The organism is Segatella maculosa OT 289, from assembly GCF_000243015.1.
Lineage (GTDB): Bacteria > Bacteroidota > Bacteroidia > Bacteroidales > Bacteroidaceae > Prevotella > Prevotella maculosa.
On sequence record NZ_JH594502.1, the window covers coordinates 396,116 to 453,786 of the forward strand.

At 49.0% G+C, this 57,671-nt stretch carries 43 protein-coding genes and 1 tRNA gene (1 of these 44 cut by a window edge); 28 read left to right on the plus strand and 16 right to left on the minus strand.

Annotated elements, in window-relative coordinates:
- Positions 1-180 precede the first annotated feature (180 nt).
- Genes metH through HMPREF9944_RS05820 form a run of 3 tightly spaced genes read right to left on the minus strand, consistent with a single transcriptional unit; the run spans position 181 to position 3,965 of the window.
- Complete coding sequence (metH, locus tag HMPREF9944_RS05810) at positions 181-2,946, minus strand: methionine synthase (RefSeq protein ID WP_008565115.1); 2,766 nt, start codon at positions 2,944-2,946, stop codon at positions 181-183.
- 37 nt (positions 2,947-2,983) lie between these two features.
- On the minus strand, positions 2,984-3,463 hold the full coding sequence (smpB, locus tag HMPREF9944_RS05815) for an SsrA-binding protein SmpB (protein ID WP_008565116.1): 480 nt from the start codon (positions 3,461-3,463) through the stop codon (positions 2,984-2,986).
- Entirely contained in the window at positions 3,456-3,965 is a 510-nt protein-coding gene (locus HMPREF9944_RS05820; RefSeq protein WP_008565117.1) for a DMP19 family protein, read from the minus strand. Before HMPREF9944_RS05820 ends, smpB begins: the two co-directional genes overlap by 8 nt.
- A gap of 78 nt (positions 3,966-4,043) precedes the next feature.
- On the opposite strand from HMPREF9944_RS05820, the gene HMPREF9944_RS05825 reads away from it, so the two are divergent.
- The 7 genes from HMPREF9944_RS05825 (at position 4,044) to HMPREF9944_RS05855 (ending at position 12,741) form a co-directional block, all read left to right on the plus strand.
- Positions 4,044-4,988, plus strand: coding sequence for a glycosyltransferase (locus HMPREF9944_RS05825; protein ID WP_244861120.1), 945 nt, complete (start codon positions 4,044-4,046; stop codon positions 4,986-4,988).
- Between the two features lie 588 nt (positions 4,989-5,576).
- A complete protein-coding gene (locus tag HMPREF9944_RS05830; RefSeq protein WP_155814624.1) occupies positions 5,577-6,554 on the plus strand; it encodes a glycosyltransferase family 2 protein in 978 nt (325 codons plus the stop codon).
- Positions 6,551-7,645 (plus strand): glycosyltransferase family protein, encoded by a 1,095-nt coding sequence (locus tag HMPREF9944_RS05835; RefSeq protein WP_008565123.1) that lies wholly within the window; start codon positions 6,551-6,553, stop codon positions 7,643-7,645. The genes HMPREF9944_RS05830 and HMPREF9944_RS05835 overlap by 4 nt, the downstream gene beginning before the upstream one ends.
- Positions 7,623-9,290 carry a bifunctional metallophosphatase/5'-nucleotidase gene (locus HMPREF9944_RS05840; RefSeq protein WP_008565124.1) on the plus strand — a complete coding sequence of 556 codons (1,668 nt, stop codon included), beginning with the start codon at positions 7,623-7,625 and terminating at the stop codon, positions 9,288-9,290. Before HMPREF9944_RS05835 ends, HMPREF9944_RS05840 begins: the two co-directional genes overlap by 23 nt.
- 543 nt (positions 9,291-9,833) lie before the next feature.
- Positions 9,834-10,226 carry a DUF1573 domain-containing protein gene (locus tag HMPREF9944_RS05845; RefSeq protein WP_008565125.1) on the plus strand — a complete coding sequence of 131 codons (393 nt, stop codon included), beginning with the start codon at positions 9,834-9,836 and terminating at the stop codon, positions 10,224-10,226.
- Positions 10,226-11,002 carry an EFR1 family ferrodoxin gene (locus tag HMPREF9944_RS05850; RefSeq protein ID WP_008565126.1) on the plus strand — a complete coding sequence of 259 codons (777 nt, stop codon included), beginning with the start codon at positions 10,226-10,228 and terminating at the stop codon, positions 11,000-11,002. The genes HMPREF9944_RS05845 and HMPREF9944_RS05850 overlap by 1 nt, the downstream gene beginning before the upstream one ends.
- A 32-nt stretch (positions 11,003-11,034) precedes the next feature.
- On the plus strand, positions 11,035-12,741 hold the full coding sequence (locus HMPREF9944_RS05855; protein WP_008565127.1) for a M6 family metalloprotease domain-containing protein: 1,707 nt from the start codon (positions 11,035-11,037) through the stop codon (positions 12,739-12,741).
- A 643-nt stretch (positions 12,742-13,384) separates the two neighbouring features.
- Here HMPREF9944_RS05855 and HMPREF9944_RS05860 read toward each other — a convergent pair.
- The 5 genes from HMPREF9944_RS05860 to HMPREF9944_RS05880 all read right to left on the minus strand — a co-directional run bounded on the left by HMPREF9944_RS05860 (position 13,385) and on the right by HMPREF9944_RS05880 (position 19,549).
- The gene (locus tag HMPREF9944_RS05860) at positions 13,385-14,029 is read right to left on the minus strand and encodes a response regulator transcription factor (protein ID WP_044113404.1); all 645 of its coding nucleotides are present in this window, start codon (positions 14,027-14,029) and stop codon (positions 13,385-13,387) included.
- 10 nt (positions 14,030-14,039) lie between these two features.
- The gene (gene cls / locus HMPREF9944_RS05865; RefSeq protein ID WP_008565130.1) at positions 14,040-15,305 is read right to left on the minus strand and encodes a cardiolipin synthase; all 1,266 of its coding nucleotides are present in this window, start codon (positions 15,303-15,305) and stop codon (positions 14,040-14,042) included.
- A gap of 24 nt (positions 15,306-15,329) precedes the next feature.
- Positions 15,330-16,307 (minus strand): KpsF/GutQ family sugar-phosphate isomerase, encoded by a 978-nt coding sequence (locus tag HMPREF9944_RS05870; protein ID WP_008565132.1) that lies wholly within the window; start codon positions 16,305-16,307, stop codon positions 15,330-15,332.
- Positions 16,308-16,309: 2 nt separating this feature from the next.
- Positions 16,310-17,062 (minus strand): 3-deoxy-8-phosphooctulonate synthase, encoded by a 753-nt coding sequence (kdsA, locus tag HMPREF9944_RS05875; RefSeq protein WP_008565134.1) that lies wholly within the window; start codon positions 17,060-17,062, stop codon positions 16,310-16,312.
- Positions 17,063-17,170: 108 nt separating this feature from the next.
- Complete coding sequence (locus HMPREF9944_RS05880) at positions 17,171-19,549, minus strand: mechanosensitive ion channel family protein (protein ID WP_008565136.1); 2,379 nt, start codon at positions 19,547-19,549, stop codon at positions 17,171-17,173.
- Between the two features lie 146 nt (positions 19,550-19,695).
- On the opposite strand from HMPREF9944_RS05880, the gene HMPREF9944_RS05885 reads away from it, so the two are divergent.
- A complete protein-coding gene (locus tag HMPREF9944_RS05885; protein ID WP_008565138.1) occupies positions 19,696-20,544 on the plus strand; it encodes an ATPase in 849 nt (282 codons plus the stop codon).
- Between the two features lie 213 nt (positions 20,545-20,757).
- Here the strand turns inward: HMPREF9944_RS05885 and HMPREF9944_RS12965 are convergent, their stop codons facing one another.
- Positions 20,758-21,111 (minus strand): hypothetical protein, encoded by a 354-nt coding sequence (locus tag HMPREF9944_RS12965; RefSeq protein WP_008565139.1) that lies wholly within the window; start codon positions 21,109-21,111, stop codon positions 20,758-20,760.
- A 187-nt stretch (positions 21,112-21,298) separates the two neighbouring features.
- Here HMPREF9944_RS12965 and HMPREF9944_RS05890 point away from each other — a divergent pair, with 187 nt between their 5' ends.
- From HMPREF9944_RS05890 to HMPREF9944_RS05970, 16 genes are all read left to right on the plus strand, one after another.
- Entirely contained in the window at positions 21,299-21,844 is a 546-nt protein-coding gene (locus tag HMPREF9944_RS05890) for an RNA polymerase sigma-70 factor (RefSeq protein ID WP_008565140.1), read from the plus strand.
- Positions 21,845-21,893: 49 nt separating this feature from the next.
- A complete protein-coding gene (locus tag HMPREF9944_RS05895) occupies positions 21,894-22,871 on the plus strand; it encodes a FecR family protein (RefSeq protein WP_008565141.1) in 978 nt (325 codons plus the stop codon).
- A gap of 187 nt (positions 22,872-23,058) precedes the next feature.
- Positions 23,059-26,409 (plus strand): SusC/RagA family TonB-linked outer membrane protein, encoded by a 3,351-nt coding sequence (locus HMPREF9944_RS05900; RefSeq protein ID WP_008565142.1) that lies wholly within the window; start codon positions 23,059-23,061, stop codon positions 26,407-26,409.
- An 18-nt stretch (positions 26,410-26,427) separates the two neighbouring features.
- Positions 26,428-28,086 (plus strand): SusD/RagB family nutrient-binding outer membrane lipoprotein, encoded by a 1,659-nt coding sequence (locus HMPREF9944_RS05905; protein WP_244861121.1) that lies wholly within the window; start codon positions 26,428-26,430, stop codon positions 28,084-28,086.
- A 19-nt stretch (positions 28,087-28,105) separates the two neighbouring features.
- Positions 28,106-29,125, plus strand: coding sequence for a glycoside hydrolase family 18 (locus tag HMPREF9944_RS05910; protein ID WP_008565144.1), 1,020 nt, complete (start codon positions 28,106-28,108; stop codon positions 29,123-29,125).
- Positions 29,126-29,163: 38 nt separating this feature from the next.
- Complete coding sequence (locus tag HMPREF9944_RS05915) at positions 29,164-30,354, plus strand: DUF1735 and LamG domain-containing protein (RefSeq protein WP_008565146.1); 1,191 nt, start codon at positions 29,164-29,166, stop codon at positions 30,352-30,354.
- A gap of 896 nt (positions 30,355-31,250) precedes the next feature.
- Positions 31,251-33,851, plus strand: a complete 2,601-nt coding sequence (gene gyrA / locus HMPREF9944_RS05925) for a DNA gyrase subunit A (RefSeq protein WP_008565151.1) — start codon at positions 31,251-31,253, stop codon at positions 33,849-33,851.
- Between the two features lie 25 nt (positions 33,852-33,876).
- On the plus strand, positions 33,877-35,100 hold the full coding sequence (locus HMPREF9944_RS05930; protein WP_036887784.1) for a tetratricopeptide repeat protein: 1,224 nt from the start codon (positions 33,877-33,879) through the stop codon (positions 35,098-35,100).
- A gap of 65 nt (positions 35,101-35,165) precedes the next feature.
- The gene (locus HMPREF9944_RS05935) at positions 35,166-36,230 is read left to right on the plus strand and encodes a tetratricopeptide repeat protein (protein ID WP_044113407.1); all 1,065 of its coding nucleotides are present in this window, start codon (positions 35,166-35,168) and stop codon (positions 36,228-36,230) included.
- 4 nt (positions 36,231-36,234) lie between these two features.
- Complete coding sequence (locus HMPREF9944_RS05940) at positions 36,235-37,422, plus strand: tetratricopeptide repeat protein (protein ID WP_008565155.1); 1,188 nt, start codon at positions 36,235-36,237, stop codon at positions 37,420-37,422.
- Positions 37,419-38,738, plus strand: coding sequence for a DEAD/DEAH box helicase (locus HMPREF9944_RS05945; RefSeq protein WP_008565156.1), 1,320 nt, complete (start codon positions 37,419-37,421; stop codon positions 38,736-38,738). The genes HMPREF9944_RS05940 and HMPREF9944_RS05945 overlap by 4 nt, the downstream gene beginning before the upstream one ends.
- Positions 38,739-39,184: 446 nt before the next feature.
- Complete coding sequence (gene serC, locus HMPREF9944_RS05950; protein ID WP_008565157.1) at positions 39,185-40,258, plus strand: 3-phosphoserine/phosphohydroxythreonine transaminase; 1,074 nt, start codon at positions 39,185-39,187, stop codon at positions 40,256-40,258.
- 14 nt (positions 40,259-40,272) lie between these two features.
- Positions 40,273-41,190, plus strand: a complete 918-nt coding sequence (locus HMPREF9944_RS05955) for an NAD(P)-dependent oxidoreductase (protein WP_008565158.1) — start codon at positions 40,273-40,275, stop codon at positions 41,188-41,190.
- Positions 41,191-41,281: 91 nt separating this feature from the next.
- Positions 41,282-42,529 (plus strand): DUF1015 domain-containing protein, encoded by a 1,248-nt coding sequence (locus HMPREF9944_RS05960; protein WP_008565159.1) that lies wholly within the window; start codon positions 41,282-41,284, stop codon positions 42,527-42,529.
- On the plus strand, positions 42,529-43,122 hold the full coding sequence (locus HMPREF9944_RS05965; protein WP_008565160.1) for an IMPACT family protein: 594 nt from the start codon (positions 42,529-42,531) through the stop codon (positions 43,120-43,122). The genes HMPREF9944_RS05960 and HMPREF9944_RS05965 overlap by 1 nt, the downstream gene beginning before the upstream one ends.
- 90 nt (positions 43,123-43,212) lie before the next feature.
- Positions 43,213-43,300 (plus strand) — tRNA-Ser (locus HMPREF9944_RS05970).
- Positions 43,301-43,723: 423 nt separating this feature from the next.
- Here the strand turns inward: HMPREF9944_RS05970 and HMPREF9944_RS05975 are convergent.
- Complete coding sequence (locus HMPREF9944_RS05975; protein ID WP_008565161.1) at positions 43,724-45,184, minus strand: PepSY-associated TM helix domain-containing protein; 1,461 nt, start codon at positions 45,182-45,184, stop codon at positions 43,724-43,726.
- Between the two features lie 207 nt (positions 45,185-45,391).
- Entirely contained in the window at positions 45,392-46,726 is a 1,335-nt protein-coding gene (locus HMPREF9944_RS05980) for an NADP-specific glutamate dehydrogenase (RefSeq protein WP_008565162.1), read from the minus strand.
- A gap of 355 nt (positions 46,727-47,081) precedes the next feature.
- Here HMPREF9944_RS05980 and HMPREF9944_RS05985 point away from each other — a divergent pair, with 355 nt between their 5' ends.
- The gene (locus tag HMPREF9944_RS05985) at positions 47,082-48,563 is read left to right on the plus strand and encodes a trypsin-like peptidase domain-containing protein (protein ID WP_008565164.1); all 1,482 of its coding nucleotides are present in this window, start codon (positions 47,082-47,084) and stop codon (positions 48,561-48,563) included.
- Positions 48,564-48,929: 366 nt separating this feature from the next.
- Here the strand turns inward: HMPREF9944_RS05985 and HMPREF9944_RS05990 are convergent, their stop codons facing one another.
- Positions 48,930-50,150, minus strand: a complete 1,221-nt coding sequence (locus HMPREF9944_RS05990) for an MltF family protein (protein ID WP_008565166.1) — start codon at positions 50,148-50,150, stop codon at positions 48,930-48,932.
- A gap of 129 nt (positions 50,151-50,279) precedes the next feature.
- On the opposite strand from HMPREF9944_RS05990, the gene hisG reads away from it, so the two are divergent.
- Genes hisG through hisC form a run of 3 tightly spaced genes read left to right on the plus strand, consistent with a single transcriptional unit; the run spans position 50,280 to position 53,467 of the window.
- A complete protein-coding gene (gene hisG / locus HMPREF9944_RS05995) occupies positions 50,280-51,131 on the plus strand; it encodes an ATP phosphoribosyltransferase (RefSeq protein ID WP_044113408.1) in 852 nt (283 codons plus the stop codon).
- A 2-nt stretch (positions 51,132-51,133) separates the two neighbouring features.
- Entirely contained in the window at positions 51,134-52,420 is a 1,287-nt protein-coding gene (gene hisD, locus HMPREF9944_RS06000; protein ID WP_008565168.1) for a histidinol dehydrogenase, read from the plus strand.
- Between the two features lie 12 nt (positions 52,421-52,432).
- Positions 52,433-53,467: a histidinol-phosphate transaminase gene (gene hisC, locus HMPREF9944_RS06005; RefSeq protein WP_008565169.1), complete on the plus strand. Its 1,035-nt coding sequence runs from the start codon at positions 52,433-52,435 to the stop codon at positions 53,465-53,467.
- Positions 53,468-53,838: 371 nt separating this feature from the next.
- Here hisC and HMPREF9944_RS06010 read toward each other — a convergent pair whose 3' ends face one another.
- The 4 genes from HMPREF9944_RS06010 to HMPREF9944_RS06025 form a co-directional block, all read right to left on the minus strand.
- The gene (locus HMPREF9944_RS06010; protein WP_008565170.1) at positions 53,839-54,885 is read right to left on the minus strand and encodes a zinc ribbon domain-containing protein; all 1,047 of its coding nucleotides are present in this window, start codon (positions 54,883-54,885) and stop codon (positions 53,839-53,841) included.
- Between the two features lie 25 nt (positions 54,886-54,910).
- On the minus strand, positions 54,911-55,609 hold the full coding sequence (locus HMPREF9944_RS06015) for a glycoside hydrolase family 25 protein (protein WP_008565171.1): 699 nt from the start codon (positions 55,607-55,609) through the stop codon (positions 54,911-54,913).
- Between the two features lie 146 nt (positions 55,610-55,755).
- Positions 55,756-56,436, minus strand: a complete 681-nt coding sequence (locus HMPREF9944_RS06020; protein ID WP_008565172.1) for a hypothetical protein — start codon at positions 56,434-56,436, stop codon at positions 55,756-55,758.
- A gap of 16 nt (positions 56,437-56,452) precedes the next feature.
- Positions 56,453-57,671, minus strand: the 3' portion of a protein-coding gene (locus tag HMPREF9944_RS06025) for a Na+/H+ antiporter NhaC family protein (protein WP_406674627.1). 11 nt of this gene lie beyond the right edge of the window; only the last 1,219 of its 1,230 coding nucleotides appear in the window; its start codon lies beyond the right edge, outside the window — the gene reads right to left on this strand; it ends in the stop codon at positions 56,453-56,455.

The following is a 57,671-nucleotide window of genomic DNA, read 5'->3' on the forward strand; positions in this document are numbered from 1 at the left end:
GTGTGTGTGTGTGTGTTAGCAAATTATTTGGATTAACCAAATAATAAGCGTTAAAAGATGCAGAGAAATCAAAGTTTCTTTGCATCACCGTACACATCTTATTATCGTTGATTGAAAATATCATCTCGGCGGCAAAGGTAAGGCTTTATTTTGAAACAACCAAAGAATTGAACCATGAATTTATGAAAACAGGTCGAGCTTGTTCTTGCGAGCCTCTTCCAAGGACAGGAGTTTCTGTTGCTCTTGGTTATAGCCTTCGCGCAGGTCGGCATACTTCGCATTCAGGTCGTTGGTCAACGTTTGTCGCTCAGCGTCGTTCAGCAGTTTGGCCGCAATCAGTGCGTTCTGTGAGGCATCTTTCATCCAAACCACAGGGCCGCCGTAGACGGGGGCTATTTTCAAGGCCACATGGAGCTGGCTTGTCGTAGCACCACCAATCATAATCGGAATGTCAAGCCCTGCTTTCTTCATCTCCTTGGCCACGTTGACCATCTCTTCCAGCGACGGGGTTATCAGTCCGCTAAGGCCTATCATGTCGGCCTTTTCAGCGATGGCTTTTCTCACGATCTGCTCCGCGGGCACCATTACGCCGAGGTCTATCACGTCATAGTTGTTGCAGGCCATCACCACGCCCACGATGTTCTTCCCGATGTCGTGCACATCGCCCTTCACCGTGGCTAAGACAATCTTGCCGGCCTTGTAGGAATCTCCGGTCTTCTCGGCCTCGATGTGGGGTTGGAGAATGGCCACGGCTTGCTTCATGGTGCGTGCCGTCTTCACCACCTGCGGCAAGAACATCTTTCCTTCGCCAAAGAGCTCGCCCACCTCGTTCATTCCGTCCATCAGCGGTCCCTCGATGATGTTCACGGCATGGGGATATTGCCGCAAGGCTTCGGCAAGGTCTTCTTCCATGTAGTTGCCGATACCTTTCCTCAATGCGTAAGCCAGCCGCTTGTCTACAGGTTGTTCCCGCCAAGCTTCGTGTTGTTCAGCATTACTGCTCCCAACGGAGGTCCCGTTTGCCTTGGCTTCCTCCGCTTCGGCCTTGATGCGGCCAGCCAATTCGATGAGTTCTTCGGCCGCACCCGGCTTTCTGTTTAAGACAACGTCTTCGATGATGCGCAGCCGGTCGGCAGGAATATCGGCATAGGTCACCTTTGTTGCCGGGTTCACGATACCGAAGTCCATTCCCTCGTGTATGGCATGGTAGAGGAACACGGCGTGCATGGCCTCGCGGATATAGTCGTTTCCGCGGAAAGAGAACGAGAGGTTGCTGACACCGCCGCTGATGTGCGCTCCCGGCAGATGCTGCTTTATCCACGCCGTGGCCTTGATGAAGTCGACGGCGTAGTTGTCGTGCTCCTCAATACCGGTCGCAATGGAAAGTATGTTCGGGTCGAAGATGATGTCGAGTGGGTTGAAGCCCACCTTATCGACAAGGATACGGTAGGCCCTTTCTGCAATTTCTATCTTGCGTTCGTAGGTCGTAGCCTGTCCTGTTTCGTCGAAACACATCACCACGATGGCTGCCCCATATCGCTTGGCATCGCGGGCATGACAGACGAACTCGGCCTCTCCGTTCTTCAACGAGATGGAGTTGATGATGCACTTTCCCTGCATACACTTCAGTCCGGCCGTGATAACGTCCCACTTACTGGAGTCGATCATGACCGGGACTTTGGCGACATCGGGCTCGGAGGCAATCAGATTGAGAAAGTTCACCATCTCCGTTCGGGCATCGAGCAGGCCGTCGTCCATGTTGACATCAATCACTAAGGCCCCGTCGGTCACCTGTTTTCGGGCAATGGTCAGGGCCTCTTCGTAGTTCTTTTCTTTGATCAGGCGCAGGAACTTCTTGCTTCCTGCCACGTTGCAACGTTCACCGACGTTCACGAAACGCACTTCCTTGCTGACCTCTAACAGCTCAAGTCCGCTCAACCACATGCTTTCGGGCTTCTCAATCGGTTGACGGGACGGCTTTCCTTCGGCCATTTCGGTGTATCGCCGTATAAATTCATCGGTCGTTCCACAGCAACCTCCCACGATGTTCACCAAGCCTTCGTCCATGAATTCGGCGATTTGCGGCGACATGCTCTCGGCAGTTTCGTCATATTGCCCCATGGAATTAGGAAGCCCCGCATTGGGGTAAGCGGATATATAATAAGGTGATTTCTTGCCGAGTTCTTTCAGATAAGGTTTCATCTGATGTGCTCCGAAAGAACAGTTCAGGCCCACGGAGAAGACGGGATAGCTGCTGATGCTGCCCAAGAAAGCCTCTAATGTCTGCCCACTCAATGTCCTACCGGCCAAATCGCTGACGGTGACGCTCAACATGATGGGCAAGTCGAGCCCACGTTGCTCCATCAGCGAAACAGCGACGTCTATCGCGACCTTGGCATTCAAGGTGTCAAAAATCGTTTCAATGAGCAAGGCGTCGACTCCGCCGTCTAATAGTCCCCTTATCTGCTCTTCATAGGCCGCAAAAAGCGCGTCGTATGTCAGGTCGCGTGCTGCAGGATCGCTCACATCGGGGCTCATCGAGCAAGTCTTGTTCGTTGGTCCTACGGCCCCGGCCACAAAGCGTGGCTTCTCTTCCGTGGTCAATTCGTCGGCAGCCTGACGGGCTAAGCGGGCCCCTTCATAGGAAAGTTCATAGCAAATGTCCTGCAATCCATAGTCAGCCTGCGAGATGCTTTGTGCCGAAAAGGTGTTGGTTTCGATGATATCTGCCCCGGCTGCCAAGTAGCGTCGGTGAATATCAAGGACCACATCGGGCCGTGTCAGGCAAAGCAAGTCATTGTTTCCTTTCATTTGCCGGCCGTCTTCCTGCTTGAAGCGCAGCCCCCGGAAGTCGCTTTCTGATAGATGATAAGACTGAACCATTGTGCCCATGGCACCGTCTAATATCAATATTCTCTCCTTAACGAGCTCTCGTAGTCCTTTCATATTCAAGCAATGGGATATAAAAAGCGCTTCTAACGGCTTAGAAGTGCTTCATTGCGCGGTCCATTTCACGCTTGTCTTGTTTCTCACGCAGGGTCTGACGCTTGTCAAACTCCTTCTTTCCTTTCGCCAAAGCGATATCAACCTTAGCCCGTCCATGAGGGTCTATGAAAATCAATGTCGGCACAATCGTGAAGCCCACTTGCTTGGCATCCTCCTCTAATTTGCGGAGTTCGCGCTTGGTCAGCAGCAGTTTGCGGTCGCGTTTAGCCTCGTGATTGCTGTATGAACCATAGAAATAGGGGCTGATATTCATGCCCTTCACCCACAGTTCGCCTTTGTAGAACACGCAGAATGCGTCCACCAGCGAGGCTTTCCCGTTGCGAATGCTCTTGATTTCGGTTCCCGTCAGCACGATACCGGCCGTATAAGTGTCGATAAAGAGATATTCAAACGACGCTTTCTTGTTCCTTATCCTGACAGGACTCTTCTTTCTGCGTTCTTGTTCCTCTTTATTCATGCGTTATCGTTGCAAAATTCTCAATGTGTTCATCAATGTAATGGGCAATCTTACCGGTGAACTGCTCTTCATTCTCTATGAACTTATCATCGAATTCGTCGAATTCGGGATACTTCTCAAACATGGCCATGAACTCATCATCGGTGCAATCGCGTTCGATTTCCTCGTGGTATTTTGCGTAAAGGCGATGACTCTTGTTAATGATTTGGTAAAGTTCCTGAATGCCCCACTGGCGGAATGCCTTGCCAGTTGGGTTCTTATAGATGAAAGCTCCCAGTCCGTTGTGGATCAGTTGCACGAATCCGCCGTCCATCACCTCTTCGTGGAGATAGTGATAGGCCAAAAGCGTGATTTGATCGGCATTCAATTCGGCCATATTATGGCTGTTCAGACTGCCGCCGATGGCCGTTGTTATCGCATCGACGAACACACCTACGAATGCATCCATGCCCTTTTCGGCCGCTTGTTGCAGTAGCCGGTCGTTGATTTTTACTTCTTTCATCATCTGTTTATGGTTGCAAAAATAGCAAATTTAACCGAAAACACAAAGTTCTTCCTTTTTTTTATTACTTTTGCAGCCATGAAACTATCGGTCATCATTCCCGTATTCAATACCGAAGACACACTGGCAAGATGTCTCGACTCGGTCATTGGGCAGCAGATTGCAGGCATGGAGATTGTCTTGGTTGACGATGGTTCGACGGACAACAGCCCGAACATTTGCAGTATCTACGCCAAAGAGCATGCGAACATCAGCCTTTTGCATCAGCCCAACAAGGGATTGAGCGAGGCCCGCAATGCCGGACTGCGGATTGCCCGTGGGGATTATGTGACGTTTGTCGATAGTGATGACGATTTGCCCCCCGGCACTTACCGCGCCTTGATGGCAAAGCTGACGGCCCGACCCGACATCGATTTCTTGGAATATCCGGTCGAAAGGCGAGGCGGAACAACGCCTTTCCGACTGCAATTGACTGACCGTGTGTATACCGATTGGCAGACTTATTGGTTGAAAACGCAGGCCTATACGCACGCCTATGCATGGAACAAGATTTTCAGAAAGGCACTGTTCGAACAAGAAATGTTCAAGCCGGGCATCGTGTTTGAGGACTTGGAACTGATGTCGCGGCTGTTGTTCCGTTGCCATTGCATCGTGACTACCGCGCAAGGTTGCTATCATTATCGGTTCAATCCGCATGGACTGACGGCTTCGGCGGGTGCCCTGCAAATGGAAACCATGCTCCGTTCGCATCGTGAAATCATGAAACGGTGTTGCGATTCCGACTATTTCGGACACGTGCTCAACATTCAATTGGATGTCTACAGGCTGGGAGGGCCCCTCTTGCTGGCTGAAGGAATGCCTTATAAAGGTGGCCTGAAGCCGACATTGTATCGTCTTTTCGGACTTAAAAGCCTGTGCATTGTCCACAAATGGTTTTGGAAAATCAGGAGGATATGGGCCTCGAAGGGATGCAAGGTCTGCGCCTCCGGCCAACGCAGAACAAGAGAAAGCGTGAGCGAGTAGCCGAGTTGCTGGCCCGTTTGAGTGAACGTACGGACCGTGCGTCCCTACACAGCTTCTCGATATTCTGCAAGTGCGAGACCCTTTTCCGTGAAAAAGGTGGAAAGGGGCATTGTGATAGTTTAACAAAGTTTTCTGAAAAGCGGACAAAACAAAAAGACATCGATTACTGATAAACGCCATTTCGCTTTCTTGTTTCAATCATTTTACACCTTAAAGTAGGTCATATCGGCTGGCAATATGCCTCATTTCGCCACGCAATATGATAGATTTTGGCGTGCGAAATAGTATGCGTTTGCAGCCATTTTCAACCATTTTGCATGCCGTTGTATGCTTATCTACAAGAAAAGGGAACGCATTTTCATGCATTCCCCAACACAAAGATAATGATTTTTGCAGCCGAAAGCAAATCCGTTATGAATTTAATTGACAAGAATAGCCCCAAATATAGCGGCCATGAATGATGAATATCAGCTTGCCATTCGCTTTATCTTTTGCGACTTTTGCTGCGGATTGGTTTCTGAACGACAAAATAAACGGCGTTATTCTTGGTTGGTGAGGGATTTATGCGTAAATTTGTTGGGATTAAAAATGATGATGCTTCGCCCACAAAATACACCAGACAGGCCTTTGGTCAGTTTCATTATCACGACGTTCAACACCGAACCGACGATGCTTCGCTGCTGTATCGACAGCATACGTAGCCTGTCGTTCGGCGGTGAAAGGCGTGAGATTATTGTCATAGACGACGGAAGCGACCGGCCGGCCATCAACGAATTGCTCGATATCAGCGACGATATCATCTATCTGCGGCAGCGCAATCAGGGCATAAGTGTGGCGCGTAACCGTGGAACGGACATGGCAAGCGGCCGCTATATCCAATTTGTCGACAGCGACGACAGCCTGCTTCGCCCGGCATACGAGCATTGTTTGGACGTGGCACGCCGGCTTCAGCCAGACATGGTCGGCTTTGCTTTCACGCATCGGCAGTGCGCCTCCGTGCAGGAAGACGTGAACGGGCCGTTCGATGGCGCGGATTACATGCTTCGGCACAGCATCAAGGGAGCCGCTTGGGGCTATCTGTTCAAGAAAGAGTTGTTGAACGGGCTGCGTTTCCGGCCCGACTTCGACCGCTATGCCGAGGACGAAGAATTCACGGCTCTGCTGGTTCTCCGTGCCAAACGACTCTTTACGACCTCGGCAAAGGCTTATTTCTATCGGCAGCACCCGCACTCTGTCATTCATCATTTCGGCAAACGGAACCTCGTTAAAAGGCAGGTGAATACCGAACGGGCCGTCCGTCATTTGCAGGAAAGGCTCGCTTCTTTGCCAAACCCTGAGCGGCTGGCCCTGCAACGCCGCATTGCGCAACTTTCAATGGACTATCTTTACAACACGGCACGCCTGACGCACAGCCTTATGCGGCTGAACAAGGCTTGCGAAAGGCTTAGGGCGCACGGACTGTTCCCACTCCCCGAGCAGGAATACACGCGAAAATACGCGCTGTTCCGCCGATTGTGCAACACGAAGTGGGGACGTGGAATCATTATTGCAGCGACTTTCAGATGAGAATACTCTTGTTGGGCGAATACAGTAACGTGCATGCAACCTTGGCAAAAGGGCTGCGTAGACTGGGACATCGGGTGACGGTGGTCTCTAACGGAGACTTCTGGAAAGACTATCCGCGGGACATCGACGTCAGCAGGCACGGAACGTTCGGGGGATTGCGGCTGTATCTGCGCCTGCTTTCGCTGCTGCCGAGGCTCAGGGGCTATGACATCGTGCAACTCATCAACCCGATGTTCTTCGAAATCAAGGCCGAACGGCTCTACTTCTTCTATCATTATCTGAGGCGAAACAACCGCCGCGTCGTCCTTGGTGGCTTCGGCATGGACTATTATTGGGTGCACGAGTGCATCACGCGCTTTCCGTTGCGCTACAGCGACTTCAATTTCGGCACCGAAATCCGCCAAGACCGCGAGGCACAAAAGTACATTCGGGACTGGATTGCTACGCCGAAGGGCGACTTATGCCAATATATTGCAAACGATTGCGACAAAATCATCACCGGACTCTACGAATATTGGGCCTGCTACAAGCCCGTTTTCCCCGACAAAACGGCCTATTGTCCTTTCCCGATCGTGCCGCGTGACAATCCGCCGCGCCCGTTCGACGGCACATTGCGCCTCTTCCTCGGCATCAATCGCGAGCGAAGTGCCTACAAAGGTACGGACATCATGCTGAAAGCGGCGCAAAGAATAGCGGCCGAATACCCCGGAAAGGTAGATCTCAAGCTGGCAGAAAGCCTCCCCTTCGCAGCCTACACGCAATGCATGGACCATGCCGACGCTATCCTCGACCAGCTCTACAGCTACACGCCCGCCATGAACGCCTTGGAAGCAATGGCTCGCGGACTGATTTGCATCGGTGGGGGAGAGGAGGAACATTACGCGTTGTTGCAGGAAGAAACGCTACGACCAATCGTCAACGTCAGACCGAGCGAAGCCGACGTCTGCCGGGCTTTGCGGCGATTGCTGGCCCGTCCCGAACGCATCGACGTGCTGAAGCGGGAAAGCATGCTTTACGTCCGGCGGCATCACGACTACCTGAAAGTCGCACGACGCTATATCGAAATCTATGAAGCCCTTCTTCGACATTAAAATCCTCCACACGACCGACGTGCACGGCTGCTTTTTCCCCTTCGACTTCATCGAACGGAAGCCCTGCAGCGGCTCCATGGCGCGCGTCTCCTCCTACGTCAAAAGGCTACGCAAGAAGTATGGCAGGCGACTGCTGCTCGTCGACGGCGGAGATGTGCTGCAAGGACAGCCCGCCTGCTACTACTCCAACTACATAGACCCGTCGCTGCCCAACGTAGCCGCCGAGGTATTGAACTACATGCGCTACGACGTTCAGACGATAGGCAACCACGACATCGAGACAGGCCGTGCCGTTTACGACAAATACGTGGGCGAGGTCCACTGCGAAGTCCTTGCGGCCAACGTTGTCGACACGGCCACATTGCAGTCCCGTTTCAAGCCTTATGCCATTCGCGAAGTCCACGGAACGCGCATAGCCTTCATCGGAATGCTCACCCCGACAATCCCTTATTGGCTCCACGAAACGCTGTGGCAGGGCATGACATTCCTCGACATCGTCGCGACGACACGCAAATGGGTCGCCCACGTCCGCCAAACGGAGCAGGCAGACGTTGTCGTCGGCCTCTTCCATTCGGGCTTCGAAGGCGGCATCGCAGGCAACACGGGCAACGAGAACGCCGCGCTCGAGACGGCAAGAAGCGTCGCCGGCATCGATCTCATACTCTGCGGGCACGACCATCGCCTGCGAAAAGCAACCGTATCCGCAGGCGGAAAGCACATCGACGTCATCAACCCCTCGAGCAACGCCCATTACCTGAGCGAAAGCACGCTCCACATGGCACGCGACGCGCACGGCCGCTCACGCCTGACCAGCATCGACACGCAGCTCATCTGCATGGACAACGAACCCGTCGACGCAGACTTCATGCGCCGTTTCGCCCCCACCATAACGCAAGTGCGCCGCTACGCCGACCGCGAAATAGGAAGCCTCGCCCGCACACTCCGCACCCGCGACTGCTTCTTCGGCCCCGCACCCTTCAACAGCCTCATACACGACATACAACTCGACTACACCAAGGCCGACATCTCGCTCAACGCGCCCCTGAAGTTCGACGTCTGCATTCCCAAAGGCCCCGTCCGCGTCAGCGACCTCTTCAACCTCTACACCTACGAGAACCAACTTTACGTCCTCCGCATGACGGGCCAAGAAATCCGCTCACTGCTCGAACTGAGCTACGACCAATGGATTGCCACCATGCGCTCGCCCCGAGACCACATCATGCTCATGCAGCAAGCGCCCGACGGACAGTGGCACTGGCGCAACCTCGCCTTCAACTTCGACACCGCCGCCGGCATCGACTACGAAGTCAACGTCGCCCGCCCCCACGGCAGCCGGATAAACATTCTCCGCCTCTCTTCCGGCCGCCCATTCGCCGACGAAGCCCACTACCGCGTGGCCATGAACAGCTACCGCGGCAACGGCGGCGGCGAACTGCTCACGCGCGGTGCCGGCATTCCCTTAGCCGAAATCCCGAGCCGCATCGAAAGCATCAGTCCCGAAGACCAGCGAACCATCATCATGGCCTACATCGAACGTCTTCACACAATCCCTGCCACGACCCACCACAACTGGCGCTTCGTCCCCGAGTCCCTGGCCCTCCCGGCCTTAGCACGCGACCGCCGCCTGCTCTTCCCGCCATTCTGACCCCTGTTTCCCCTTTCCTTTCTTATTAGAACGGGAGAAAAAGAACCGCTCTCCCGTATGTTCCAAAATTTACGTCCCTATCTTCTGTGATTTACAACCGGACGGAAACGTATTTCCATCCGTATGTCCCGTGATTTACATCCGTATCTAATCGGATTATCTCCACGGTGATAAGACCTTATCTCCATGGTGATAAAACCTTATCACCATGGTGATAAACATTTATCTCCATGGTGATAATCCGATTAGATACAGATGTAAATGGTAAAAGATACGGATGTAAATACGTTTCCGTCCGGTTGCAAATCATAAAAGATATACACCTAAATCATAAAAGATGCGGTTGTAAATCACAGAAGAAGCCTGTCTGAGAAAATTTATATACCTATTTAAATAGGTTCATATCCTCATGTAAAAGCGCTTTCATACCTATTTTAAAACGTTTGCAACGGCTTGTTCTGAAAAAAAATCCGGCGAAAAAGGGCGAGTATTCAAAATACTTTATTACTTTTGCCTTTGATTTATCAAAAGAAAGGAACGAAAATGAAGAAGTTATTAACGATTGCATTCATGCTTACGACCATTCTCACGGCGGCCTACGGCCAGAAACAGGCAGAGATAAAGTTCGATAAAGTGACGCAAGACCTTGGGACGTTCTCCGAGAGCAATCCCGTTCAGGAGGCTACGTTCGTGTTCACCAACGTGGGCGATGCGCCGTTGGTCATCAATCAGGCTATCGCCAGCTGCGGCTGCACTGTTCCCACCTACACCAAGACGCCCGTTCAGCCGGGACAGAAGGGGCAGGTGAAGGTGACGTACAACGGCGAGGGCAAGTTTCCCGGCCATTTCAAGAAGAGCGTCACCGTGCGCACGAATGCCAAGACCGAGATGACGAGACTCTATGTGGAGGGCGTGATGACGGAGAAGAAGAAATAATGATCTTCTATTTCTCGGGAACAGGAAACTCGAAGTGGGCGGCCTTGCGGCTGGCCCGGGCAACGGGAGAGACGGCGCGTTTCATCCCGACCGCAATGAAAGACCAATGCGCTTATACCTTGAAGACGGCTGAGCGCATTGGCTTTGTTTTTCCGGTGCATGGCTGGCGTCCGCCGCTCATTGTTCGCAGGTTTGTCCGCGGGTTGAAGCTTGACGCTGCCGACTTGCGGTCGCATTATTGCTATGCACTTTGTACGGCGGGCGACGATATCGGACTGACGATGGACTGCCTGAACGAAGACCTTGCGTGCGTGGGGCTGCAGACCGATGCGGCTTTCTCGCTGAAAATGCCCAACAGCTACGTGGGCCTTCCTTTCATGGATACGGACGGTAAGGCCGCCGAAGCAGAGAAGTTGCGGCAGGCTGCGCTACAGCTGCAGGACTATGCGGAGCGGATTGTGCGTCGGGAGAAAGGTGCTTCGCCCGTCCATCTGAGCCATTGGCCGCGTACGAACAGCCGCTTCTTGGGGGCCGTGTTTGCCAAGTGGCTCGTCACGGACAAGCCTTTCAGGGTGGACGAAGCCCGTTGCGTGAAATGTGGGATATGCGCGAACGTGTGCCCCGTGGGCAACGTTGAAGGCGGCTACAGGCTCCGTCCCCGCTGGAAGCACGACGGCTCGTGTGTCAGTTGCTTCGCCTGCTATCACCATTGCCCGCACCATGCCATTGAATATGGCTGGGCAACGCGCCGTAAAGGGCAATATTTCTTGAGATAAAACTTCACACAATAACACTAAAACAATACGATATGAAGAAAATACTACTTCTTGTTGGTTTGCTGGCAGTCGCGTTTGCGGCATCGGCAGACGATAATAGCGAGCTGCTTGTCAGAAGAAACGACGGAAAGATGGTGCCCGTTCCCGCATGGGGAAGCCCGGAAGCCCAACTGATTACGCCGCGCAAGCATCCCGATAACTTTCAAGAGCCGACGCATACAAGGGCCGTCAATCCTTCTGTGCACTATACGCCGCATACGGGTTCGCCTCGTATTCTTGTCATTCTTGCCAACTTCAAGGACCGAAAGTTCCGCGTGGAGAACCCGAAAGCCGCGTTCAACGACTTCTTTAATGCCCCGGGTGCCATTGTCAACCGCGGCAACGGCAACGACAAGAACCACGGAAGCGTGGCCCAATATTTCAAGGCTTGCAGCCGGGGTGTCTTTACGCCGGTCTTCGATGTCTATGGTCCTGTTGACCTTCCGCAGAATATGGAATACTACGGCGGAAATAATGCGAACTCCAATAATGACGAGCGGCCGGCAGAATTGGCACGCGACGCCGTTAACTTGGTGAAGACTTCGATTACAAATCCCGCGCTTTACGACTCGAACAACGACGGATACGTCGACTGTGTCTATGTTGTCTATGCTGGTTTGGGGCAGAACAACGGTGGCGGTGCCAAGACGGTGTGGGCTTGTGCAAGCAGGTTCACGGACCCATCTCTGAAATTAGGGGACAAAATATTGGGAAGGTTCAGCATCGGGGCAGAACTCTTTCCTGCTTATGCTGATGCAACCAAGACAAAAATGCAAATCAACAGCATCGGTGTCACCTGTCATGAGTTCTCCCACACCATGGGATTGCCCGACATTTATCCGACAACCAGCTCTGCATATGTGCATAATCAGGAGATGGAACTTTGGGATTTGATGGACGGTGGCGAGTATGCCGGAGACGGCGGCTTCGTTCCTATGCCTTATACGGCATGGGAAAGGCAGCAGATGAACTGGCCCCTTAACATTCAACCGCTGACGGCAAACGCCAATATAACAATGGACAAGACGGCCAATGAGGGCGGTGTGGTTTACAAAATGACCAATCCTAATGATGCCAACGAATACTTCTTGCTGGAGAACATCAAGAAGAACGGTTGGTATGGCGGTGCACCCAACGGCGGACTGTTGGTGTATAAGGTTGTTGACTACGACCCCGTTGACTTCTTCTCTCACCCGAATAACACGGCAGGCGAGCCGGGCATGGCCGTTGTTCCGGCCGACGGGCTCTGCTTCTCTTCCTATCTGAAAAAGCGTTATAACAAGTCTGAACCAAAATATAAGGAACTTAACGCGCAGGAGGAACTGAAATATCAGACGCAACTCAAGGGCGATGTGTTCCCGGGGACTGGAAGCGTGAACAAACTGAATGATATGATGGGCCTGCCCAACTTCTGTTGGTACACGGAAGGGGCCATCGACGAACGCTCTTCCTACAACACGAACTTTTTCAAAGTGAATCAGGCGCTCGAAAACATCAATGTTGCGGCCGACGGCAAGATAACCTTAAAGTATATTGCCGACTATAAGAAGCATACCACGGGCATTGATGCCATTCAAATGGATAATGTTCAGACCGATAACAGGATATTCTCGCTCGACGGAAGATATATGGGAACAGACAAAGCGCGTCTTTCAAAGGGCGTGTATATCGTCAATCACAAGAAAATCGTCGTACAGTAAAGGCATAAAAAGATAAGATTTTCGTAGCTTTATCAATGAACATAATTAACGTTTTTCAATGTTTTTATTGAAAAAAGGCGCAAAATGTTTGGTAATTCAAAAAAATATCTTATCTTTGCATACGTTATCCTGAAAACAATCTTTTTACCTTAAAGGACTAATACCTATTGAAGATTTGGAGCGGTTACCTGTGAAGGTCATCGCTTTTTTTTCGTTTAGTAAGTAGGGGACATACGGTTTGCGCGTCCGTTTAAGTGGAAATGAAAGCAAATTTGCGTGGCCGTAGGAGCGGATATATGTGCCGTGCGTCCCTACATCCATTTAAGCGAAACGCAACATAAGTCCTATTGAAAATCAATCACTTGCACCTTGCATTTCAATTCCAGCCATTTTACCGTGCAATCTCAGCCATATTAAGCGGTAAAATGGGTCATATTGCGCGGTGAAATGGCTGAGATTAGAACGTGCTATGGCTGATGTGAAAAACCGTTTGGGCGAATGTAGGGATGCACGGTCTGTACGTCCGCTCAAACGAACATGCTTTTATGCTTCTATTCCTATGGAACAGGCGCACGAGCCGTTCGTCTCTACAAATCCATCACAACCCTATTGTGTGGCAATAGGACCGAGACAGACTTTCACCTTAAATCTTATTGATGTCCACATAGCCGTGCATGACGGCATAGATGGTGAGTGCACTGACGCTTCTCATGCCGAGTTTGTCGACAATATTCTTGCGGTGGCTGATGACCGTGGTGAGACCGATGTTGAGTTGGTCGGCTATTTCCTTGTTGATGTAGCCTTGTGCAATCAGTGAAAGCACTTCGATCTCGCGGTCACTGAGCAGTTTGGCTTTCAAAGCCTTTGGCATGACGGGCAGATTTCGCCCACCTGCGTGTCCGTGCTGCTCCAATTGCAGGATAGACTTCACCAATTGCTCTTCCGAAGTGTTGATGCAAATGCTCTTAAAGCCCGTGAGTTGTGCGTTGGGGTTGGTAGATGTCGTGAGAACGAAGGTCTTGTTTTTGTGCGCAAGAAAGAAGTTTCGTTGCTCAAGCACGACCTTCAGTGCGACAAAATAGTGCATGAAGCTGTCGGGACCGGCTGCTTCCATCTCGCAGAACGTGCAGAATGTGTTGATATTCGCAATAGGCATCACGTTCAAAAGGATTGTTTTCAGTCCCATCATGGCTAACATATTGTTGTCAATGATGGCAATCTTGGGCCTGTCGCCTGTATGTTTGCCCATTGTATGAGCCTGCATCGGATTTGTTTTGTTCTCTTCCATATTGCTTTCTTTATAAGAATGGGGCCAATAGGTGGCTGAGTCGGCCGCGGAGTCGCTGCCATGGCGTGCGCCATTGCCTCCATTGCTTTTCGGTTAGGTAGAAACAATCTTTCTTTTCGCCGTCGAAGAGGTCGTCTAACTGCTGTGTGGTGCACCGATCAAGGATAACAGCGTTCTCTTCATAGTCCCAACTGAGGCTTCGGGCATTGAGATTGGCACTCCCGACAGTGCATATGCGCCCGTCTACCATGATGATTTTCGTGTGATGGAAGCCAGCTGTGTACATCCATACATGGCAACCGGCTTTCATAAGTCGGTGAGCATTGTAGAAACCGCAGTCAGGTGTCAGTGGAATATCGCTCCTTGTGCTCAGCATGATTTCCACTTTTACGCCTCTTTTTGCGGCTCCTCTCAAGGCTTTCATCAGCTTATGGTTCAGCGTAAAATACGGATTGATAATTTTGATGCTGTCTTTTGCGCGGTTGATGGCCGAGAGATAGAACCTTCGGATGATTTCATTGCTCGTCCTTGGCTCTCGGTTGACGATGCCTACACACTTGTTGTGGGCCGTCGGACACGTGTCTTGCTTCAGTCCTTTGATATAGTCGGCATCGTGTATGCCGCGGAAATATTGTGCGCCATGCACGTTTTGGCTGGACACTTTGTTCCATATACGGAGGAAGATTGCCTGCAATTGGTTCACTACATCGCCCTCGATGCGACAATGCATATCGTGCCATTCGCCCACAACCTTCGTGCCTTTGATGTAGTAGTCGGCTACGTTCATACCACCGGTGTAGGCAGTTCGGCCGTCAATGACAACGATTTTGCGGTGGTCTCTTGCAAAAACATGGTTGACCCATGGGAAGGTTATCGGGTCGAACTTATATATTTCGATGCCCGATTCGCGGATTTTTTGCAAGTGATGGGCCTTTAATGGTCGGTTATTGGAGGCGTTTCCGAAGGCATCGAACAAGGCCCTCACCTCCACACCTTCCTTGACTTTCTGTTCCAACAGGTGGAACAAGAGGCCTGCAATGGAGTCGTTACGGAAGTTGAAATACTCTAAATGAATGCTTTTCCGGGCTTGTCGGATAGCCTTGAACATGTCGTCGAACTTCTCTTGTCCGCTCATGAGCAGTGTCACGGCATTGTTATTGGTGAACGTGACGCCATGACTTCTCAAGTCTTTTGCTATTAATGAGTCGGAAGTTTGGGCAGCACAAAGCGTCGTGCAGCCAATCCATAGCCCGATAAAAAGTATAAGTTGTTTCAATCTCTCAAATCTCTTGTTTTCTGTTCACACCATGCAAGCGTAGTGATCTACTACACCTAAGAGGCGTTTCTCCTCGTCTACGACCAATACCGTGTGTATCTTGTGTTGGTTCATGATGCGTTGTATCTCGCTGATCTTGGTACTTGGCAACACAAGTTTCGGCGTTCTTGTCATAATATCGCTTACTGTATGGTCGAAGAATTTGGCTTGCCAGCGTTCCATGGCACGGCGAATGTCACCGTCGGTAATGAGTCCTATCACCTGATGGTCGTCGGTCAGGGATACACCGAGGCCGAGTTGACCTTTGCTGACGCGGATAATCGCTTCGCCCAAGTGCATCTCTTGCGGGATAATAGGCAGGTCGTTGGTGCGCATCACGTCGGCCGCGGTAGTCAAAAGCCGCTTTCCAAGCTCGCCACCCGGGTGGAACTGCGCGAAGTCTTGCGGACGGAAGTCGCGCATCTGCATCAAAGCAATCGCCAAAGCATCGCCCATAGCTAGCGCAGCGGTTGTGCTACTTGTCGGAGCAAGGTTCAATGGGCATGCTTCTTTCCTGACATAGACCCGTATATGGGCGTTGCTGTATTTGGCTAACAAGGAATTGGGGTTCCCGGTCATAGAGATGATGGGTATATTCATGTGGAGCACCATGGGAATGAAGCGCAACAACTCATCGGTCTGCCCCGAATTGCTCAGCGCCAGCACCACATCATCGGCTGTCATCACGCCCAAATCGCCATGATAGACGTCCAATGGATTGATGAAAAAGGCCGGTGTGCCCGTCGAAGCAAGTGTGGCTGCAATCTTAGCCCCGATGTTTCCGCTCTTACCTACGCCTGTCACGATGATTTTCCCATGACAGTTATACATGATTTCGACGGCTTTCGTGAAGTTATCATCAAGCTGTGGCAGGAGTTCCAAGATGGCTTGGGCTTCCTCTTTCAATGCCTGTCCGCCCCAATCGCAAACCTTTTCGAGCCTTCTTTCTATCGTTTTATCCATTTCTACAGTAGTTTCTCAATGAGTTGTTCCAGTTTTCCGAGTTCAAGCATGTTCGGTCCGTCGCTCAATCCCTTGTCGGGATCGGGGTGCACTTCAAAGAAATAGCCCGTTGCTCCAAAGGCCTTGGCAGCCAAAGCCATGGCTGGAACGAACTTGCGGTCGCCGGATGTCGAACCGTTTCCTGCTCCCGGACGCTGCACACTGTGCGTGCAATCCATGATAACCGTGGGGACTATCGCTTTCATATCAGGGATATTGCGGAAGTCGACCACCAAATTATTGTAGCCAAAGCAGTTACCCCGTTCCGTGAGCCACACTTCCTTGGCACCGCTTTCCATGGCTTTCTCGACCGGATACTTCATATCTGTCCCGCTAAGAAACTGTGCTTTCTTGATGTTGACCACCTTTCCCGTCTTTGCAGCAGCTATTAATAAGTCGGTCTGCCGACAAAGAAAGGCCGGTATCTGAAGCACATCGCACACCTTACCTGCTGCTTCTGCCTGATAACTTTCATGGATATCCGTGAGGATTTTCAGTCCGTATTTCTGCTTTATGTCGGCAAGCATCTGCAAACCTTTGTCCAATCCGGGGCCACGGAAGGCGTGGACGGACGTACGGTTGGCCTTGTCGAACGAAGATTTGAAGATGATATCAATGCCGAATCTTCGATTTAGCCTTGCCAATTCTTGGGCAACAGCATCCAATAAGGCTGCCGATTCAATGACACATGGGCCTGCAATAAATAAAGGTTGCATAATATTATCGTTTCTTGACACTTACTTGGAGATGCAAAGTTACGCAAAAAGGGAGAAAAGTGCAAACATTTCTCTCTTTTTATGCGGCTGCCAAGCTTTCGTTTCCACTTATTCTGAGGCTTCGGCAGTAGCCTTCTCGGCTTGTTCGGGCGTGGCATGAATGATGCGTACGTCGCGTTGTGGGAACGGAATCTCTATGCTGTGTTTGTTCAATGTGTCGTAAACACATTCGAGAATACGACCATCATCGATGCCTTGTGTCATGACAGAGACCCATACTAATATCTTTAATGTGATGGAACTGTCGCCAAATTCCTTCAAAATAATCTTCACGTCGCGACCCGGCTCCGTGATTTTAAGGTCGACAATGGCGTCGTGCAGCAGTTGTTTCACTTTCTTGATGTCGCTTCCATAGGCCACTCCGACTTCCAAAGCGTCGAGTTCGTAACCGTGGTTCTTGGTCATGTTCTTATAGTTTTTCGTGAACAACTGACTGTTTTGGAAGGCAATCACCGACCCGTCCACCGCTTCAACGATGGTTGATGTGTAGTTGATGGAGCTAACCCGGCCGCGCATGCCGTCGCAAATGATGTAATCACCGATCTTAACTCGGCCAGCCATGAGTGATATTCCATAGTAAATGTTCTCCAAAATGTCCTTCATAGCGAAGCCTATACCCGTTGAAAGACCACCCGAAATGACCACAAGCCAAGTGTTATCTATGTGGAAAACGGCCAGTGACACCATCAACCAAATGCCCCAAACAGCCACTTGAATGACGTTCTTTGCCATCGTATAGCGACTTGCGGCAGTGCTAAGGTCGGATTGTTCGAAGTGTATTTTGAGCAGTGCTTTCAGCGTTCGGTTGACATATGCAAAGATAAAGTAGAACGCAATGACCTCCGCTACAGAGAGAATGCTGGCAGCGAACCATTTAGTATTGATGTATTGCTCGCGGTAGATGTCCCATATCTTATCGCTTAAATTGAACACATCGGCCGCCCAATAGAGGGCCAAGAGGAATGAGATCACGGCAAGCACGGGCAATACCACCTGATAAACGAGGTGGAAGAACCATGTCTTCGTGATTTCCTTGTCGGCATAGCCCCGCTTTATAGCCCATTTCTTAATCCAACCACGCAAACATGTGATCGTCAGTATGCAGGTTAGCTGCATGATCCACCAAATCAGCAACTGCACACTGAGCAATGTATAGCCCAACCACGCGCAAATCAGCGAGCCGACAAAGACAGTCAGCGACACATAAGTATAGGTTACGTCGCTCTTGGGAATGCTCTTGTTGTCGTGACGTATGGCGAACCATTGCCAAACTGTGCAAACCAAGAGGATTGGAGACAGCACAATGTTGACCAGATTGTCGGGAACGAGAATGATGCGGAATGAAATCACGATGAACCCCATGGCCATCAGTGGCAGATAGATGCGGAATGCACTCTTGATTTGATTGCCGGTGAGGCGCAACAGTAATGAAATGAGGATTACTCCCAGCAACCATGTGTAGCTGACAAGCAGTCCGCTGGCCATGATAATGAAGTTTTGGTCGGAAAAGACAATGCGTATCAGGCCCAGAATAAGTGCCAACGTGACCACCGACGAGGTCATGATGATGCAAGTGCGCCGGGTCATGAAGGCAGGTGTACGGAACCTTTTCGGAATAAGGAACCGAACGGCTATGATATTCAGCAGCCCTGCGAGGAGTGCATAGAAGCCGATGAGGGCAAAAAGACCGATAATATACTGTGAATCCCATTGCGAGCGCACCTTGGTCTTCACGAAATACTTGGTCGAAATGGTCTCTTCGGTATCCTGAATGTTGGCACGTAGCCGGGCAAGGATATGGAAATAGTTCTCTCCGGTGTTGCTGAAGATGTGGCTTTGTATGTCCTTGTAGCGTTTGTTTGCATAGTCGTTGAGCGATTTCAGCTGGGCTTCGATGGCTTGATAGTAACCGATGTAGTCTTTGAACTGGTTGATGTTGTCGTTGAGAGTGTGGCGAATGTTCACGGCAAGTGTCAGACATACGCTCTTGTCTGTTTGTGCTTTCCGGTTCAATGCCATGACGTTCATCGTGCTCAATGAGTTGATCAAGTAGTCATAACGGGCTATTTCGGCATTGTTTTTCTCAATGAGAAGGCGGAAAGGTTGCACGTTTTGCTTGAAGTCGGCATATTGTTCAGTGGCCTCATGGCAGGCATATGCCAAGTCAAAAACATATTCTGGCTTCTGCGAATAGAGCATCAATGCGTTCTGATTGCTCTTGCCCATGATGTTGAAAAGCTTGTCGCGCACGGCCGATTGCTGCTCTCTCATGTAGCCTGATTGGCGTTCCAGCTCGGCATGATAGTTGGTTAACTCGGTGCGAAGGATAGATAATGTACTCTCAATGTTTTGTTCTTTCAGCACAGCATGTGTGGGCGAAAGGGCGAATATGGCGAGTAAGAAGAATAAGATTGACCTCTTGTTCATGTCGTTTTTATCGGTTTATTGCGCTTACAAAAGTAATAAAAAGTATAGATACGACTGGTTTCGGCTGCCGTAATTTTGAAATATTTATCATTTTCGGCCATTGTTTTCGCTTTTTATTCCTACTTTTGTCTGGCAAAACAAGCAATATGAGATTGATAGCAGACAGTGGAAGCACGAAGACCGACTGGCTTTTGACCGAAGGCAGCGTCATTTCCGCTTGGAAGACGCAGGGCATCAACCCCTGTCACCAGCAACCGGCAACGATACGGCATATCCTTCAAACCGAGTTGTTGCCTTTTTTGAAGGGTAAAATGACTCCCGAACTGCGGCTTTCCTTTTACGGAAGCGGCTGTACGGCAGGCCTTGTCCCCGGTATGACAGCCTTGTTGGCAGATGTTTTCCATCTGCCTGACGGTCAAATAGAGGTGGCCGGCGACCTCTTGGCGGCTGCCCGTGCGGTCTGTGGTCACGAAGAAGGCATCGCTTGCATACTCGGAACGGGGGCCAATAGCTGTGTTTATGACGGGCAAAACATCGTGAATAACACTCCACCCTTGGGCTATATCCTCGGCGATGAGGGTAGCGGTGCGGTGCTTGGAAAGCGTTTTTTGAATGGCATTTTCAAGGGAAGTCTTCCCCCATTTGTCCGTGATTTGTATCTGAAAGAGACCGAACAATCCTATGAAGACATCATTCATAGGGTCTATAGTGAGCCACTTGCCAATCGCTATTTGGCTTCCGTGGCCCTGTTCATCGGCCGACATCAAGATGAAAAATGCCTGCAACAGTTGGTCAAAGACAACTTTTCTGATTTCATTCGGCGCAATATTCAACCCTACGAACAACGGCTTCCTATCGGCTTTGTCGGCAGCATTGCCCATGCGTTTGCCCCGCTTCTGATTGAAGTATGCCACGAATCGGGTTACGAAGTGAGCCGTATCGAGAAGCGTCCCATAGAGGGTTTGTTGCAACGTTACTATGTTGACGGGCGTTGAACGTTGCGGTCAGGCAATAAGAAGACTTGATGAGAAAGGTGGAAAAGCCTTTGTCTGGAAACGACACTGCGTCAAAAAGAATAGAAGGTCTGCCTCTTTGCTCCCGAAGAGAGGGTGAACGAGTCTGCAAATAGATAGGAATTTCCTCTTTTAAAGGGGTAGTGGAGGTTCAAAATACAGCATCTTTGGCGTTGTTTTGCTTCGGAATAAATCTTACAAAAAGGACTTTGTATTTTGCGTGTAGCAAAATGGGGGAGGGAATTCTGCGAATTCGTGCGTTTTGTGGAGTGTTTTGTAAGTTGTTGGCCATGAGAAGGTTGCGTTGTTTGATGGACTTTTGTTTGCATTTAGGTTGCTAATAATGAGTGGCTTGTGCATCAAAAGTGGGTGAGTTACGCTTTTTAAGTGGCTTGTTTCTACTGTTTTGTCATACAATTTGGGCCGTTCTACGTTGCAAAATGGGGCATTCTGCGTGCCAGAATGGGTCGTTTTACAATGCAACCCGACTTGAATGGCGGGAAAACCGCCTTGATTTTGTTCGTAAATTTCATTTTCGTTGTTTTTCATTTTCTATTTGGCGGTCTTCAAAGATATGCTTTTTTGTGATATAAGATTTATAATTTTTTCTTGCTTCCTTTGCTGCTTTAGACTTAAAATATATCAGCAATTAATTATGGACACCAGCCTGTAGATTTGAAAAAAAATTGTATTTTTGCGGCAATGAATAGAATAATGCGAGAAAAACTATGGTGATATGACACTTGATGAATTCCGAACAGTTTTCAGAATACAATATCCTTCCGTGGCACTTTATGCTGCCAAGCTCTTGCACGACGATGATGTTGAAGACGTAGTGCAAGATGTTTTCGTTGAATTGTGGCGCAGACGTGAGCAGATAACCGAGGAAACGCATGTCCGTGCCTTTCTTTTCCGGGCTGTTTATACGCATGCGCTGAACGTATTGAAGCATCGTAGCGTCATCAATAGGTACTCCAAGGAATACCTTTGCATAGAGAAAAAGCGGTTGGCGTATTATAATCCGGCTTCTGACACGACTGCAAAGCATGTCGAAAACAAAGAACTTGGACGCTTGATAGAAGAAGCCATCGAGGAATTGCCTGACAAAAGGAGGCAAATATTCGTGATGGGCTATGTTCATGGTATCAGTAATAAAGAGATTGCAGAGATGATGCAGATTTCAATCCGCACGGTAGAGGTGCATATTTACAAAGCCCTTAAATACTTGCGTGTGCGACTTGGCTATCTGACGTCATTATTATTGTTCTTTTGTTTGCAGTAAGTCTTTTTGCGGTTTGAGTTGTATTATATATAAAAAGGTGTAAAACGTGATGAAAGAAATAAACGATAGAATCATAAAGAATTATATACTGGGTCGTTGTTCACAGGAAGAAATCGAGCAGTTGTATGAGTGGATCAATTCGAATGAGGAACATGCACTTTGGTTGTTTAGGCAAGTTGATGCTTATAAGACCGGAAGAGCGTCGCGCTTCACCAACGAACAGGCCCGGCAAAAGGCAGAAATGAATGTCCTTCGCAGGATTGGTGAAAGGCGGAAGCGGCTTTTCTTTTATCAAAAGCGTTTCCTTTATTATGCAGCTGCAGCTTTGTTGGCTTTCCTTTCTGTGACGGCCGTTTATTTCTCTCGCACAAATGTCGGGCAGATTGAAGTAAGAACGGTAGCGAAAGAGGTGAGACAAGTTGTTCTGCCCGATGGAAGTAAAGTGTGGCTGAATGAAAAAACGCGCTTGACTTACTCCAAGGTATTCGGTAATCATCAGCGTGAAGTGACCTTGGAGGGCGAAGGTTATTTCGTTGTGGCTAAAGATATGGCCCGCCCGTTCATTGTCAGAAGCGCTCATCTTACCACAAGAGTGCTCGGAACCGTCTTTAATTTCAATACGAATAGTGGGAAACGACATACCGAAGAGGTCACCCTCATCGAGGGAAAAGTGCGTGTGGAAGGCCTTCATAATGAAGGTAGCATAACACTTCGGCCGAAACAAAAGGTCGTGTTCAGCAAGAATACGAACAGTATGGAGGTCGAAGAGGCTTCTATCCCTTTGGAAACGGTGTGGCATAGTCATTTGATTCCTTTCCGTAATGCCCATATCCATGAAATTGCCGCAATCATAGAGCGACTTTATCAGACGGAAGTACGAATTCATCCTACGTTGAAAGACAACTCCACTTACTCGGGCGCTATCAGACATACGGCTACAATGGACTCGATGTTGAGGGATCTTTCTTATTCGATACCGTTCCGTTATAAGATAACTAAAGGGAAAGTAGAACTCTATGCACGGTGACGGCTCGCTTGCTCTGCTAAGAATCGATCGTTTAAGGTTGTACTTTCAGTCCTTTTCCAAGAGATAACAAAAAAAAAGATGCGGAGGGATACGTAGTCTTATGGCCTTGGTTGTTGTCTATATGAATAATAACTAAGAACATTCCGCCCTTGCGGTGGAGTCTATGTCTAATTTTACAAAATCTAACATGAAAAAAAAGAATGAAAGAATTCCTGTTCATTGTCGGGTGATTCTGCTTGCATGTTTCCTTTGTTTTTCCTTCCAAGGGGGATATGCGCAGTTGAATTTGACTTCAGGCCGTGCGAAGTTGGAAGTCGTTTTGGAGAAGATAACCTCTCAATCGGGCTATCGTTTCTTTTATAACGACGCACTGAAAGGGATCACGGTCAATGCAACCAGCGTGAAAGATGTGTCTATCAATACGCTGCTCGACAAGCTTTTCAGAGACACGGGCTTGAGTTATCGTATCTCGGGTAACGTGATTTACCTTACTTATAATAAGACGAAGCAAGAGAAAGTGAAAGAGGAGCGTCCGCAGAAGGGGCCGCGCACGGTGTCGGGAAAGGTGACCGATGAACAGGGCGAGCCTCTTATTGGCGTCAGTGTTCGTGAAAAAGTGACGGGAAAAGCAGCCATCACGGATATCAACGGTTGCTATTCAATTGTAGTGGACAATGAGAAATCGGTCTTGGAATTCACGTATATAGGCTACTCCAATCATACGGTTACGGCAAGTAATCATAGTACCATTGACGTGAAAATGAGGGAAAAGGGCAAGAACCTGAATGAAGTAGTTGTCACGGCTTTGGGTATCAAGCGTGCAGATAAGGCCTTGAGCTATAACGTACAGAAGCTGAACGCGAGCCAATTGCTGGCAGTGAAAGAGGCAAGTGTGCCCAATGCGTTGTCCGGAAAGATTGCAGGTGTTACCGTTAGTCAGGGGGCTTCGGGCATTGGAGGCTCAACCAAGGTGGTGATGCGTGGTGACAAGTCTGTTAATCCTGATGGAAACAACAATGCTTTGTATGTGCTTGATGGTATTCCCCTGCCGGATTTGTTCCCAAAACGTGCATCAAGCTCGAATGGACGATATGGTGGTGTGGACGAAGGCGATGGAATCTCGAGCATTAACATGGAAGACATTGCTGAAGTCACGGTGTTAACCGGTCCTTCTGCGGCTGCATTGTATGGTGGTCAGGCTGCCAATGGCGTTGTTATGCTTACTTCTAAGCAAGGCGGACTGAAAGATGGGAAGCCTCGCATCTCTTTTTCCCATTATTCTGATTTATATCGTCCCTTTGTCTTACCTGAATTACAAAACACATACGGCAGCCGAACGGGAGAGTTTGCCAGTTGGGGACCTAAATTGAAAGAACCTGCTGGATATAATGTGTCAGATTTCTTCAATACAGGGGTAAGTTACTCTAACAGTTTGGGGCTACAATTCGGTAATCAACAGAACAAGAGTTATATTTCTTTAGCAACTTATAATGCCCGGGGTATCATTCATAATAATAAAATGGACCGTTATAATGTTTCATATAACGGACAATACAACATAACGAACAAGCTTACTTTAGGTGCGATGTTCATGTATGTAGATAAGAAAGCTCAGAATATGTTGTCGCAAGGTGAATATTATAACCCTATCGTTCCCCTTTATCTATTCCCACGCGGTGATAATTTCAATAAATATAAGTCATACGAACGCTATGACCCTAACAGAGGTTTCGCAACTCAGTTTTGGCCGTATGGCGATCAAAAGAGAAGTTTACAGAACCCCTATTGGATTACCAATCGAAACTTTAATACCAATCATGATGAACGAATTATTTTAGGAGGAAGTTTAAAGTATGTTTTCACCAATTGGCTGAACATTACCGCTCGTTTTAGGACGGATCGGAATACGAAGACAAATGAAATTAAAAATCATGCTTCAACATTGGCATTGCTGACTTCAGGCTCAAACAAGGGTTCTTACCTTTTGGCAACAGACAAAAGTGTGCAAGATTATGGCGATATTATAGCCAGTTTCCAAAAGAATATTGCAGACTGGGGTTTTGTTGTGAATGTCGGTGGAAGTTTTAAGAATATGAGTTTCAACTATACGGCCAATTCAAATAAATTGGAATTCGGTGCACCTCTGGCTACAGTCCCCAATAAGTTTAGTCTGAACAACTTAACCCCCGAGCCTCAATACCAAGAAGGAAAAGCCATGAAGTCGCAGGCATTGTTTGCCAGTGCTTCTGTGGATTGGCGTCGGAAAATCTTTTTGGATTTTACAGGACGCAACGAATGGACTTCTCTTTTGGCAAACACCAAAAGTAAAAGTTTCTTTTATCCTTCTGTAGGGCTTTCATTTATTATTACAGAATTCGTGAAAGTGCCTAAGAGTATTCTTACTTTCTCCAAACTTCGCCTCTCATATGCCACTGTTGGTAACGTTCCTTTGTATCTGGCGGGTATCACAATACCTTCTTATCCAATTAGTCCGGGTGGTGGAGTGAGTATCAATCCCGATCTACCTATAAACAATTTGAAGTTCGAAAGAACGAAATCGTTTGAAATTGGATTGAATTCACGCTTCCTTAACAACAAGATTGGCTTTGACATCACTTATTATAACGCCAATACCTTTGACCAGCTCTTTAAATTCAGGGCACCTGAGAATAGCGGATACAGATACTTCTACGTGAATGCAGGAAAAGTAAACAATTATGGAATAGAAGCTTCTTTGGATGCAGACCTTTCTTTTGGCGAATTTAATTATTCTCCGATGCTTACTTTTACTTATAATAAGAATAAAATCGTTGAATTGGTGCGCAATATCCCTAATCCTCTTACTGGAAAGCTAATGAACATCAATCATTTTGATATGGGTGGTCTCTCTTCTTTCCGTAATTATATCAATGAGGGCGGCTCCATTGGAGACATTTATGTGAATTCTTTCGTGAAAGATGGGAATGGTTATACGTATGTTAACCCTAATACGCAACAGATGTTAACGGATAATGAGAATTTAATTCATGCGGGAAATACCAATCCTGACTTCTGTATGGGCTTTAACAACACGTTAAAGTATAAGAACTTCACGCTTTCGTTCCTTTTTGATGCTCGAATAGGAGGTAAAGTCGTTTCTTCAACACAGGCAATCCTTGATTCTTTTGGGGCATCTAAGCAGAGTGCGAAGGCAAGAGACCGTGGAGGAGTCTATGTAAACGGGGTATTAATGGATGCAGAAACCTATTATAAGCAAGTAGGAGGTGGCTCAGGTGTGCTTTCAAACTATGTTTATAGTGCCACGAATATCCGTTTAAGAGAAGCCGCTTTGTCTTATAAATTCAGTAAGCCTCTATTCCACAATATCGTCAAAGACCTTACATTATCATTGACAGCACGTAACCTGTGGATGATTTACAATAAGGCTCCGTTTGATCCGCAGCTTACCTCTTCTGTTGGAACTTATTATCAAGGGATTGATTACTTCTTGATGCCGAGCCTTAGAAGCTTTGGATTCAATGTGAGATTTTCATTATAACCTTTTAAAATACGTAATATGATGAATAATATAGTGAGAAATTCAATTCAAAATATATGTCTCAAGCGGAAAGGATCTATCTTTTTAGCACTTTCTCTCTCTTTACTTACTTCCTGTACAGATAGTTTCTTTGACACAAATACAGATCCTAATGCTGCCACTCAAGAAGAGTTAGGGTATGATAATCTGGGTCTTGGCTCGTTGATTACACAAATGCAATATCAAATGTTTCCTTGTATTGTAAAGGATCAAAATGTGGATGTAAACAATTATCAAAAGATGTACAGCCTTGCAGGAGACATTTATTCAGGCCAACAAGGTGCTTCAAACATGTTTGAAAACAACGGACGTAACAATACCACCTACAATATGACTCCTGATTGGTGTACAGCAGCTTATACTGTGGCGTACCAAAACTACATGAACCCTTGGTATAATCTGTTTAAGAAAAAAGATATAAGTCCTGTTTCCTTTGCTGTTGGGCAGATATTAAAGGTTTATGGAATGCATCGGATTACCGATATGTATGGTCCTATTCCTTATAAGGATTTCATTCCAGCCTCAGATGTGCCTTTTACATCGCAGGAAGAGATTTACAATATCTTTTTCAATGAACTTGATGAGGCTGTTACAATCTTGAACCAGTACATAAAAGACAATCCGGGAGCAAAGCCATTGGTAGCTTATGACAAGGTGTATGCTGGCGACTTTAGCAAATGGATCAAGTTTGCCCATTCGTTAAAGCTGCGTCTTGCTATCCGTATTGTCTATGCCAACCCTGAAAAAGCCAAAGCTAAGGCCGAAGAGGCTATCAAGGCCGGTGTTTTTACAGCCAACGAAGATAATGCTTTGATTCAAGTGAACGGTTCTTCTACCGTAAATCCACTCTATATGATCAGTCATACCTATAATGATACACGATTAGGTGCCACGATGGAGTCTTATTTGAAAGGTTATAAAGACCCCAGAATGAGGCTGTGGTTCTTGCCATCCGAGGTTTCCGGAGGAACCGATTACAATGGAGTAAGAAACGGAATTGCTTTCGAGGGTAATGAATACAAGGTGTTCTCTTTGTTAAATGTGTCGGCTAGTACTCCCATTCAGTTGATGACGGCTGCTGAAGTTTACTTCTTATGTGCCGAAGCGGCTCTTCGGAAGTGGGATGTAGGTGGAAAGAGTGCTCAATCACTCTATGAAGAGGGGATACGCACGGCGTTTGCACAACCTATTGGTGCCAATAATGCTAAAGCAGGTGATGCAACTGAATACATACAGGGAACTTCAATGCCAAAGCCTTATGTTGATGTGAAGAACGCAGAATACAGTTATGACGCAGCAGGGCAGGTCTCTGTCAGTTGGGAAGATGCCGATGGTGATGAAGATGCTTTACTTGAAAAGATCATTACCCAAAAGTGGTTGGCTTTATATCCTGATGGACAAGAGGCTTGGAGTGAATTCCGTCGGACCGGCTGTCCGCAAGTAATACCCAATAGTATCAATTATAGTGGTGGACATATCAATACGCAAAAGCAAATTGCAAGACTCCCTTATCCCAACAATATCAAATTGGATTATCCTCAATTGTACCCGAAAGCACTTCAAATGTTGAAAGGAGCAGATAATGGAGGGACCAAACTATGGTGGGACAAGAGGGCAAATAAGCCTTATGAATATTAATATAATAAAAGATACTGAGATGAAAAGGATTTATTTTATAGCAGTATTCTGCTTGTTGGTTGTTGGGATTGTTGTTGGTTGTAGTGATTGGACCGAACCCGAATCGGTTTCATTACCTCAGACCCAATTCCATTCTTTGACCCCACAACAGGAAGCAGACTTGATAAAATACAAGAATTCAGACCATAAGATTTTCTTTGCATGGATGAATTACAGCCCGGCAACGCCCTCAATGCAAACGCGTTTGAGAGGTATTCCCGATAGTCTTGACATTGTTTCTTTCTTTACGGGATACGTTAACAACGAACAAAACAGAAGCGACGTGAAGTTCTTGCAGGAACATCGGGGGACAAAGGTGCTACTTACCATGTGGCCGGAGCACTATTTCAGCACTTCCGGCGATGGGACCAATAATTTGGATTCGATGAAAGTGTATGCCAAGAACTTGGTTGACTCAATTTACGCTTGGGGATTGGACGGTTTCGACTTAGACTATGAACCTTGGTTCGGAGGAGACGCCTACACAACGGAGATGATGCGTACGTTCATTGACGTAATGAGTAAATACATGGGCCCGAAATGCGATAAAGCCTATCAAATCAATGGTAAACATAAACTATTAGTAGTGGATGGGCAATGGCTTGATAAAGATTATGCCGATCGTTTCGACTATTTTATTGGGCAAGCCTATAATGCCGGTAGCGAGTATTCCTTAAATTACAGATTAGATGGGAAGTCTCAAGATTACGGTAAGGGCTTTCCTAACGAGAAAAGAATCTTTTGTGAATGGACCAGTCAGGTAGGTAATGCCTTCGGACACGGTGGTGTGAGTTATCAATATAAGGGCAAGGAGATTCCCAGCTTATGGGGAATGGCACATTTTTCCGTAGATAGAGGTACGGCAGGTTGCGGAGCCTATGTGCTACAATTTGCCTATGCAGAAGGCAATCATCTGAATAAGCCCGTTCCACCTAATAATTATTTCTATGCACGGCAGGCCATTCAGATTATGAATCCGGCCGGTGGAAAGAAGAAATAAGAGCTGGGAAATATAAATAATATTTTACTTTGACAAAGATGAAAACAATATTTAATCAAACAATAGCATTGCTCCTCGTCTGCATGGGTGTGTTGTCGGCCTGCAACGAAGATGTCTCCGTGGACTCCATTTATATAACGGCAGCCGAAAAGACCCCGATAACGAACTTCTCGGCCAAGAAAACAGACGATGCTTTGGGCATTACAATCTCGAGTGCATTGATAGCCAAGTCGGATATTGAGGGACAATTGCTTATCGAAAAAGGCTTGGTCGCAAGCTATAACAGTGCGCATGGTGAAGATTATCAGTCGTTGCCCGATGGTGCTTGTGTGCTTTCGAACAGCCATGTCAAGATTAAGAATGGTAATTATCGCTCAGAAGCGGTCAAATTAGTAGTGAAAGACATCAACGCTTTGAAAAAAGGAGTGAACTATCTTTTGCCGATTCGTTTGGTGAGCAACACCAAAAGCTATCCTGCTTTGCCGGGAAGCGACGTGCTTTATGTTGTTATCAACAGGACATTATTGATGAACGTGCCTAAGTTTAACGGCGAAAATTATTTCAAAGTGAACTTCAAAGACAATGATGTCAGCAGGTTCCAGAACCTTGATGCATTTACAATAGAGGCGCGTGTGAGCATGTGGGAGTTCCCGAAATACTATGGTGGGAACCTCATGGGCATCATTGGATTCCCCGAAAGCGAGGGGATTGAGAAGAGCGCGTGGCTCTTTGTTGACGGAACTCCCGACCGTGTAGGCGGAGCCGGCAATGTTCCTGTATTCATGTTCGGTGTAAAACAGTGGAGTGTTTACGCGGGTAAGTTGGGCTTCACGCTGGCAAAGAACGAGTGGTATCATGTCGCAGGGGTCTTTTCGAACAATAAACTGTTACTCTATATCGATGGTATCTTGTTTGCAGAAGCTGAGTATAAAAAGAAAGTTTCCTTTACAAAGAATTTCTATATCGGTGCTGCACCGGGCGTGCAAGACGGTTTTTTCCTGAAAGGTTCAGTCAGTGAGGCGCGTTTTTGGACGAGAGCATTGACCGCGGCAGAGTTGCGTAACCCCTTGCATCGTTGCTTTGTGGAAGTAAACAGTAAGGGATTGGAAGGTTATTGGAAGTTGGATGATGCGTCAGATCGTTGTAAAGACTATACCGGACATGGACATACGGCCGTGAAAGGCGGAGATGGTAAGATAGAATGGCTCAAGGAAGTGCCTTGTCCGTAAAGGATTCGTATTTTTACCTTGTACGTTAGCAGAAGAGTCGGGTGTGCTATGCAGCTGCCCGGCTCTTTATTTGTAAGTGATATGCCGCTTCTTGTTCCGCATCGGCATGCTACTTGTTGTCGAAAATAGGTTTCCTGTCGATGCTTATTGCTTCGGAATAAATCTTACAAAAAGAGCTTTGTATTTTGCGTGTAGTAAAATGGGGGAGTGATTTCTGCGAATTCGCGCGTTTTATGGGTTGTTCTGTAAGTTGTTGGCCATGAGATGGTTGCGTTTTCTGATGGAGTTTCCTTTGCATTTTGCCTTTTAATAGTGAGTGGCTTGTGCACCAAAAGTGGGTGAGTTACGCTTTTCAAGTGGCTTGTTTCTGCTGTTTTGTCATGCAATTTGGGCCATTCTACGTTGCAAAATGAGGCATTCTGCGTGCCAGATCGGTCGTTTTACAATGCATTCTGACTTGGATGGTGGGAAAACTGCCTTGGTTTTGTTCGTAAATTTCATTTTCGTTGTTTTTCATTTTCTATTTGCCAGTCTTCAAAGACGTGCTTTTTTGTGATATAAAATTAACAAAATGGAATTATGACTCCTTTCTTCTTCGTAGAAATAAGTGGCTCGTTTGTCCGCTTATTCCGGCCTTTTAAAAATGTGTGTACACGATATATTGATTGTATAGGGCTTGAGCAGGCGCACGAACTGCGTGTCTCTACAAATACAAATAAATCTAAATTTGGCGATTTTAAGGCTCGTAACGGCTTTTATATCAAAAAAAAGTAGTAAATTAGCACCCTTGAAAAACGATGGAAAATGGCTTAGAACGAAAATAAACGGCCTTTGGGACGGTTTTGCTTCACAGCTTTTCTGTGGTTGAACAAAATAAATCATTATCAAGAATATCAATGGACGAAAATCAGACAATTGACAATGACAGAATCTTAAAGATTAACATTGAGGAAGAAATGAAGTCTTCGTATATCGACTATTCCATGTCGGTTATCGTGGCACGTGCGCTTCCTGATGTTCGTGATGGGTTCAAACCGGTGCACCGTCGCATTCTTTATGGAATGTTAGGCATCGGTAATACCAGTGATAAACCCTATAAGAAGTGTGCCCGCGTCGTGGGTGAGGTGCTCGGTAAGTATCATCCTCATGGCGATTCCTCGGTTTATGGTGCGCTTGTCCGCATGGGACAGGACTGGAATATGCGCTATACGTTGGTTGACGGGCAGGGAAACTTCGGTTCCATCGACGGCGATTCGCCGGCCGCCATGCGTTATACAGAGTGCCGACTCAGCAAGATGGGCGAGCACGTAATGGACGATTTGGAGAAGGAAACCGTAGATATGGCCAACAACTTCGACGACACTTTGGTCGAGCCGAGCGTCATGCCGACGAAGATTCCCAACTTGTTGGTGAACGGAGGTAACGGTATTGCCGTGGGAATGGCAACGAACATACCGACACATAACCTGTGTGAAGTGATCGATGGTTGCTGTGCTTATATCGATAACCCTGACATTGCGCTCGACGATTTGATGCAGTATATCAAGGCTCCCGACTTCCCTACGGGTGCATATATATATGGTATACAAGGCGTACGTCAGGCATATGAGACGGGAAGAGGACGCATCGTGATGCGTGCCAAGGCTGAGATTGAAAGCGGAGAGAGCCACGATAAGATTGTCGTAACGGAGATTCCGTATGGCGTCAACAAGCAGATGCTGATCGAATATATCGCTGAACTCGTGAAAGAAGGCAAGATCGACGGTATCAGTAACGCCAATGATGAGTCGGGACGGCAAGGAATGCGCATCGTCATCGACGTGAAACGCGATGCCAATGCCAATGTCATTCTGAACAAACTCTTCAAGATGACGGCCCTGCAAAGCTCGTTCTCGGTGAATTGTATTGCCCTTGTGAAGGGTCGTCCACGCCTGTTGAGCCTGAAAGAATGTGTGAAGTATTTCGTGGAGCACAGGCATGACGTGACCATTCGCCGCACGAAATATGACTTGAAAAAGGCGCAGGAGCGTGCCCATATTCTTGAAGGTTTGATTATTGCTTGCGACAATATCGACGAAGTTGTGCATATTATTCGTGGCAGTAAGACCCCGGTTGAGGCCCAGCGCAACTTGGAAACGCGTTTCAAACTTGACGAATTGCAGAGCAAGGCCATTGTCGATATGCGCCTGAGTCAGCTGACCGGCCTGCGTATGGACCAGCTCCATGCTGAGTATGAAGAGCTGGAACGCCAAATAGCTTACTTCCAACAGATACTCGATGACCCTGAACTTTGCAAGAAAGTGATGAAGGATGAGCTGAATGAAGTAAAGGAAAAGTATGGCGATGTACGCCGAACTGAAATCAAATATTCAAGCGAAGAGTTCAATCCCGAGGACTTCTATCCCAACGATCCGGTTGTGATTACGGTGAGCCACATGGGATATATCAAGCGAACACCGCTGAGCGAGTTCCGCGAACAGGCCCGTGGTGGGGTGGGAGCTAAGGCAGCCCGTCACCGCGAACAGGACTTTACGGAGTTCATCTATCCTGCAACCATGCACCAGACGATGCTCTTCTTCACGAAGAAAGGGCGTTGCTATTGGCTCAAATGCTATGAGATTCCGGAGGGAGATCGCAACAGTAAGGGGCGTGCCATTCAGAATATGCTCAACATAGAGAGCGATGATGCCATCAATGCTATACTGAGATTGACGACATTGAACGATGAAACTTTCAACAACAGTCACTATGTTATCTTCGCAACCAAGCACGGAACGGTGAAGAAAACCAGCCTCGAAGCCTACAGTCGTCCGCGTGCCAACGGTGTAATTGCAATAAACATTGCAGACGAAGATGAGGTGGTAGACGTTCGCTTGACCAATGGAAAGAACGAGTTGATCATGGCAAATCGCAACGGAAGAGCCGTGAGATTCGACGAGAATACCATTCGAACAATGGGCCGAACAGCTACAGGTGTGCGCGGAATGCGGCTTGATGGAGGCGACGATGAGGTCGTGGGTATGATCACGGTCAACGATGCCGGGGTCGAAACCGTAATGGTTGTGAGCGAGCAGGGCTACGGAAAACGCAGTCAGGTTGAGGACTATCGCATTACGAACCGCGGCGGTAAGGGTGTCAAGACGCTGGCTATCACCGACAAGACCGGTCGACTGGTGAGCATCAAGAACGTGACCGATGAGAACGATTTGATGATTATCAACAAGAGCGGCGTGGTCATTCGCTTGGCAGTTGCCGATGTTCGTGTCATGGGACGTGCCACCCAAGGTGTGCGCCTCATCAATCTGGCCAAGAAGAACGACGCCATTGCCAGCGTTTGCAAGGTGATGAGTTCGGAGTTGGAGGCTACCGTTGAAGAGGAAAGTCGTGCACAATGGGCCAATAAGTCTGAAGAAATCAAGAGAGACGCCCAGGGTGAAGGCAGCAATGTGGCTGAAGACGTACCGCTCGCAGACCCAGAAGACAATGAAACAGAATAACAAACCTTTTAATACATAACAGAAAATGAAAAAGTTAATGCTTGCAGCCGTGATGCTACTCAGTACATCTGCTGCTTTTGCCGGTGACAGTGAGCCTTTGAAGGCCATTCTGAAGGCTAAGACATATGCCGAGGCCCAAGACTTGATAAAAGCCAATTTGGATCAGCTTGCCAATGATGCAGAGAAGGCCAAAGCCTACAACAAACTTGTAGACCTCGCCATGGAAAAGGTATCGAGGGAGCAGGGAACGATTACTTCCAACCAAATGGCCAAGCAGTTCGGGCAGGGTAAGGAAGTACCTTATGACACGTTGGGTTTCAACAAAGCTATCTATGATGCCATCAGCAATGCGTTCCTTTGCAACGAATATGACCAGAAGCCGAACGAGAAAGGTAAAGTAAAACCTAAATATGAGAGCAACAACGCCACTCGTCTTTACGGTTTGCGTCCTAATTTGATTAATGCCGGTCAGACTGCTGCCCAGCATAACAATCAAACTGAAGCCTTGAAGTTCTTTGGGATGTATGTGGAAAGTGCAAAAAATCCATTGTTCAACAGCGTTGACAAAGGTAAGAACCCCGATACCTACCTTGGAGAGGTGGCCCGTGTTGCTGGTGTTTATGCTTTCCAAGCAAATAATATGGAACTTGCCAACAAGTATGTGGACGTTGCCCTGCAGGACACTGCGGTTTACAAAGATGCATTGAACCTCAAACTCTACATCATGCAGCAGGGTCTGAAGACCAAGGAAGACTCCGTGCAGTATGTGAATAAGCTGAAAGACCTCTATGCAAAGAATACCAATAACGACCAGATTTTCTCCACATTGGTTACGATGTACGGCAGTCTGAAGATGATTTCGGAGCAAGACAAAATGCTGAACGATAAGTTGGCTGCTGATCCCACGAATGCTTTGGCATGGGCTTTGAAAGGTCAGATCTACATGAATGAGAACAAACCTAAGGAGGCCGTGGACTGTTTTAAGAAGTCCGTAGCGAAGGATGGTAAGAATGTTATCGTCTTGACCTACCTTGGTTTCTGTCTCAATGCACAGGCTGGGGCTATCAACGGCAACAAGGACGAGCAGCAGAAGCTGTATAAAGAGAGCGAGGGATTCCTTGAGCAGGCCCGCAGTCTCGATCCCAATCGTGAGAAAGCAAATTGGAGCTATCCGCTTTATGCCGTGTACTACAGTCTCTATGGTGCTGCTGACAGCCGTACCAAGGAGATGGAAGCGTTGACGAAGTAATATCTTTTATAAGGGATAGCATGCAGTCTTTGGCTGCATGCTGTCCTTTTTCTTTATTTTTCCTTATGAAGCGTTGTGTCATCTTATCCTTTTCGTTACTTTGCATACTGTTTTCTCCACGGTGTGTGGGGCAGAATGCAAGGCGCACAGCCAAGACGATGAACGCTGAAATCGATGGATTATTACAGGAACTCTCTGCTGTCAAGCAGGATACTGCGGCTTATTATAAAGGTGTTGTGCAGTTGATGAAAGACGCAGTGATATGCGATTATTTCGATTCCAAACCCGATAAGAAGGGAAAGAGCAGTCCCCGCTATCGCATGATGAATGGGAAAAGGCTCTCACCTTACCTCTCTGTGTTGGTAGATGCGGGAATGTATGAATACAGCCGAAGGAAAAATGAAGAGGCGATGGAGATTTTCAAACTCTATTTGGACTGTGTCGAGTGGCCTCTTTTCCAAGGGAAAGACGATAATATGGGGCTGGTGGCCTATTATGTCAGCCTACTTTCCTATGGAAAAGAGGATTTTGCAGAAGCGGAACGCTATGCCGATGTGGCCTTGAAAGACTCCAATTATGCTAAAGACGCGGCTGAAATAAAAATCAATTGCATGAAGACGCATCTCGAATCGCAGCAGGATTCCGCAAGATATATCACGGCTTTGGTTGAGCTACACGATATGGCACCCACCAACGACGTGTATTTCAAAATGTTGATAGACTATTTTTCGGGGTTGAAAGATAGGACGCAGCTGGCCGAATTTGCTGCAGAAGAAATCAAGAAACGGCCCGACAACAAGCGTGCATGGGCCTTGAAAGGCGAAATCAGCATGCAGAATAAGGAATGGGACGAGGCCATAGCGTGCTTTAGAGAGGCTGTGGCGATTGATAGCAGCTATGTGCAGGCGGTCTATGATGTGGGCATTTGTTATGTCTCGAAAGCCGAAGAACTGCGTGACAGCTTGGAGGACGACCGGCATAAATTGACCAAAAGCGACGCCAACCGGATAAAAGCGCTGTATCAGGAGGCAAGAGATTGGTTACTCAGAACCGCTGGTCTTGATGAGAACCGGCAGTTGATTGAATGGAAGAAGATACTTGATCAAGTGAATAAGGTATTAGGATTGTAGAGGAATGAAGAGAGTTATCATTAATATTTTAATTTGTTTTCCACTCGTTGGCATGGGACAGAAGAAGATTATCGCCCAAGCCAAAGACTATATCAAAAGCGGAAAGAACTTGGATAAAGCCGAGGTATTGATGGCAGACCTGCTGAAAGACTCTGTTTCAAGAAAGAACGAGCAGGTGTGGCTGTTGCTTTTTGAGGCCCAACAGAAGCAATATGAGCAAGGAAACGAAAAACTCTATTTGAAAGAGAAGTATGATACAGCGGCCCTGTTCCTTATGGGCAGGCGAATGTTTGCAACGCTCGAGGGGCTTGATTCGCTGGAAATGATTCCCGATACGAAAGGAAGAGTGAGGCTAAAGAACCGCGAACATAGTGCGGAAGTGCTGAACCAATATCGCCCGAATCTGTTCAACGGCGGTGTGTTCTTTCTGAAAAAGCAAGACTTTGCGCATGCCTTTGATTTCTTCGACACTTATATTGCCTGTGCTTCAAAGCCGATGTTTGCCCGCTTCCGGTATGGCGAGTGGGACAAACTGATGCCACAGGCGGCTTATTGGGCCACGTATTGCGGTTACAAGATGCAGCAACCGCAATTGACTTTGCGCCATGTTTATTTGGCATTGAAAGACACTGCCCGCGAAGTTTACCTGCTGCAGTATCTGGCTGAGACCTATAAACTGGAGAAAGACACGGCAAGATATGTACAGACGCTACGCGAAGGTTTCGAGAAATTCCCTACATCGCCTTTCTTTTTCCCGCATCTGATAAGCTATTACGGCCAAGAGAATGCATACGAAAAGGCATTGGAGACTTGTAACCGGGCTTTGCAGGTGGATTCTACCAATAGGATATTTCGTTTTGCCAAGGGCTCGTTGCTGCTCACAATGGGCCGCTATCAGGAGAGTTTAGACATTAATAAGGCACTGATAGCTGACAACGATACCTTGCCCGACATTTATTTGAATGCGGGATTAGCCCTCTTTAATCAGGCTATAGAGCTGGACAAGAATGTGCAGGTGAGCCAGAAAGCGCGCAACCGGATATTGGATTTCTACCGCAAAGCCTTGCCCTATCTTGAGAAATACCGCGCTTTAGCCCCGCAACAAAAGGAGAAATGGGCCCTGCCGCTCTATACCATTTACCTCAATCTGAACATGGGTAAGCAGTTTGATGAAATAGACAAGTTGCTATGAAAACAGAAAACATCATCGCGAAGCTGGGCATCCGGCTCAACGAAATGCAGCAGAAAGTAATCGAAGGTATGCTACACGGTGAGGAAAACCTGATGATTCTTTCTCCGACAGGCTCTGGAAAAACGTTGGCTTATCTGCTGCCTTTGACCGAATTGTTGGACGTCCGGTCCGATGAAGTGCAGGCTGTCGTCGTCGTTCCCGGGCGCGAATTAGCCTTGCAGTCGGCCACGGTGTTGAAGAACATGGGCAGTGGTTTGCGCGGAATGGCCTGCTATGGTGGGCGAGCCACGATGGAAGAGCACCGCAAACTGCGCGAGGTAAAGCCGCAGATTGTCTTTGCCACGCCGGGAAGATTGAACGATCATCTCTATAAAGCGAATATATTGGCTGGCAGCATTCGCTATCTTATTCTCGATGAGTTCGACAAATGCTTAGAGATGGGCTTCCATGAAGAGATGAAAGCTTTGTTGGATAAGCTTCCGAAAGAGGTGCGCAGCGTGCTCCTTTCTGCCACTCCTGCCGAAGAGTTGGGCGACGCACATGTCGTTGAAAAGCATTTCCGACGGCTCGACTTCCTGCCTATTGAGGCGCAAGTCCCTGAGCGTGTATATATATATAAGGTGAAAAGTCCGCAAAAGGATAAGCTCGAAACGTTGGAAAAGCTGTTACTCTCGTTCGGCGAGCAGCGCAGCATTGTGTTCCTGAACCACAGGGAAGCCGTGGAGCGGACAGCGGAATTCCTGAGCGCAGCGGGCTTTGGTGTGAGCGTGTATCATGGTGGTATGGAGCAGAAGCAGCGTGAAGCAGCACTTTATAAGTATGCCAATGGCAGCACAAACATTCTTGTCAGCACCGATTTAGCGTCGCGTGGCTTGGATATCCCAGACATTGACAATATCGTCCACTATCATCTTCCCGAGAGCGAAGACGGCTATATCCATCGCGTCGGGCGCACTGCGCGGTGGGATAAGAGCGGGCGGGCGTTCTTTATCTTGAACGATAGCGAGGCCATCCCGGCCTATGTCGATGCTAAGGTCGAAGACTTTGTTATCCCGTACGAACTTTCTCGGCCGGCACAGCCGAAGAACGTGACGCTGTATATCGGGAAAGGCAAGCGCGACAAGGTGAGCAAGGGAGATATTGTCGGTTTCCTTTGCAAAAAAGGTGGCCTGCATGCCGACGAGATCGGGCGCATCGACGTCAACGAACGCTATTCCTATGTGGCCGTGAGTCGCCGAAAGGCGGGGCAGGTGCTGGCGCTTACCAAGGGCGAGAAGCTCAAAGGCATCAAGACTGTTGTTGAGGAAGTGCGCTAAGGTAGCGACGAACGCATGGAATTCCAAGGAAAGTAAAGAATTTTCATGTTTATTTAGGGCCAAAAAATCGCTTTTATAACTTATTGATAATCAGTAGTATATAGCGTGCTAAAATTCGCTTATAAGAGAATTCAAATTGTCTTATAAGGGAATTTAAATTGTCTTATAAGAGAATTTGAAAAGAATACGCAGCAAATTTGAATTCTCTGCTATATTGTAAAGATTTATTCAATGTTTCATTTCGGCTGTCGTCGTGAGCCGACAGAGCCGGACGCAGGTCTTGTTTCCTGTGACGTGTCGGACATGTGTGCTGACATAATGAAAGAATTATGCTTAAAATAATGAATTCGTGACAAATAATTTGTTTATATGAAAATAAAAGTGTAAATTCGCAAGCGTGGAATTCAGACACAAGATGCTATAAACAACTTAAAAAAAATATCCAAATGAAGAAGTATAACTTTAATGCGGGCCCATCAATGCTCCCTCGCGAGGTGATCGAGAACACCGCTAAGCAATTATTGGATTTCAACGGCAGCGGGCTTTCGCTGATGGAAATCAGTCATCGCGCCAAGGACTTTCAGCCCGTTGTTGATGAGTGTGTGGCCTTGTTCAAGGAGTTGCTCGATATTCCTGCAGGCTATTCGGTCATCTTTTTGGGCGGCGGCGCGTCGTTGCAGTTCATGCAAATACCCGCCAACTTCCTTGTTAAGAAAGCAGCTTACGTGAATTCGGGCGTGTGGGCCAAGAAGGCTATGAAAGAGGCCAAGCTCTTCGGCGAGGTCGTCGAGGTGGCTTCGTCTGCCGATGGCGGCTATACTTCCTATCCGAAAGGCTTCGAGGCGAACGTCCCGGCTGATGCCGACTATCTGCATGTTTGTACCAACAACACGATTTACGGTACCGAGTGCCGCAAGGACTTTGATGTGAAAGTTCCGTTGGTTGCCGACATGAGCTCGGATATTATGAGTAGGCCCGTAGATGTGGCCAAATACAATGCCATCTACGCCGGAGCACAGAAGAACCTCGCCATGGCTGGCGTGACGGTTATCATCGTGAAGGACGATGCCTTGGGCAAAGCACCGCGCGAACTTCCCACGATGCTTGATTACCGTACGCATGTGGAGAAGGGTTCTATGTTCAATACGCCTCCCGTTGTGCCCATTTATTCGATGTTGGAGAACCTGCGTTGGCTGAAAAAAAATGGAGGTGTGGAGGCTGCCGACAAGCGGGCACATGAGCGCGCAGCGGCACTTTATGCCGAAATCGACCGCAATAAGCTTTTTAAAGGTACGGTTGAAGAGGCTTCACGCTCGGTGATGAACCTCTGTTTCGTGATGAACGAGGACTATGCAGAGCTTGAAAAGCCGTTCTTGGACTTTGCTACCGAGCGCGGAATAGTAGGCATCAAAGGGCATCGCTCCGTGGGTGGCTTCCGTGCAAGCTGCTATAACGCACAGACCATGGAGGGCGTGAAGGCGCTCATTCAGGCAATGAAAGACTTTGAAGCTAAACATTAAAAGACGAAATGACGATGAAAGTATTAGTCGCTACAGAGAAACCTTTTGCTGCCTCGGCTGTAGAAGGAATCAAAAAAGAAGTGGAAGCTGCGGGACACGAGTTGGTTCTGCTTGAAAAATATACAGAGAAAGCGCGGTTGCTCGCTGCCGTTAAGGATGCAGATGCTTTGATTGTCCGCTCGGACAAGGTGGATGTCGAGGTGTTTGATGCTGCAAAGCAGTTGAAAATCGTGGTTCGTGCCGGTGCAGGCTATGATAATATCGACCTTGCTGCTGCCACTGCACATCATGTTGTGGCGGAAAACACACCGGGACAAAACTCGAATGCCGTTGCCGAACTGGTATTCGGATTGCTTGTGTTTGCCGTTCGCAACTTCTATAATGGCAAGTCGGGCAGTGAACTAAAGGGGAAACGCCTCGGTATTCTGGCCTTTGGAAACGTCGGACGCAACGTGGCTCGCATCGCAAAAGGCTTCGGAATGGAAGTCTGTGCCTATGATGCTTTCTGCCCGACCGCCGCAATCGAGACCGCTGGTGTACGGGCCTGCGCAAGTGTGGACGAGCTTTTCCGGAGCAGTGATATTGTTAGTTTGCACATTCCGGCAACGCCTGAGACCCTCAAGAGCATTGACTATCGCACGGTGAATCTGCTGCCCAAGGGCGGTATTCTTATCAATACGGCCCGCAAAGAAGTTATCAACGAACCCGAATTGCTGAAACTTCTTGCCGAAAGAACCGATTTGAAATACATCACAGACATTAAACCCGATGCCGATGTTGACTTCCAACAGTTTGAAGGCCGCTATTTCTCTACGCCCAAAAAGATGGGTGCACAGACTGCCGAAGCCAATATCAATGCCGGTATTGCGGCAGCCAAGCAGATTAATGCATTCTTTGCCGACGGTTGCACAACGTATCAAGTGAACAAATAAAACCGGCTATTCGGAACCTTCCAAGCCACCTGTCTTGTCACAGTCGGCTTGGAAGTTTTTTGTTTCAGCCTGTTTAATCCCATTTTTTATCATGCCGAAAATCAAACCTTTCAGGGGATTGCGCCCCCCAAAAGCACTCGTCGAGGCGGTCGAGTGCCGACCTTACGACGTGTTGAGCTCTGAAGAGGCACGCGAGGAGGCCGGAACCAATGAGAAAAGCCTGTATCATATCATCAAACCCGAAATCAATTTCCCCATCGGAACCAGTGAGTACGACCCTCGTGTCTATGAAAGTGCTACCGAGAACTTTGTGAAATTCCAACGCAACGGCTGGCTCGTGCAGGACGAAAAGGAGCAGTATTACCTCTATGCACAGACGATGAACGGCAAGACGCAATACGGTCTTGTCGTCGGAGCAAGCGTAGATGATTACATGAATGGGGTTATCAAGAAGCACGAACTGACGCGGCGTGACAAAGAGGAAGACCGAATGAAGCACGTGAGGGCCTGCAATGCCAATATAGAACCCGTCTTTTTTGCCTATCCCGACAATGAAGTTCTGAACAAACTGATTGTGCGTTACGCCCAAACCACACCCGAATATGATTTCATTGCGCCGATAGACGGCTTTCGTCATCGCTTTTGGGTCATCGGTAATGATGTGGATATAGTAACAATTACGGCCGAATTTGCCCGTATGCCCGCTCTTTATATTGCCGACGGGCACCACCGTTCGGCCGCAGCTGCATTGGTAGGGGCAGAGAAAGCCAAGCAAAATCCGCAGCATACCGGCACAGAAGCCTACAATTACTTCATGGCTGTGTGCTTCCCGGCCGGCCAGTTGACCATCTTGGATTACAACCGTGTGGTGAAAGACCTCAACGGATTGTCATCAGAAGCGTTTCTGCATGCACTCGAAAAGCACTTTTCTGTGGTGCCGAAAGGGGCTGAAGACTATCGCCCCCGCCAGCTTCATGAGTTCTCACTCTATATAGATAAGCAGTGGTACAGCCTGAAAGCGAAGCCCGGAACCTATGATGACAGCAACCCCATCGGCGTCTTGGACGTAGACATCTCCAGCAGATTGATTCTCGATGAACTGCTCGGTATTAAGGATTTGCGGTCAGACAAGCGCATCGACTTCGTGGGTGGACTGCGCGGTTTGCAGGAACTTCGCCGCCGAGTAGACAGCGGTGAGATGCGAATGGCATTGGCACTCTATCCCGTCAGCATGCAACAAATCATGGATATTGCCGACAGTGGGAAGATCATGCCGCCCAAAGCCACGTGGTTTGAGCCTAAACTGCGCAGCGGTTTGGTCATACATCAATTGCAATAATGGCGGAAGATCAGTATAAAACCATTTCTGAACACGGCTTCGGCGAGGGATTTTACAGCGAGAAACGAAGTAAATTCCTCGCTTTTGCGCATCATGTTACGTCTGTAGACGAGGTGAAAACCCTTCTTGCTTCCTATAGAAAGAAGTATTATGATGCCCGTCATTGCTGCTATGCCTACGTACTTGGCCCTGAACGGTCGGTATTTCGTGCCAATGATGACGGCGAACCGAGTTCCACAGCAGGCAAACCTATCTTGGGACAAATCAACAGTTGCGGGCTTACCGACGTCCTTATCGTCGTCATTCGCTATTATGGTGGCGTGAATTTAGGCACAGGTGGGCTGATAATTGCTTATAAAACGGCAGCGTCTGATGCCCTTGCACATGCCACAATAGAGCTGCGGCAAGTGGAAGAAATCGTTACGTTTGATTTCAGTTATCCAATGATGAACGAGGTGATGCACGTCGTGAAAGAGATGCAGGCACGCATCATCAGTCAGCAGTTTGACAATACATGCAGCATTACTTTGCGCATTCGAAAGGGCGAAGCCGACCAGTTGAGGAGCCGATTGAACAAGCTTTCGTTCCAATAACAAATGTATAATGTCTGTTAAATCGCTGTTTTCCGTTTGCATATCATGTGTATCTTTCATCTTTTTTCATTACTTTTGCAAAGCATTTCAGGAAGATTGGCAGAGTGACCGAATGCGCTGGACTCGAAATCCGGTATACGCTTTCCGCGTATCGGGGGTTTGAATCCCTCATCTTCCGCTTCTTGGGTGAGTGTTATCGTTGTGGGGGCTTGTCTCCTGCAACGATTTTCCATTTTAAATGCGTTTGATTACGAGCGGAGTATCAGTGAAATCGGCGATGTAGGGACGCGCAGCAATTCCACTTATCCACCCGTTTACACGTCAGCTGTCAACTATAATGTGAGCGGACGCACGAGCCGTGCGTCCCTACATACATTCGAACGGTTTAGAGTTTCATTGATATTGATAATCAACGACTTATACCTCGCGTTCCAATCTCAGCCATTTTACCGTGCAATATGGCTGAGATTAGCGTGCAATATGGCTGATATTGCACACTAATATAGCTGAAACAAAAAAGTAATTCCGTTTTGATGGTTGGATAGAGGCAGTCTGCTTCAAAAACGAAAGTCGTTTTTCGGACAATAAGTTTTTGCAATATCTACTTGTTGCCTTCGCTTTCTTCGGGGGCTTTTCTCGCCTGATGGCGTATCTTCCAACCGCTCCAAAGGCACCAGATGATGCCCATTCCGATGATGAAAATGTAGAGTAGGGTACCCGACCCGAGGAAGGTATAGATGCGTCCCGTGTGGATTTCGAGGCAAACATTGCGCAGCGACATCGGTAACGTTCGCATTTCTGGGGGCATATTCAGGCCGGGACAGCCGTCATTATAGTCCGCAATGCGTTCGTGTTCGCCAAAATCATTGGTGTAACCTGCTATGGCATGCGTTCCGAAAGGCATACCGTTGTTTGGCAAGGCGGGTGCATGGGTGTAGTAATCGGCAATGATATCGGTCGCTCGGTCCCAAATATACATGCCGCTGAACGAGCCTATTAGCCAATAACCGTTGGTATCTTGCGTCTCGACATTGATGCCCATGACGCTCACGGGAGGCTGAACGGGCACGGATTGCGGGGCAGATTGCAGTGTCTGAAGCACGTAAAATCCGTCGGAACTGTAGAGCAACCAGTCGCCTTTCACGGCATCATAGCGGAGCGAACGCAGTCGGTCGGTCCAGCTATTTGGGTTGTCTAAGGTCGAAAAAGGCAGGGGCGGGACCCTTCCCGAGGCGATGGCAAGCAGCGCGGGAGGGCGTAACAGCCAGCCCGTGAGGCAGAGAAAGAGCGTGAAGACAAGGCTTATCTTCCCTATTTTGTCGTGCCATTCGGACAGAAACCGCCTCCATCGAGACTTGTTTCGGCTGGGCAGCAGCCAATAAGCAATGCCCGTGAGGCAGAGAAACAGGAGAACAAGGGCGATGAAGTCGACGAACAAGATGCCGACCGTGCCGAAAATCGCACCGCTATGCAGCAGCCATACCGTGCGAAAGAGTGAAACTTTGCCGTCGGAATGGCTTGCCGGGCGCAGCATGATGCGCCGGAACTGGCGGTAGGGTGGGGTGGCGAGATAGACGAACGAGCGGCTTGTGACAATCAACGAGTCGCCTTTAGCGGTGATATCGCATAGCTTTTCGTCCTCATCTTTGGGCAGACTGATGTGCGTCCAGCGTTGCCCCGTACGTTCATAAAGCCCGTATTGGCCCGCGGCGAACAGTCTGTTGCCCGGCAATAGGGCCAAGCCTCGAATGTTTCTGTGGTCTGTGCCCGACGGAAACCCTTGATTGTCGTCCTTGAAAGTCGTTGCCGTGCTGTCCGTCAGCCATATTCCGTTGTTGCCATAAAGCATGATATGGTCGTGCCATTTGAGGCTTCCTCGGAGCAAACCTTGGTTCCATTGACGGTATTGATAGCTCGCGGGAAGGTACTTCCTGCTCACGTTGAGGGCGGAAAAGAGGGTGGGATGGTTGAGAACAAGCCCCGAAAGGCAGAACATCAACAAGAAGAAGCCGAGGACAATGCCCAGCCATTTATGATGTTTGTGCCATGTGGATTTCTTCATGATTGCCGATATACTGTTTTGTTGTGCTGCAAATTTACACTATTTTTCCGTCATATCCGCATGCTTCGCCCATGATTTTGCTGTCCGGTATGCCTTATTTCGGTATGCAAGACGAGTGGAGGGAGATTGAAATACAGGCCAAATGAAAGCGGATAGAAGCCCGTTTCGGTTTCTATCCGCTTGTCGATGGGGTGCTGAATACTGGGCTTAGACGATGCCCTGCGCCATCATTGCCTTGGCAACTTTCAGGAAGCCGGCAACGTTAGCCCCCTTCACATAGTTGATATAGCCATCAGCTTCGGTGCCGTATTTCACGCAGTTGGCATGAATATCGTCCATGATATTGCGGAGTTTGTTGTCAACTTCTTCACGACTCCACTTCAACCGCTCCGAGTTCTGGCTCATTTCGAGTCCCGAAACGGCCACACCTCCGGCATTGGAAGCCTTGCCCGGGCAATAAAGAATCTTGGCATCTTGGAACACTTTCGTTGCTTCGGGCGTGGTAGGCATGTTGGCTCCCTCGGTGACGGCAATCACTCCGTTGGCCACGAGTGCCTTTGCAGCCTCTTCATTGATTTCGTTCTGCGTGGCACATGGCGTGGCGATGTCGGCCTTTTCAAACCAAGGCTTGGCTCCTTCGACGTATTTCACACCGTATTTTTCGGCATATTCTCTAATACGGCCACGCTCCACGTTCTTCAATTCCATGATGTAAGCGAGCTTTTCCTCATCGATTCCGTCTGGATCGTAGATGTAACCGTCGGAGTCGGAGCATGTAAGCGGCTTCGCACCCAGCTGAAGCAGTTTCTCAATCGTGTATTGTGCCACGTTTCCTGCACCCGAAACGAGTACCGTTTTGCCTTTCAGGTCGATGTTACGTGTCTTGAGCATGTTCTCAAGAAAGTAGACATTGCCGTATCCCGTGGCCTCGGGACGAATCAAAGAACCGCCGAACTCTTGGCCTTTACCCGTGAGAATCCCCACGAATTGATGCGTCAGTTTCTTGTATTGTCCGAAGAGGTAGCCCACTTCGCGGCCGCCGACACCGATGTCTCCGGCCGGAACATCTTCGTCAGGGCCGATGTGTCGGTAGAGTTCATTCATAAAAGCCTGACAGAAACGCATGACTTCTGCATTGCTTTTTCCACGGGGTGAGAAGTCGGAACCGCCCTTTGCGCCTCCCATGGGGAGCGTTGTCAGCGAGTTCTTGAAGGTCTGTTCGAAGGCAAGGAACTTCAAAATAGAAAGATTCACCGACCGGTGGAAACGCAGTCCGCCTTTATATGGGCCGATAACATTGTTGTGTTGGATACGGTAGCCCATGTTGGTTTGCACGTTGCCTTTGTCGTCTACCCATGTGACACGGAACTCAATGAGTCGGTCGGGAATGCAAAGACGCTCGATAAGATTGCTCTTCTCGAACTCCGGATGCTTGTTATACTCCTCTTCAATGGTAGCGAGTACCTGACTGACAGCCTGGATATACTCCGGCTCATTAGGGAATCTGCTTCTCAGCTTTTCAACAACTTCTACTGCTTTCATCATCTTTTTCCTTTTAATTGATTAAGTAAATATCGTTCTTTTTATTTGGTTGCAAAGTTACATGTTTTTGATTAAAATGCAAACAAATAGTAAGTTTTTTATTCACAATAGTAGAAAATAGTTAGTTTTTCGTGCCATTGGTGTCTTTTAGATAGTCGTATGGATTACAGATTAACAAGTGTAAAAAAGGAAACGACTCGTTTAAGAGCCGTTAAAGTGTTAAATCAAATAGTTAAAATCGAATAAAGAATTAATGGTTTTCATGTATATTCTTGGTTTTACTTTTATATTTGCAACCAATTACTTGCAGAAGTAAGAAGTTGAAACTTGAAATATAAACTAACAGAATAGGATTATGAAAATGTATGGTAAGTATGTTTTTAGTGCCATGTGCATAGCTGCACTTGGCCTTTCTGCCGGAGCTTTCATCAAAGCGAATGCGGCTCCGGCCATCGAATCCGTTGCCGCAGGGCAGCCGGTAGACCTGACTTATGCTGCGGAGAAGGCACTCCCCGCAGTGGTTCATATTAAGTATGTGCAAAATTCCAAGGTGCAAACGGTGGAAGTAGAGGAAGATCCGTTCAGCGACTTCTTCGGTCCGTTCGGCTTCTTCGGCAATCCCGACCGCGGAAACGGCGGAACGCAGAAGCGCAGAGTGCAGACCCCGAAGAAAGAAGCCACGGGAAGCGGCGTGATTATCAGCCCCGACGGCTACATCGTGACCAACAATCATGTGGTGAACGGTGCCGATGAACTGACGGTTACGTTGAACGACAACCGCGAGTTCTCTGCCCGCATCATCGGAACCGACCCCAACACCGACCTTGCACTGATAAAAGTGAATGGTAAGAACCTGCCGACGCTGCCCATCGGCGACAGCGACAACCTGAAAGTAGGCGAATGGGTGCTCGCAGTGGGAAATCCTTACAACCTCAGTTCAACGGTAACGGCAGGCATCGTCAGCGCAAAGGCCCGTTCCATGGGCGGAGAAGGCACCAACGGACCGCAGATATCGAGCTTCATACAAACCGATGCAGCCATCAATCCCGGAAACTCCGGCGGCGCATTGGTCAATGTCAAGGGTGAACTCGTGGGCATCAATGCCATGCTCTACTCGCAGACGGGCTCATACAGCGGCTACGGCTTTGCCATTCCAACCACCATCATGAACAAGGTGGTGGACGACCTCAAGCAATACGGCACCGTGCAGCGTGCTGTGCTGGGCATCAAGGGAGGCGATGTGCTGAACTACATCAACGCACAGAAGGAAGACAACAAGACGGTTGACCTCGGAACGAACGAAGGCGTCTACGTGGCCGAGGTGGTCGAAGGCAGCTCTGCCTCGGCAGCCGGCATCGTCAAGGGCGACGTTATCGTCGAGGCCGACGGCAAGAAAATCACGAAGATGGCCGAACTGCAGGAACTGCTCTCCAAGAAACGGCCGGGCGAGCAAGTCACGCTGACCTATTTCCACAACAAGGCAAAGAAGAGCAAGACCGTCACCTTGAAGAACGCGCAAGGCAACACGAAGGTCATCAAGACGGCCGACCTCGATGTGCTCGGCGCAAGCTTCCGCCCCATAACGGAGCAACAGAAGAAGGAATACGACTTGGGCTTCGGACTCGAAGTGACCAAAGTGGGCAAGGGAGCCATTAAAGACGGCGGCATCGGCCAAGGATTCATCATGCAATATGCCAACGACATGCCGCTGAAGAGCATCTCTGACCTGCAGGAGCTCGTGAAGAGCGTATCGACGAGCAAAGATCCCGTGCTGATTATCAAAGGCGTTTGGCCGACGGGAAAACGAGACTATAAGGTGGTTAAAGTATCAGAATAACCGCAGATGATTGATTCGAGGGGGCAGGTAGCGATACCTGCCCTCTTTTGTTGTCGGATAACGTCCATCTCAGTGCGCCCCCGCATAGAGGTTTTCTCTTATTCCCTACGTAGATGCTGCGCCTTTTGCATAGGGAGTTCTCCTTGCCTGATAGTATAATGCTTGGTTTCCCGCCATGATGGGAATAGCGTCCCACCATGGCGGGAATAATGTCCCACCGTGGCGGGAATGTTTTCCCACCGTGGCGGGAAACCCGATATCCTTATAGCAAAGCGCATGGAGATACGCTTTGCTGGGCGACTACTGCTTAAGGAAGAGTGAGGATAGTTATGGAAGTGGAACGGGCGGACGGGCCTTGCCGAGCGGCTACAGCTTAAAGCGGTTGTGATGTTTGGCACGCGAGGGCTTCATGTTGCCGAAACCGTCGCCGAAGCCCTTGAAGCTGCCGCCCATCGTGCCGGTGCTTCCGCCATGCGTAAAGCCGCGGTATTGCGCCCAGCGGTCGATGATGCGGTTGACATAGTTGACGGTCTCGCTGCCTCGCATGTAGCCGTATTTCACGACGGGGTCGTTGTAGTAGGCCGGGGTGCTCAGGCGCAGCACATACTCCCTGACGTCGCTCCAGCGGTTGGGGTTCCGGCCTTGCTTGCGCGCCAAGGCCATGGCGTCGCGAATGTGGAAGAAGCCTCCGTTGTAGCTTGCCAGCACGTAACAGCACCTTTCGATGGGGTTGCCAATGTCGGAGAACCGGTCTGACAGTTCACGGATATATTTGGCTGCTGCGGCGATGTTGCGCTCGGGGTTGTACAGGTCTTCGCGGGGAAGCCCCAAGTGGTCGGCCGTCCGGGGCATGATTTGCATCAGTCCGTAGGCTCCGGCCCACGAGTGTGCCTGTGGGTCGAAGGTCGACTCCTGATAGCATTGTGCTGCCATGAGTCGCCAATCCCAGCCGGCAAGTGGGGCATACTGCTTGAAGTGAATGTCCCAGCGCGAGATGATGCCGCCCGAGCGGTCGAGCATCGGCGAGTAGACGTGGCGCGTCACGCTGCGTGTGGACAAAAGGAAGGCCTCTTCTTTCTTCAGCTCAGCAATCATGCGGGGGCGGAACCAGCTGTTCAGCGAGTCGGCCAGTTCTTCGTTGTGCTGCCTGACGGCCCATTGTGCGTGCTGTGCTTCCATCTTTGCGCCGCAGTATTCGATGTGCTTATAACCGCGTGGCAGCGGAAAGGCTATCAGGTCGCCATCGCCGGCAAGCAAGCGGCGCACGAGCTCGAGCGTGTCTCTGCAGACTTCTACACGGAGCGAAACGCCTAACTTCTCGGCGAACTTCTCGGCCAGCATGTATTGCAGTCCCATTCCGCGGCCTCTGTAGTCATAATAGGTCTCGGGCCCCGACATCGTGAGCACGATGAGCTCGCCGTTGCTCTGAATGTCTGTCAGCGTGAAGCTGCCTTGCTTGGGCAAGGAGTCTTCGCTGCCGACTTCCTCTCCCCAAGGCGTCAGCACCTTTTCTTTCTTTCCGTTGCATGATGCCAGCATTGCCACCGTCAGTAGGCCCGCCGTTAACCCAATCAATAAATAGCGCATAAACGTTGATGCTTTCTTATAATATATAAGGAATAAGCCCCTATGGGGCACAAAATTACAACATTATTTGCAAATATCTTTAGAAAAGCGTACTTTTGCATCGTATTTTTCATTCAATCACGACGCAACATGTTACGTATTGCTATACAATCAAAAGGTCGTCTCTATGACGACACGATGCATCTGCTGGCCGAGGCCGACATCAAAGTAAATGCCAACAAGCGTAGCCTTTTGGTGCAGGCTTCCAACTTTCCGCTCGAAATCCTTTATCTCAGAGACGATGATATTCCGCAAAGTGTGGCAAGCGGTGTGGCCGACATCGGTATTGTGGGTGAGAACGAGTTCATGGAGCGTGACGAGAACGCCCAAATCATCGACCGGCTCGGTTTCAGCAAGTGTCGTTTGTCTTTAGCCATTCCGAAAGATGTGAGCTATCCGGGGCTCAGTTGGTTCAATGGCCGGAAGATAGCCACCTCTTATCCCGTCATTCTCTCGAAGTTTATGAAGAAGAACGGCATCAATGCCGACATTCATGTCATCACGGGCAGTGTGGAGATTAGTCCGGGTATAGGGTTGGCCGATGCCATCTTTGATATTGTCAGTTCGGGCAGCACGTTGGTGAGCAATAACCTGCGCGAAGTGGAGGTGGTTACCAAGAGCGAGGCCGTACTGATAGCCAATTGGCAACTGGACGAAGAGAAACACAAGATACTTAACGAGATGTTGTTCCGCTTCGGGGCTGTGCGCTCGGCGCAAGACAAGAAGTATGTCATGATGAATGCACCCAAGAGCAACATCAAAGCCATCGCCGAAGTGCTCCCGGGTATCAAGAGTCCAACGATTATTCCGCTGGCCGATGAGACATGGTGCTCCATTCATACGGTTCTCGATGAGAAAAGCTTCTGGGAGATTATCGGCAAACTGAAAGAGTTGGGTGCGCAGGGTATCTTGGTTACGCCTATTGAAAAGATGATTCTATAAGCATGAATATCATTAAATATCCGGCACGTGCCGAGTGGGGAGACCTTGTGAAGCGTCCGCAACTCGACGTCTCGCAGCTCAATGCTGTTGTGGCAGAAGTGCTGGCCCATGTCAAGGAGCATGGCGATGCGGCCGTGAAAGGCTATGAGCAGCAGTTCGACCATGCCGTTTTGCAAGACCTCGCCGTCAGTAAAGCAGAAATGGATGCGGCCGAGACACTCGTCTCGTCTGAACTGAAGGAAGCCTTGGCGTTGGCCCATCGCAATATCGCAAAGTTCCATCGGGCACAGCAGTTTGAAAGCACTAAGGTTGAAACCTCACGCGGTGTCACCTGTTGGCAAAAGAGCGTGCCCATCGAGAAAGTGGGGTTGTATATCCCCGGCGGAACGGCTCCCCTCTTCTCAACGGTGCTGATGTTGGCCACCCCCGCAAAGATTGCAGGCTGTAAGGAGATTGTGCTTTGCACGCCACCCGATAGTCACGTCAGGGTGAACCCGGCCATTCTGATGGCTGCAAAGATTGCCGGCGTTGACAAGATATTCAAGATTGGAGGCGTGCAGGCCATCGGAGCCATGGCCTACGGTACGGAGAGCGTACCGAAAGTCTATAAGATTTTCGGGCCGGGTAACCAATATGTCATGACGGCCAAGCAACAGGTGAGCTTGCATGATGTTGCCATTGATATGCCCGCGGGCCCGTCGGAGGTGTGCGTCATCGCCGACGACACGTGCAATCCCGCATACGTTGCGGCCGACCTTCTCTCGCAGGCCGAGCATGGCACCGACTCACAAGTGCTTTTGATTGCCACTTCGGAAGAAGCTTTGCTGGCCATCGAAAGCGAAACCGACAAGCAATTGCAACGGCTGCCCCGCAAGGATATGGCCGAAAAGACGTTGACACATTCACGGTTCGTCTTGGTGCACGACACCGATGAGGCCATGGCCCTGAGCAATGCCTACGCACCCGAGCATCTCATCCTTGCTGTCGAAGATGCCGAAAACCTTTCAAAACAAGTCACGAATGCGGGAAGTGTCTTTTTGGGGAACTATGCCTGCGAGAGTGCAGGCGATTATGCCAGCGGAACCAACCACACCCTGCCCACGCACGGCCATGCGACGGCATACAGCGGCGTGAATCTCGACAGCTATAATCGCAAGATTACCTTCCAACACCTGACGCGTGAAGGCGTCCGGAGCATCGGAAAGGCCGTGGTGTGCATGGCAGAGAACGAACAGTTGGAGGCCCATGCCAACGCGATGCGCATCAGAATCAATGACACCAACCCCTAAAGCAGGCACAAGATGAAAGAAATCAAGGCACTTTGCCGCCCCAATATATGGCGTTTGGCCGCCTACAGCTGTGCCAGAACCGAGTTCTCGGGCCGTTCGGCCACCGTGTTTCTCGATGCGAACGAGAACCCCTACAATAAGCCGTTCAACAGATATCCCGACCCTTTGCAGCAGGAATTGAAGCAGTTGCTCGCTGCCGTAAAGGGTGTTCCGGCAGAGAACATCTTCTTGGGCAACGGTAGCGACGAGGCCATCGACCTGCCTTATCGCATCTTCTGCGAACCCGGCATCGACAATGTCGTGGCTATCGCACCCACCTACGGCATGTACGAGGTGTGCGCCGATGTCAACAACGTGGAATACCGGCCCGTGTTGCTTGATGCCGATTATCGGATAACAGCAGACAAACTTTTAGGAGCCTGCGATGCGCACACGAAACTGATGTGGATTTGCTCGCCCAACAATCCGACGGGAAACCTGATCGACCGTGAGGCGATAGAAAAAGTGTTGCAGATGTTCCAAGGCATCGTCATCATCGACGAAGCCTATAGCGACTTTGCCAACGCCCGCCCGTTCAGACATGAATTGGCGAGCCACCCCAACCTCATCGTGCTCAACACGATGAGCAAGGCGTGGGGTTGCGCGGCCATCAGACTGGGCATGGCCTTTGCCTCTAAGGATATTATCGGCCTGTTCAACAAGGTGAAATATCCCTACAACGTCAATGCGTTGACCCAGCGACAGGCCATCGATGCACTGAAAGACCCGTTCGCCGTGGACAAATGGGTCTCCATCATCAAGCAAGAGCGCACGCGCGTCATGCAGGCCTTTGCAGACCTTCCCATTTGCAAGAAGGTATATCCCACGGAAGCCAACTTCTTCCTTGCACGGGTCACCGATGCACAGGGCATCTACGATTATCTCGTCGACCGAGGCATCATTGTGCGCAACCGTACGCGCATCACGCTTTGCGACGATTGCCTGCGCATCACCATCGGGACGAAATCCGAGAATCAGGAACTGCTGGCCGCGCTAAGAAAGCTGTGAGAGGCTTTCCCGCGGCACTCGGGGCATCTGGTATAAGTTCTTAAGGGAAGAATTACTCCAAATCAGTCATAAAAAAGATTGCGCCCCGGGGCGCAATCAATATTTCTTTCGTTTTGGCACTTGCGCCCTGTGCGCAGTTAACACAGCTTAACAGGCGGGACTTTCGTACCCCTACGATGTTAACACAGCTTAACAGGCGAGACTTTCGTACCCCTACAATGTTAACGCAGCTTAATGGGCGGGATTTGCGCACGTTGCGCAGTTAACACATGTTTACGTTTGAGACCTTCGCCCGGGTGCGCAAGCTATATTTTATTCGTTTTGAGGCTTGCGCATGCGGGAAAAGCGAATAATCGGTTTGGATTCGAATGTTATTCGAGTATCTTGACCATGTTGAACGAGCTGATTTTGTCGTTGGGGCTGACTTTTGCGCTGATGCGAAAAGTGCTCTTGCCGCTCTTCGATGCGTCTTCAGACTCTTTCAGCTGGACGGCGGAGAATTTCACGGTGTATTCGTATTCGCCCTCGCCCACTTCTTTCTTGTCGATGGAATAGTCGTTGTTGATGCGCCAGTTCATGTTGGTGATGTCGTCTTTCCACAGTTTGTTGAGGAATGTTGACACGTCGCTTCGGGTGGCGTCCGACTTGCCGAGGAACGAGGTCATGATGCTTTCGCAGGTGCTTGTCAGTGCGGTTTCGTCGCGCGAGTTGATGCTTTGGAAGAAGTGGCGGAAGAGGCTGGCGATCATAGTTTTCTCTTCGGGTTGCACGGTCTTGGCATTCACGTTTTTGATGCCGTCTTTAGCCTCGTCCACGTATTCTCCGTTGGGATGGCGCTGCAGGTAGCTGTTGTAGGCATCGGGCGTGTTGGTCGTCGAGGCGGTGATCCAGTCGAGCGAGTCGATCTTGTGCTCAGCCTCGGCTTTGTAGGGAGAGTTGGGATGGTTTGCAAGATAGTCTTCGAAGACCGACTTCGAGTTGCTCACCAAGGCGTTTGTCCAGTCTCTGTCGCTCTGCATGAGCACCGTCAGGTGGGCCTGAATGCTGTCGATGTGCGCTCTCGGGGCATCGGTGAAGGTGTCCAAGTAGGCCTGCAGCACGGCGGGGTCAGACGACCTCATGGCATATTCGTATTCGTCTTGCTCCTTGCCGGCCTGTGCATCGTGATAGAAATAGAATCCTGCGGCGCAGGCGACCAGTGCGATGACGAGGCAAATGATGAGCAGGTTCTTCGTGTCTTTTTTCTTTTTCTCGTTGTCGGGCCGTTGCGGTCTGTCGGTTTCCGACGTTGGGGGAACGGGCGGAGGAGTCGTCGTTGCGGGCTTGATTTTCCCTGCTATTTCCACACCACATTTGGGACAAATGGGAGCCTTGTCGCTGACAGGGTTCCCGCATTCCGGACATTTTATTATTGCCATACTGTTGTTGTTATAAAGGTTATTGTCAGTGTTTGAATCTTATTTCGCGCAGGCTGTGGCGGTCCATAAACCGGCTTTTGTCCACATAGCCGTTGATGCCGTTGATGCGGCCTTTTCCGGTGTATTGCCACAACGTATATTCGCGGTCGTCGGCCAGGACGGGCGTACGGTCGGTGTATTGTGCAATCATCAGCTTGTAGCCGTTGATTTTGCCTTGCAGATAGTTGTTGTAGAAGTTGACGAACGTGTAGAGCAGCGGCTTCTGGTTGTAGGCCTTTTCTACCATGGTGATGAATTTGAACAGCGAGTCGCAGAAGGCTTCGGTGTCGAGGCCGCCCTTTGTCTCGATGTCGATCATCGGGATGAGGTCTTGCTTGGCCGGCTGGCATTGGGTGGTGAAGTTGCGCAGTTGGAGAGCGAGGTCGGTCTTGGGCCGGAAAAAGTGGTATGAGCCAACTTTCAGTCCGTATTTGTGTGCCAGTTCGATGTTGCGCTCGTATTTCCGGTCGATATGGTCGCCGCCCTCGGTGGCTTTCAGATAGACGTAGGCCATCTTGGAGTTCTCGCCCAGCGTTTCCCAAAACACGTCTCCCTGATAGTGGCTCAAGTCGATTCCATGCACATGGGTGCACGTGTCTTCACATTGAATGTAGTCCTGCGCCTTCATTGCCGTTGTGGAGAGGAGCGCGAGTAGGAGGGCCGTGTATGTCTTCTTGAAACTCATGGCTGCAAAATTACCCTAAAAAGGCATAATGGCAAAATAAATTAATTTTATTTTGCTTATTCTGCACGTGCATTTGTTATAAAACTCCGGGAAGAAAGTAGGGAAAATCGAATCGGGAGATCAAAATTCTCATATCAAAACTCGCGTTATTCCTCAATTTTCGGAAGACTTTTTGAGAAATTCGACAGCAGATTGCCGATGGTCTCCATGGGGGCATAAGTAAGATAGCTTATGTTTCGGCATAGCAATTTTCGGGTGTTGTGTGGAGGGAGGTCATTATCTTGTCCGGCGTGTTGCGCTTCGTCACGTTCGATGTTGCTGATGGAACGGAGGGTCAGCGGAACGGCATTCCGCTCTATCCGCTTCACGAAAGGAAGTTCGTCTTTGCTGAATCCCAAAAGGCTGGTGAGGACACTTCCTTGAAGCTGTGCCAAGCGCGCGATGTGCAGTTTTGCCAGCCAAAGCTCCAGTTTCACGAAGTCGACCTTGTCGCCGCGTGAGCGCAAGTATTGCCCCAATTGTATAATGCCGCGGACGGGCATTCCGTAATTCATCGTTGCATTGACATTGCTGACGATGATGCGCAGGAGATAGATGGTTTCGATGGAAGTATCGATGGCGTGCGGCTCCTCTCGCTGTATTTTCTTCAATCGTCTGTTCAGTATCGGATTTGATAAGGCAATTTCTCCGGCCGGCATGTCGGCGATATGCTTCATGATTGCCATGAGCTTTCTTATCTTGAACCTTGACATGGGTTCCAACCGTTCTTGGGTTTGAAAGTTGTCAATCCTGAGTTTCGTAAAAAGATTGCGATAGATGATATGCATAGAACGACGGGACAGGTTAGGAGAACTTCTTGGGATACCGCAGCAGAATTGACATCAAGGCCGCTACGCCAATGGCCATCGGATAGTAAAGGTAGGAGAGGATTTGTATAGGGCTCACCCCGGCCAATCCTGCGGCCAGCAGCATTTGGACACCGTAGGGAATAAGTCCTTGCACGCAGCAGGAGAAAGTGTCCAGTATGCTGGCGGCCTTACGGTTATCGACACCGTATTTATCTCCTATCTTCTTTGCGATGGAACCTACAGTCAAAATGGCCACCGTATTATTGGCCGTACAGATGTTGACAAACGAGACAAGCGTTGCGATGGATAATTCGGCTCCACGTTTGCTGTTGATTTTCCGAGTCATCTTATCGATGATATAATCAATGCCACCATTCTCACGGATTATCTCCAGCATTCCGCCAGCCATCATCGCAATAATGACGAGCTCGCCCATGCCGAGGACGCCGTCGCCCATGACCGAGAACCAGCTGTAGACATTGTAGTCACCGGTTGCCATGCCGATGATGCCGCACAAGAAGAGTCCCAGTGTAAGCACGGCCATGACGTTCATGCCTGCAATAGCTGTAATCAAAACTATAAGATAGGGGAGCATCTTGACATATTCGACTGGAGGAACTGTGGTTGGGGCACTGATTTCGTTTCCCAAAAAGAAATAAATAATGAGGATAATAAGGGCTGCCGGTGCCACGATGGCGAAGTTCACGCGGAATTTGTCTTTCATAGCACAGCCTTGCGTCTGTGTTGCAACTACCGTTGTATCCGAAATAAACGAAAGATTGTCGCCGAAATAGGCTCCACCAACAATGACAGCCGTCATCAGAGCTGTGTTGAAGCCTGTGGAGTGGGCTATGCCAGCTGCAATGGGAACCAAGGCCACGACCGTTCCTACACTGGTGCCGATAGACACGGAAATGAAACACGCCGCCAAAAAGAGTCCCGGTAACAGCATGTCCGACGGCAGATAATGAAGCGTGAAGTTTACGGTCGTATCAATGGCTCCCATGCTCTTTGCCGATGCAGCAAACGCACCGGCCAAGACATAAATCCAAAGCATGAGCATCAGATTACCGGCCCCGGCTCCCCGGCTGAACATGTCTATCCTTTTCGTTATGGGAAGACCACCCGATATGATGATGGCATAGATACTCGACAGCATGAAAGCGACAGAGAGCGAGAGATTAGGCTCGTTTTTCCCTTTGTCGACGGAATAG

Coding starts and splice junctions, on each gene's coding strand:
- HMPREF9944_RS05980 (WP_008565162.1), bottom strand. CDS start 46,726: ATGAAAGCAGTAGAAGTTGTTGAAAAGCTGAGAAGCAGATTCCCTAAT.
- HMPREF9944_RS06010 (WP_008565170.1), bottom strand. CDS start 54,885: ATGGCAATAATAAAATGTCCGGAATGCGGGAACCCTGTCAGCGACAAG.
- HMPREF9944_RS12965 (WP_008565139.1), bottom strand. CDS start 21,111: ATGAAAAACAACGAAAATGAAATTTACGAACAAAATCAAGGCGGTTTT.
- HMPREF9944_RS05940 (WP_008565155.1), top strand. CDS start 36,235: ATGAAGAGAGTTATCATTAATATTTTAATTTGTTTTCCACTCGTTGGC.
- gyrA (WP_008565151.1), top strand. CDS start 31,251: ATGGACGAAAATCAGACAATTGACAATGACAGAATCTTAAAGATTAAC.
- HMPREF9944_RS05855 (WP_008565127.1), top strand. CDS start 11,035: ATGAAGAAAATACTACTTCTTGTTGGTTTGCTGGCAGTCGCGTTTGCG.
- smpB (WP_008565116.1), bottom strand. CDS start 3,463: ATGAATAAAGAGGAACAAGAACGCAGAAAGAAGAGTCCTGTCAGGATA.
- HMPREF9944_RS05975 (WP_008565161.1), bottom strand. CDS start 45,184: ATGAAGAAATCCACATGGCACAAACATCATAAATGGCTGGGCATTGTC.
- HMPREF9944_RS05935 (WP_044113407.1), top strand. CDS start 35,166: ATGAAGCGTTGTGTCATCTTATCCTTTTCGTTACTTTGCATACTGTTT.
- metH (WP_008565115.1), bottom strand. CDS start 2,946: ATGAAAGGACTACGAGAGCTCGTTAAGGAGAGAATATTGATATTAGAC.
- HMPREF9944_RS05990 (WP_008565166.1), bottom strand. CDS start 50,150: ATGCGCTATTTATTGATTGGGTTAACGGCGGGCCTACTGACGGTGGCA.
- HMPREF9944_RS05850 (WP_008565126.1), top strand. CDS start 10,226: ATGATCTTCTATTTCTCGGGAACAGGAAACTCGAAGTGGGCGGCCTTG.
- HMPREF9944_RS05870 (WP_008565132.1), bottom strand. CDS start 16,307: ATGGATAAAACGATAGAAAGAAGGCTCGAAAAGGTTTGCGATTGGGGC.
- HMPREF9944_RS05905 (WP_244861121.1), top strand. CDS start 26,428: ATGATGAATAATATAGTGAGAAATTCAATTCAAAATATATGTCTCAAG.
- HMPREF9944_RS05895 (WP_008565141.1), top strand. CDS start 21,894: ATGAAAGAAATAAACGATAGAATCATAAAGAATTATATACTGGGTCGT.
- HMPREF9944_RS05965 (WP_008565160.1), top strand. CDS start 42,529: ATGGCGGAAGATCAGTATAAAACCATTTCTGAACACGGCTTCGGCGAG.
- HMPREF9944_RS05840 (WP_008565124.1), top strand. CDS start 7,623: ATGAAGCCCTTCTTCGACATTAAAATCCTCCACACGACCGACGTGCAC.
- HMPREF9944_RS05845 (WP_008565125.1), top strand. CDS start 9,834: ATGAAGAAGTTATTAACGATTGCATTCATGCTTACGACCATTCTCACG.
- HMPREF9944_RS05955 (WP_008565158.1), top strand. CDS start 40,273: ATGAAAGTATTAGTCGCTACAGAGAAACCTTTTGCTGCCTCGGCTGTA.
- hisC (WP_008565169.1), top strand. CDS start 52,433: ATGAAAGAAATCAAGGCACTTTGCCGCCCCAATATATGGCGTTTGGCC.
- HMPREF9944_RS05825 (WP_244861120.1), top strand. CDS start 4,044: ATGAAACTATCGGTCATCATTCCCGTATTCAATACCGAAGACACACTG.
- HMPREF9944_RS05830 (WP_155814624.1), top strand. CDS start 5,577: ATGATGATGCTTCGCCCACAAAATACACCAGACAGGCCTTTGGTCAGT.
- HMPREF9944_RS05820 (WP_008565117.1), bottom strand. CDS start 3,965: ATGAAAGAAGTAAAAATCAACGACCGGCTACTGCAACAAGCGGCCGAA.
- HMPREF9944_RS05960 (WP_008565159.1), top strand. CDS start 41,282: ATGCCGAAAATCAAACCTTTCAGGGGATTGCGCCCCCCAAAAGCACTC.
- HMPREF9944_RS05900 (WP_008565142.1), top strand. CDS start 23,059: ATGAAAAAAAAGAATGAAAGAATTCCTGTTCATTGTCGGGTGATTCTG.
- HMPREF9944_RS05890 (WP_008565140.1), top strand. CDS start 21,299: ATGACACTTGATGAATTCCGAACAGTTTTCAGAATACAATATCCTTCC.
- HMPREF9944_RS05910 (WP_008565144.1), top strand. CDS start 28,106: ATGAAAAGGATTTATTTTATAGCAGTATTCTGCTTGTTGGTTGTTGGG.
- HMPREF9944_RS06015 (WP_008565171.1), bottom strand. CDS start 55,609: ATGAGTTTCAAGAAGACATACACGGCCCTCCTACTCGCGCTCCTCTCC.
- HMPREF9944_RS06020 (WP_008565172.1), bottom strand. CDS start 56,436: ATGCATATCATCTATCGCAATCTTTTTACGAAACTCAGGATTGACAAC.
- HMPREF9944_RS05880 (WP_008565136.1), bottom strand. CDS start 19,549: ATGAACAAGAGGTCAATCTTATTCTTCTTACTCGCCATATTCGCCCTT.
- HMPREF9944_RS05985 (WP_008565164.1), top strand. CDS start 47,082: ATGAAAATGTATGGTAAGTATGTTTTTAGTGCCATGTGCATAGCTGCA.
- HMPREF9944_RS05835 (WP_008565123.1), top strand. CDS start 6,551: ATGAGAATACTCTTGTTGGGCGAATACAGTAACGTGCATGCAACCTTG.
- hisD (WP_008565168.1), top strand. CDS start 51,134: ATGAATATCATTAAATATCCGGCACGTGCCGAGTGGGGAGACCTTGTG.
- serC (WP_008565157.1), top strand. CDS start 39,185: ATGAAGAAGTATAACTTTAATGCGGGCCCATCAATGCTCCCTCGCGAG.
- hisG (WP_044113408.1), top strand. CDS start 50,280: ATGTTACGTATTGCTATACAATCAAAAGGTCGTCTCTATGACGACACG.
- HMPREF9944_RS05945 (WP_008565156.1), top strand. CDS start 37,419: ATGAAAACAGAAAACATCATCGCGAAGCTGGGCATCCGGCTCAACGAA.
- HMPREF9944_RS05860 (WP_044113404.1), bottom strand. CDS start 14,029: ATGGAAGAGAACAAAACAAATCCGATGCAGGCTCATACAATGGGCAAA.
- HMPREF9944_RS05885 (WP_008565138.1), top strand. CDS start 19,696: ATGAGATTGATAGCAGACAGTGGAAGCACGAAGACCGACTGGCTTTTG.
- kdsA (WP_008565134.1), bottom strand. CDS start 17,062: ATGCAACCTTTATTTATTGCAGGCCCATGTGTCATTGAATCGGCAGCC.
- HMPREF9944_RS05930 (WP_036887784.1), top strand. CDS start 33,877: ATGAAAAAGTTAATGCTTGCAGCCGTGATGCTACTCAGTACATCTGCT.
- HMPREF9944_RS05915 (WP_008565146.1), top strand. CDS start 29,164: ATGAAAACAATATTTAATCAAACAATAGCATTGCTCCTCGTCTGCATG.